The sequence below is a fragment of the Agrococcus sp. ARC_14 genome, from assembly GCF_022436485.1.
In the GTDB taxonomy this organism is placed as follows: domain Bacteria; phylum Actinomycetota; class Actinomycetes; order Actinomycetales; family Microbacteriaceae; genus Agrococcus.
In genome coordinates this window covers 891,939-948,630 of sequence record NZ_JAKUDO010000001.1, presented here as the reverse complement: position 1 = coordinate 948,630, position 56,692 = coordinate 891,939, and the positions used below count along the sequence as shown (strand labels likewise).

The window sequence follows — 56,692 nt, the reverse complement described above, 5'->3', positions numbered from 1 at the left end:
CTGGCACGATCCATCACGCTACCGCCTGCCGCCGACACGGTGGCCGAGCCGCCGATGTCAACCAGAGTTGACACATCCGCATTCGTCAACCAAGATTGACACATGGAGCGCATCACGGCATCGAGCGAGCGGCCTCTCGGCGTGCTCGAGCAGCTCGCCCGCTCGGCCGAATCGCGTCGCGAGATCGAGCGCGAGGAGTCGGCGCTCGTGCGACGCGCAAGAATGGAGGGGTTTGCCTGGCAGGCGATCGCCGATGCGCTCGGGGTCTCGCGACAGGCGGTCCACAAGAAGCACGGCAAGCGGTAGCGGAGAGCGGACGATGAGCGAACGACGAGGCCTGTTCGGCCGACGACGGGCCGGCGACGACGGGCCGCGGGCCGGCGTCAAGGAGCTGCTGCCCTACCTCTTCCCCAAGAAGGGGCTGCTGACCGGCGCGATCGTGCTGTCGGTCTTCGGCGCCGCGTTCGCACTCGCCCAGCCGGTGCTGGTGCAGGAGGTCATCGCGCGCGTCGAGGACACGCAGCCGCTCGAGTGGCTGCCGCTCGTGCTCGTGCTGGTCGTGGTGATCGGCGCGGTCAGCGACGGCTTCCAGCACTTCCTGCTGCAGCTGCTCGGTGAGCACGTGGTGCTGCGCACGCGCCGCACGCTGGTGGGTCGCATGCTGCGGCTGCCGATCCCCGAGTTCGACGCCCGGCGGGTCGGCGACCTCGTGAGCCGCGTCGGCAGCGACACGACGCTGCTGCGGGCTGTGCTGACGCAGGGCCTGGTCGAGTCGATCGGCGGCCTGCTGACGCTCGTGGGGGCCGTCGTCGCCATGCTCATCATCGACCCGCTGCTGCTGGGACTGACCGTGCTGGTGCTCGCAGTCGCGATCGCGGCGATGCTCGTCGTGATGCCGCTGCTCACGCGTGCCTCCGGCAAGGCGCAGGAGGAGGTCGGTCACCTGACGAGCGCGCTCGAGCGGGCGATCAGCGCGGTGCGCACGGTGCGCGCGGCCGGCGCGACCGAGCGCGAGGTCGATGGCGTCGGCGAGCGTGCGGGTGATGCGTTCCGCGCGGGCGTGCGGGTCGCGAAGATCTCGGCGTTCGTCGTGCCGATCCTCGGTGTCGCCGTGAACCTGTCGTTCCTCGTCGTGCTGGGCGTCGGCGGGCTGCGCGTGGCCACGGGCGAGCTCGATATCTCGCAGCTGGTCGGCTTCCTCCTGTTCCTGTTCCTGATGGTGATGCCGCTCGGCCAGCTCGCCGGCGCCATCGCGGCCGTGAGCGTCGCCCTCGGCGCGCTCGGCCGCATCCAGGAGATCGTGCGGCTGCCGAGCGAGGCGGATGCGGATGCGGACGTCGCGCTGGCACCGCAGGTGGGCGCGCCCATGGTCGCGTTCGAGGGCGTCACCTTCGCCTACCCGGCGGCCGACGACGAACGCGTGGTGCTCGAGGATGTCTCCTTCTCGGTGCCGGCCGGATCCCGCACAGCCCTCGTCGGCCCATCCGGCGCCGGCAAGTCGACGACGTTCGCGCTCGTCGAGCGGTTCTACGACGTGACGGGCGGCAGCGTGCGCGTGGGCGGCGTCGACGTGCGCGACGTCGACCGCGACAGCCTGCGGGCACGCATCGGCTACGTCGAGCAGGACGCCCCGGTGCTCGCGGGTACGCTGCGCGACAACCTGCGCCTCGGCGCCTCCGATGCGAGCGACGAGCAACTGCTCACCGCGCTCGACTCGGTGAACCTGGGCGGGCTCGTGAGCCGGGCGGCGAAGGGGCTCGGCGCGGAGGTCGGCGAAGGCGGCGTGCTGCTCTCCGGCGGCGAGCGGCAGCGCCTGGCGATCGCCCGCGCGCTGCTGGCATCGACGCCGATCCTGCTGCTCGACGAGTCGACTGCCAACCTCGACGCCCGCAACGAGGCCGCGCTGAAGGTGGCGCTCGATGTGGCGAGCGAGGGCCGCACGACGCTCGTGATCGCGCACCGGCTCGCGACGGTCGTCGATGCCGACCAGATCGTGGTGCTCGACGGCGGGCAGGTGCTCGCCACCGGCACGCACGCCGAGCTGCTGGAGTCGTCGCCGCTCTATCGCGAGCTCGCCACGCACCAGCTGCTCGCGCCCGCCCCGACCACGACCGTCGAGTAGCCGTCCGCACCCCTGCCGGCTGAGCCGCTCCGCGCGCAGCGCTGCGCGTGTCGAAGCCCGCCGACTCAGTAGCGTGGAGCCCATGCGACGCGTCATGCATGACCGCTTCGGCGGCCCAGAGGTGCTCGAGCTGCGCGAGGTCGAGGAGCCGCACGCCGGGCCCGGCGAGGTGCGCATCCGTGTCGAGGCTGCCGCCCTCAACCCGGTCGACTGGAAGATCTTCGCCGGCGGCCCCGCCGCTGCCTCGCGGGGCCTACAGCCGCCGCTCGGCGTCGGCAACGACATCGCGGGCACGATCGACGAGGTCGGCGAGGGCGGTGCAGGCGGATGGGTCGCCGGCGACCGAGTGTTCGGCTCGGCACGCACACGGGCGCTGCAGGACCTCACGGTGGTCGACCCTGCTCAGGAGCGGCTCGCGCGCATCCCCGAGGGGCTCGACGCCGGCCTGGCCGCGAGCCTCGTCGTCGCGGGCCGCACCGCCTGGGACGGCGTCGAGCAGCTGATCGAGCGCGGCGGCGAGACCATCTTCATCAACGGCGCGGCCGGCGGCGTCGGCCAGCTCGCCGTGCAGCTGGCCGAGCGCAAGGGCGCCCGCGTGATCGGCTCGGCAAGCGAGCGCAACTTCGAGCTGCTGCGCTCGCTGGGGGCCGAGCCGGTCGCCTACGGCGAGGGGCTGGCAGCACGGCTCGAGCAGATGCTGCCGATCGATGCGTGCTTCGACTGCGCCGGTGCCGATGGCGTCGCCGCGGCGCTCGAGGTCGGCGTGCCGATCGAGCGCTGCATCACGATCGCGGCGAAGGGCGCGCACGGCGCACGCGGCGTCGCCTCCGACCTGGCCCAGACCGGCGCGCTGGACGACCTCGCGCGACTGGCCGCATCCGGTGAGCTCGTCGTCTCCGTCGAGGCGCGCGCTCCGCTCGAGCGCTTCCGCGAAGCCTACGAGCAGCTCATGGGCGGGCACGTGCGCGGGAAGCTGATCCTCGACCTGGCCTGACCCGAACCGTAGGTCGAGGAGCGCGGCGGCGCAGCCGGCGCGCGTCGCGAGACCGGTCTCGCGACGGCGGCGGGCTACGCCCGCGGCCTCCTCGACCTACGAGGAGGGGCAGCTTAGGCGAACGGGTTCGGCATCAGCGTGTACTTCGTCTCGAGGTACTCGTGGATGCCCTCGGCGCCGCCCTCGCGGCCCAGGCCCGACTGCTTCACGCCGCCGAAGGGGCCGGCCGCGTTGGAGACCACGCCCACGTTGAGGCCCATCATGCCGGTGTCGATCAGCTCGATCATGCGCTGCCCGCGCTTGGTGTCCTCGGTGAAGACATAGCCGACCAGGCCGTACTCGGTCGCGTTCGCGAGCCGCACGGCCTCCTCCTCGCTGCGGAAGCGCTGGATCGCGACGACCGGCCCGAAGATCTCCTCGATCGAGACCGCCATCGTCGCGTTGACGCCGTCGAGCACCGTCGGCTCGAAGAACGAGCCGGCGCCCTCGATCGCCTTGCCACCGGTGACGAGCGTGGCGCCGGCGGCGACGGCCGACTCGACCAGCCGCACCGCATTGGCCACGGCCTTGTCCTCGACGAGCGGGCCGATCGTGACGCCCTCCTCGGTGCCGCGGCCGATCTTCATGGCCTTGACCGCATCCCCGACGCGCGTCGCGAACTCATCCGCGATCGACTCGTGCACGATGAAGCGGTTGGCCGCCGTGCATGCCTGGCCGATGTTGCGGAACTTCGCCAGCAGCGCGCCCTCGACGGCCTTGTCGAGGTCTGCATCCTCGAAGACGACGAAGGGGGCGTTGCCGCCGAGCTCCATCGACGCCTTCAGCACGTTCTCCGCCGCCTGCTTCAGCAGCTGCACGCCCACCGGCGTCGAGCCCGTGAACGAGACCTTGCGCAGCCGCGGGTCGGCGAGCAGCTTCTCGGAGAGCGCACCGGTGGACTTCGTCGTGATGACGTTGACGACGCCCTTGGGCAGCCCGGCCTCCTCGAGCAGCGCGACCAGCGCGAGCGTCGTGAGCGGGGTCAGGGTCGCGGGCTTGACGACTGCCGTGCAGCCGGCGGCGAGCGCGGGCCCGAGCTTGCGGGTCGCCATCGCGAGCGGGAAGTTCCAGGGCGTGATGAGGAAGCACGGGCCGACCGGTCGGTGCGTGACGATCATCTGGCCGGTGCCCTCGGGCGTCATCGTGTAGCGGCCGTCGATGCGCACGGCCTCCTCGGCGAACCAGCGCAGGAACTCGCCGCCGTAGGCGACCTCCCCGCGCGCCTCGGCGAGCGGCTTGCCCATCTCGAGCGTCATGAGCAGCGCGAACTCCTCCTTGCGCTCCTGCAGCAGATCGAAGGCCTTGCGCAGGATCTCGCCGCGCACGCGCGCCGGGGTGCGGCCCCACGCCTCCTGCGCAGCGACCGCGGCGTCGAGCGCGCGCACACCGTCGGCGACCGATCCGTCAGCGATCTGCTTGATGACGTCGCCCGTCGCCGGGTCGCGCACGTCGATCGTGCCCTGCTCGCCGTCGATCCATTCGCCGCCGATGAACAGCTGGCCGTGGACGCCGTCGAGCACCTGGGTCTCGGTGGTCGCGCTCATAGTGGACTCCTTACTCTGGATTGATCACAATCGCATACGAATTACCCGTGCGGCCGGGCGGATGCTGTTGCGTTGTTCTCAACAAACCGTAGTTCGTCGGGTGAGCGAGCGTGTATGCGGATCTAGGACCGACGAGTGTGGCGCAGCCCACGGCTGGGAACAGCAGCGCCTTGCATGGCTGCCCTTCCCAGCGCGTTCCGCTCGAGATGGACTTCTTCCTCTACCGCTGCTCGACTGCGTCCGGTGCTGAAGCCGTGTCGGCGAACTCATCACCGTTCGGCACTCCGACCTTGGAGGTGCGCTGGACGATGACCGAGATGACGCCAGCCGAGACCAGGATCCCGGCGAGAACGACGAACGCGATCTGGGTGTTGCCGAAGAGATCCGACAGCCAACCCGTGATGAATGGCCCTGCGAATCCGCCGACGTTGCCGATGGTGTTGACCAGCGCGAGACCGGCGCCAACGGCGATGGCCGGCAGCAGGCGAGCGCTGAGGCTGTACACCAGCGGCATGCTGGAGATCACGCCGGTAGCGCACAGCGTCACGCCGACCATGATCAAAACCGGATGCTGCGCGAACGCGGCGATCAGAATTCCGGTTGCGCCGACCCCGGTCGAGATGAGCGTGTGCCATCCCAACTCGTTCCTCCGCGCCGCGTCTCGTGGCCACAGGATCAGAGCGATCGCAGCGAACGCGTACGGCACGGCGATCAGCAGCCCCTGCTGCAGGGGCGCAAGCGGCTCACCGTTGGCCGCCTCGAAGCCGGCGATGACGCTCGGCAGGAAGAAGCCGATGCCATACAGCCCGTAGACGACGCCGAAGTACGCGACACCGAGCACCCAGGTCTTCCCCGAACGCATTGAAGAGAGCATGCCGCCCCGGTGGTTGTCGGAATCCGCGGTCGAGGACTCCGCGATGTCGTCCTCGAGCACAGCCTGCTCTTCTTGGGACAGCCAGCGCGCCTGCTCCGGACGATCGACGAGGACGAACAAGACGACCACTCCGAGCAGCACTGCTGGGACGCCGGACGCAAGCGTCATGAAACGCCAGCCCTCGAGGCCGAAGACGCCGTCACCGACCTGCGTGAGCCACGTGGCGAGCGGCCCTGCCACAACAGACGAGAGTGGAATGCCGAGCAGGTAGATCGAGAATGCCTTCGGGCGTTCGCGGTTCGAGTACCAGATCGTGAGATAGAGAAGCACGGTCGGAGCGAATCCCGCCTCTGCGACGCCCAAAAGGAATCGTGCGCCGACCAGCCACTCGAAGTTCGGGACGAAGGCAGTCAGTGACGCCACCACCCCCCAGCTGATAGCGATTCTGGCGATCCAACGACGAGCGCCCAGCCGCTGAGCGATGACGGCACTCGGAACCTCGAGCAGGATGTATCCGACAAAGAAGATGCCGGATGCCAAGCCGAACATCGTCGCGGTCAGCGATAGTTCCTCGGACATTCCGTTGACATTGGCGATTCCCAGCGCGGTCCGGTCGATGTAATTGACCAGGTAGAGCAGGAAGATGATCGGCATCAGGCGGACGCTAACCTTGCGCACCACGCGCCGTCGCGTCGACTCCTTCGTCGACAGAGTTTTCGGCTGCACTCGTAGTTCCTTTCGTCGTGTTCCGTTTCTTGAGTGGTCGGCTCGGGCTCAGGTGAAGCGGAGACCCGCGTCTAGCGAGAGCGTCTGGCCGGTCATATAGGCGCTCTCATCACTGGCGAGGAAGACGAACGCCCCGAGCAGATCGTCAGGAGCGCCCTTGCGCTTCAGCGCCTGCTCGGCGAGGTTCTGCCGCCAGCCGTCTTCCGAGATCGTCGCCCGAGGCACTTCGGTGACGATGCCATGCGGGCTGATGCAGTTGACCCGGACGTTGTCGCTGCCGAGCTCAGTCGCCAGAGCGTGCGTCAGCGCCCAGACCGCTCCCTTCGAAGCGATGTAGTGCGCATAGTTGGGGCGCCCCGTGACGACCACGCTGGAGGAGATGTTGATGATGCTGCCCGCGCCGTTGGCGCGCATGGCCGGACTGACGGCCTGGCACGCAAGGAAGACTCCCTTTGCGTTTACCGCGAACAGCGTGTCCCACTCCTCAGGGCTGATCTCCTCGAACGGTCGCATCGTCAGCGACGAGAAGATCGCCGCATTGTTCACGAGGACATCGATACCCCCGAAGACTTCGATCGTGCCAGCGGCAAGTGCCTGCACCGAGGCCGCGTCAGCGACGTCGACGGTGATCGCCGCGGCGCGGCCCCCAGCAGCTTTGATCTCTCGCGCACTCCGCTCCGCCAGCTCCCCGTTCTGGTCGGCAACGACAACGTTCGAGCCTTCTGCGGCAAATCGAGCCGCGATCTGTCGTCCGATCCCCTGTGCGGCCCCCGTGATGATGGCCGTCTTTCCCTTGAGTCGCATCGTGATCCTTCGCTTTCCTGGAATGGAGGTGTCTGGTGTCAGGCTTCGGTGATGTGGCAGGCGAGGATCCCGCCATCGACGACGACGGTGCTGCCCACCAGCGAGCGGTTGATGGGGTCAGCGCAGTACGCGACGGCTCGGGCCACCTCTTCAGGTCGGACCATCCGGCCGGTTGGCTGCCGATTGTCGAACGCGGCTCGGGTGGCAGCGGGATCCGCGCTCCGAGCAGCGAGTTCGTCCATGAACGGGGTGTCCACCGTGCCCGGGTTCACAGCGTTCACCGTGATCGATTCGGCGAGGAGGTCTGCGGCGATCGATCGAGTCATCGCTTCAATCGCGCCCTTCGATGCCGAGTACAGCGCGCGACGCCGGAAGCCTGAAGTCGCGGTCGTCGACGAGACGTTGACGATGGATGCCGCGGCAGACCGTCGCAGATGCGGAAGCGCGGCGCGGATCGTCCGCACGTACCCTCCGAGATTCACGTCGAGGATGCGCGCCCAGTCGTCTGCATCGCCATCCTCGACCCCACCGATGAAGCTCACTCCCGCGTTGTTGACCACGACGTCGAGCCCACCGAGGTCCTCAGCGATCGAGGTGACTGCCCCTTGCACCGCCGCCGTGTCCCTGACGTCAGCGATCGCCTGCGCGTGCAGCGATGCGCCGTGGTCAGTGGTCGGGACGAGGTCCAGATTGCCGACATGGGCACCGAGGTCGAGGAAGTGCTCGACACAAGCGCGACCGACGCCCGAGGACCCTCCTGTGATGAGGATTCGACGACCGGCGAAGCCGCTCATGCCCTCTGCTCCACGTCTGCCCCCAGGAAGGTGCTGTCATCGAGCGCGAGCGTCAGTCCGAGGATGGCTTGCGCGTAGCTGTACTGACGCAGCCCCATCGTGGTGCCGGTCACACTCGGTGTGAAGACCGACTCCCATGGGCCAATCGGCAGACCACGCGGCGCAGTGGGAGGAGCGACGACGTTCGCGAAGTGCACTTCGATTACCGGCCGTCCCGTTTCACTCAGCGCATGCTTCGTTGGGATTCCGATCTCCGTCAGCCCCGCGGGGTTGATGATGAACGCGTCGACGCGGTTCGCGGCGGCATGGATGTACTCGAGGATCTCGCCCTCGAAGTTGGAGACGAACGTGTCGATCTCCACACCGAGCTCTGCGCCGAAGTTCTTCGAGTACTGCTGCAGATCCTCGATCGAACTGATGGCCCCGTAGACGCGCTTGTTGCGCGCGCCGAGGTTGGTCATGTTAGGCCCGTCGATGATGGCGATCCGGTGACGACGAGTGCCTGAACGGATAGGCATGGTGCTCCTTCTCTGGTGTGCATGGTGTGGGTTCGGCCGCGGCCGCGATCCGATCAGTCGAGGATCTTGTGGAGCGCCCATTCGAGGTGCTCGACGAACACGGCCGGGTTCTCCGCGTGCGGGAAGTGGCCGAGTTCCGGCATGGTGCGGAACTTAGAATTCGGGATGGTCTCGGCGAGTTCTCGGCTCGCTGCGGTGGGAACGCTCGTGTCGTATGCACCAGAGAGCACCACGATCAGGGGACTGCGCTGATCGAGTAGCGCGGACACGTTGTCTACGTCCCAGCTCTCGGAGTAGTAGCCGATATCGGCGTCGTAGGCACCGAATCCGCCCTGCGAGTAGCCCCACCACACTCGATCGCGCATCTCGGCCGGCGACTGCGGTGCCATCAGCACGCCGGTCCATTCCGGGATGTGCAGCGCTTGGTTGATCGCTGCGTTCCGCAGCCACTCCGTGCGGCGTCCGGCGACTCGTGGGCCAGCCTGGCAAGCGACCGCGCCGGCGAACAGATCGGGATGGTTCGCGATCGCCTCCACGACCGCAGCACCGGCCATCGAGACTCCGAGCAGTACCGGCGGTTTCGATAGTGCGAGCGCTCGAGTCACTGCCACGATCGCGCCCACGTACGCGGCGGAGTCGAGCCGGTAGGAGCTGGATCGACGGCCCCATGCAGGATTGGATTTCCCGTGCCACGGCAGGTCGAAGGCGATGACCTCGTATCGGTCGGTGAGGTCGGTCTCAGTGATCAGCCCGTGGTACTGCTTCGTGTCGCTGCCCGCGGTCGGCAGGCAGAGCAGTGGCGTTCCCGCGCCGGCGCGTTCCACGTAGATGTCGCAGAGCCCGAGGTTGGGCACGTCGACCCGGACATACTCGCCACGGAACCCAAGAGGACGGTGTGCGAACGCGTCAGCCTGCACCGAGGGATACGACGACCGGGCGATCTCCAAGACTCTGTGGAGCAGATGAAGGTGTTGCGCAATCGTCAGCGAGTCGCCCCACAGCTCGACCTCACCCGCCAGGGCCAGCGCATGAACGTTCTGATCACCGGCCTTCGGCTCGGAAGCAAGCAGCCGTGCCCAGACGTCGGATGCAGCGCGGACGCCGAACGTCGGCTCTCCTTTGAAGCCGACCTGACCCGCACGGACAGCGACGACCGTCGCTCCAGCAGGTGCTGCGAGCTCGAAGGCGACGTTCGCGCCCCGGGAGAGTTCACTCAACCGCGGGTCAGCGAGCAGTCGATCACGCGCCGCCTCGGTCAGGGGGACGGGCTGCACCGCCGAAGCTCCAATTGCATTGATACTGGTCATGGGAAGTGTCACCTCTCTGTGTTGCTCCCGCCTAGGGCCGAGGCCCTGTTCCGCCCTCGGTGTTGCAGCACCGGGGGCGGAACTGCTTGGCCGATCGACGGCCCTGCCTGCGCCGCTACTGTCCGGCGCCGGAGCCGCCCTCGTGCACAGCGACAGTCGGTTCGATGCCGTCGGCACCGACGACCTCGCGCCAGGCCTCGAAGCCGGACTGGAAGGCGACGATGCCGGCCTCGGGCAGCGAGATCTCGATCGCCTCGAGAATCTCGGTCGGCGTCAGCCCGAGGTCAAGGGCGACGCGGATGTGCGACTGGATGTGGCCCTTCGAGGCGCGCATGACGGTGAGCGAGACGATGAAGATGAGCTCCTTCGTCTTGCGGTCGAGCGTGCGCTGGTCGAGGTAAGCGGCGGAGACCAAGTGGTTCGCCGCCTGCAGCACGGGGAAATCCTGCTTGGCCATGACCTTGTGATAGTCGAGCACATAGCCGCGCTTGCGTGCCATTTCGTCGATGTACTCCTGCGGGTCGATGCCTGTCATCGTGCCTGCCCTTCGTCCGTAGTGATGTTCGTGTGCGCTGAACCGCCAGCAGCAAGCGCACTCAGATCAGCGCGTCCGTGCGGTCGTTGAGGTGGTCGAGTGCAATGGCGGATGCCGCCATCACGTGGGCCACGGAGAGTTCGTAGGCGGCATCCCCGTCGCCACGCACGATGGCGTCGACCACTGCGCCGAGCTCGGCGCGCATCGCCTGATGGCGATCGGGCGCAGAGAGCGTCACCGCGCGGAGCTGGCTGATGCGTGCCTGCACGTTGGCGAGCTGCTCGCCGATGATGTGGTTGCGGCTCGCCTCGATGAGAGCAGCGTAGAAGTCGTTCTTGATCGCCAGCAGTTCCTCGAGCGTGGTCGGAGGTTGCTCGCCGATCTGGGCGAAGGCTGCCTCGACCGCGCGGATCCGGTGTTCGTCGCCGTGTCGGGCGGCGAGCCTGGCGGCCGTTGCCTCAAGCGCGGCGCGCACTTCATAGAGTTGCCGCGCCTCGTCCTGCGTGAGCTCGGCGACGACGGGACCGGCACCAGGTTGGATGCGGATGAGCCGCTCGCTCTCGAGCTGGCGGAGCGCTTCGCGGACGACCGTGCGACTGACGCCGAGCCGCTGCTCGATCACTTTCTCGGTGATCCGCGATCCGGGCTCGAGCTCACCGCGCACGATCCAGGCGCGGATCTCCTCCACGGCCTGCTCTCGCAACGGGGCTGCACGTCGTTCCAACATGATGACGACCTCCTTGTCGGTATGACCGTATTACGGTAATACGCTCGGGCGCAACCTCTCGCGCAAAAGAGGGCCGAGGCATCCGCCCCGACCCTCCCCATAGCAGTTCAGCGCCTCTCGCGCGCCAGCTTCGACGGCCACCACGTCTTCGGCCCCAGCTCGAGCGCGAGCGCCGGCACGAGCAGCGACCGCACGAGCGTCGTGTCGATGAGCACGCCGAGCGCCACGATGATCGCGATCTGCAGCAGGAACAGCACCGGGATCACGCCCAGGGCCGCGAAGGTCGCCGCGAGCACGACGCCGGCAGAGGTGATCACCCCGCCCGTCACGCGCAGACCGCGCAGCACGCCCTCGCGGTGGCCGTGCCTGGCGACCTCCTCGCGCACGCGCGTCATGAGGAAGATGTTGTAGTCGACGCCCAGCGCGACCAGGAAGACGAAGGCGAACAGCGGCACCGATGGGTCCATGTCCGGGATCCCCATCGCCTCCAGGATCCACGCGCCGACGCCGAGCGCGGTCGCATACGAGAGCACGGTCGTCACGAGCAGCAGCAGCGCGGCCACGATCGAGCGCAGCAGCAGCATGAGGATGAGCGCGATCACGGCGAGCACGATCGGGATGATGAGCGTGCGGTCATGCGTCGAGGCATCGTTCGTGTCGATGGCTGCGGCGGTGCGCCCGCCGACGAGCGCATCGGCGTCGACCGCGTGCACCGTCTCGCGCAGCTCGCGCACGGTCGCCTGCGCCGGGTCGGAGTCGGGCGCATCCGTGAGCGTCGCCTGCAGCAGCACCGAGCCGTCCACGATGGTGGCGGATGCCTCGGCGAGCGGGCCGCCCTCGGGTGCCGGATGCGGGATGGTGCCGGAGGGCGAATCGTCGCTGGTGACGGCGACCGCGTCGACGCCCGTGACCTGCGCGACGGCGTCGGCCATCGCATCCGTCCCGGCTTCGTCTACGACGACGTAGGCGGGCGTGCCGGACCCGCCGGGGAAATGATCGCTCAGCAGCGCCTGGCCGTCGCGCGCCTCGGACTCCCCCACCACGAAGTCGCTCGCGGGCACGCCCTCGGCGCGCAGCTGCGTGAGGCCGACGGCGCCGATGCCCAGCACCAGCGCGGTGACGATCCAGACGACCCGGGCGCGTCGGCCGACGAGGCCGGCGATCGCCGCCCAGACGCCCGTGCCCTCGGCCTTGCGGCGCGGGTTCTCGGGAGTGGGCATGAACGGCCAGAACGCCGTCTTGCCGAACGCCAGCAGCAGCGCCGGCAGCAGGGTGAGTCCCGCGACCATGGCGGCGACGATGCCGATCGCCGCGACCGGGCCCAGCTGCTGGTTGGAGACCAGGTCGCTGAGCAGCAGGCAGAGCAGACCGGCGATGACCGTGCCGCCCGAGGCGACGATCGGCTCGAAGGCGCCGCGCATCGCCAGCTTCGTGGCCTGCCAGGCGCTGCGGGTCTCGCCGAGCGCCTCGCGGAAGCGCGCGGTGTAGAGCAGGCCGTAGTCGGTCGCTGCACCCACGACCAGGATGAAGAGGATGCCCTGGGTCTGGCCGCTCAGGGTCAGCACCTCGGCCTGCGCGAGCGAGAAGACCACCAGGATGGCCGCGCTCAGCGCCGCCACCGAGGTGCCCAGCACCAGCACCGGCAGCAGCGGCGAGCGGTAGACGACGATCAGGATGACGAAGACCGCGGCGAGCGCCACCAGCAGCAGGATTCCGTCGATGCCGCTGAACGCCTCGACGATGTCGGCGCTGAAGCCCGCGGGGCCGGTGACGGCGATGTCGACGCCGTCGATGCCGGCGTCCGCGATCGCGGCGCGCAGCACCTCGACGGTGTCGCCGACCTCCGGTGCGGAGTCGGATGCGTCCACGAGCGCCAGGAGCTGGATCGCGCGTCCGTCGTCGCTCGGGATCGCGGGCGAGACCTGCAGCACGCCGTCGAGCTCGGCGAGATCGGCGCCGAGCGACTCGATCGCGGCGGTCTGGTCGGCGGTGAGCGCGCTGTCGGCGGCCGCGACCACGATCGCGGGCGTCTCGTCGTCGCCGAGGAAGCCGCCCAGCTGCTCCTGCACCTGCGTCGACTCGGCGGTGGCGGGCAGGAAGCTCGTCTGCTCGTTCGTGGAGACCTCGGAGATGCGCCCGAAGAGCGGGCCGCCGAGGGCCATCACCGCGAGCCAGGCGATCAGCAGCATGGCGGGGATGAGGACGCGCAGCCAGGTGGTGGCGCGTGAGCGAGTCGGGGGCGTGCTCGTCGAGGTCATGCAGACAGACTACAGGTTGTGCGACTACTTATCGTTGGCTAAGCAAAATTGGTCGTCGTTCACGCTCGCGCCACGACCTCGACGCCCGCGGCGCGCAGCTCGTCGAGCGCGCTCGCGCGGGTCTCCGGCGACACGGCAGAGGTGAGACCGTCGATCACCCGCACCTGCAGCCCGGCCGCCGCGGCGTCGAGCGCGGATGCCTTCACGCAGTAGTCGGTCGCGATGCCGACGACGTCGAGGCGGTCGATGCCCTGCTCCTCGAGCACCTCGGCCAGCGCCTCCTCGTCGTCAGTCGTGCCCTCGAACGCCGAGTAGGCGGGCCGCCCCTGCCCCTTCTTGATGTGCACGTCGATCGCGAGCGCGTCGAGCGCCGGGTGGTACTCGGCACCGGCGGTGCCCGCGACGCAGTGCACCGGCCAGGTGTCGACGAAGTCGGGCTCGCCGTCGGCGAAGTGGCCGCCGTTGTCGTTCTCGGCGTCGTGCCAGTCGCGGCTGGCAGCGACCAGGTCATAGCGGTGCGTGCGGAGGTGCTCGGTGATGGCCGCAGCCACGGCGCCGCCGCCCTGCGTGCCGAGGGCGCCGCCCTCGGTGAAGTCGTTCTGCACGTCGACGATGAGGATGCCTGCGCTCATGCGCCCAGGCTACGCGTCGGTCACGGCCCGGGGTGCACCATCGTGAGCTGATGGAGCTGCCGACCCTCGTGCCGACCACCCGGGATCGCCACCTGCTCCCCGTGGGCGTGGAAGCCCATCCGCTCGAAGAAGCGCACGGCTCGGGTGTTCTCGGCGAGCGTCTGCAGGAAGCAGCCGGGCACGCCAGCGGTGTCGACGTGTGCCAGCCATTGCCGCATGAGCTCCTGGGCGGCACCCGTGCCGCGACCCTCGGCGGCGACATCGATGTGCAGGTGCGCGGGCCATCGCGGGTCTACGAGCTCGCTCAGGTCGGTCGACTGCCCACGCAGGCGCGCCGCCGCCGCCGCGAGCCTGTCGCGGGCGAAGAAGGCGAGCGCCCTGGGCCGCAGCCACAGGCGGTGCTGACGGATCGCCTGCGACAGCCGCTCGTCCTCGCTCGGGAAGGATGCGCTGTCGAGGCAGCCTGCGAGGTAGCCGACCAGTCGCCCGCCGAGCTCGGCGACGAACAGCGACTCGGGCTCGAGGTCGATGTAGGCGGTCAGGTAGATGTCGCGCACCGACGGCACGTGTCCCCAGAGCTCGCCGCCGGGCGCGCCCTCGCCGGCGCGGGCGAAGAGCGCCAGCAGCTCCGCCCGATCCGCCTCGACGAAGCGGCGGACGACGACGGGCTCACTCATGCCTGCAGGATAGGCCGCGGAGACGACGAAGGCCCCGCGTCTGCGGGGCCTTTCGCGCTGGTGCCGCCTCGGAGAATCGAACTCCGGACCTATTCATTACGAGTGAATCGCTCTGCCGACTGAGCTAAGGCGGCGTGCCGAGGCACGATCAACGATCATAGCGCATCGAGTGGTCATGAGGCGCCCACGTCATCAGCTCCGCGCCCAGCGAAGCAGCGCTCAGCAATCGAGATCAGCCGTCGGCGCCGTGCCGTTCAGGAAGTAGTCGTTCACCGGGCGGTCGACGCAGCTATTGCCGTTGTTGTACTGCCCGTGACCCTCGGCATCGACCGAGATGAGCACGCCCGACTCGAGCATCTCGGCCAGGTCGACCGCCTGCTGGTAGGAGGTCGCGGGGTCGTTGAGGCCGCCGACCACGATGATCGGCTCGGCGCCCGGCGCGGTGATCTCGTGCGGCTCGCGGGTCGCCTCGAACGGCCACGCCGCGCACGAGCCGACGCCGACGAAGTCCGGGCCGAGGGTCGGCGCCGCCGCCATGATCTGCTCTGCGTTCGCGCGCACCTCGTCGAAGTCGGTGACCGCGGGCCCGTCGATGCAGTTGACGGCGATGAGCGACTCGAGCGAGTTGTCGACGAACGTGCCGTCAGGGTTCACGCCGTAGTACTCATCCGCGGCGGCGAAGGCGCTCTCACCGTCCCCAGCCATCGCATCCGTGATGATCTGCCGCAGGGTGGGCCACTGGAAGTCGGCATAGAGGTTCGCGGCGATCGCGATGAAGAACGCGCTGGAGCCGAGCTGCCTGCCGTCCGCCATCGGGATGGGGCTCGCATCGAGCTGCTCGATGAGCTCGCGGGTCTGCGCCAGCGCATCCGCCTCATCGCCCTGGAACGGGCAGTCCTGCTGCTGCAGGCAGTCGGCCACGAAGTTGCCGTAGGCGAGCTCGAAGCCCGCCGCCTGGAAGAGCGTGCCCTCGAAGTCGGTGGCGTCGGGCGCGACCGCGGCGTCGAGCACCATGCGACCCACGTTGTCGGGGAACAGGTCGGCGTAGGTCGAGCCGATCAGCGTGCCGTAGGAGACGCCGAGGTAGTTGAGCTTCTCCTGCCCGAAGAGCGCGCGCAGCAGATCCATGTCGCTCGCCACCTGCTCGGTGCCGACGAACTCGAGGTAGGGACCGGTGTGCTCGAGGCAGGCCTCCCCGAACCACTGCGCCGACTCGAGCTGCTCCTGGAGGTCGGCGTCGCTGAGCGGTTCCGGCGCCGGGCCCTCCGGGATCTCCCACAGCCAGTCGTAGAGCTCGGCCGGGTCGTCGTAGCAGGAGATCGGCGTCGAACCGCCGACGCCGCGGGGGTCGAAGCCCACCAGGTCGTAGTGCTCGCGCACGTCCGCGTGCAGCAGGTAGTCGCCGTAGTCGCGCACGTACTCCACGCCGGATGCACCAGGGCCGCCGGGGTTGTAGAGGATCGCGCCGTGCCGCTCCCCCGTGGCGGGCGCGACGTTCACCGAGAGCTCGATGGTGTCGGCGGATGGGTCGTTCCAGTCCATGGGCGCGGTCACGGTGCCGCACCAGAGGGTGCCGCAGTCATCCCACGCGACCTCCTGGCCGTAGAACGGCTGGAGCTCTGTGGCGACCGTCTCGCCCGTCGGGCTCCACTGCGGCTCACCCCCCGTCGGGTCGGCGACCGGGCCAGGCATCGGCGGCGGCAGGATGCAGCCGGTCAGCGCGAGGGTGGTCACGGCAACTGCGGCGAGAGCGGCCAGGCCGCGACGGGTGCGATGCATGCCTCAACGCTATTGCGCGCAGCCGCGCGGGACCTTAGCGTCAGCGGCGCTGCGCCGCGCGGGCGGCCTGCACGAGCATCGCTTCGAGGGCGAGCAGCGGCGGCACGTTCGCTTCGATGCGTTCGCGGGCGAGGCGGATGGCGTCGAGCACATCGATCACGGCGGCGCGAGCGAGGTAGTCGGCAGCGGCATGCACGGTCGGCTGCATCGCCGCGTTGACGAGCTCGCGGCCGACGCCGAGCTGGGTCATGAGGATGTCGCGGTAGAGCGAGAGCAGGTCGACGAGGATGCGGTCGACGCCGTCGCGCATGCCGCGCTTGGCGCGCTGCTTCTGCGCCTCCTCGAGCTCCTTCAGCTGGCGACGCAGCTGCGGCGGCACCGTGCCGCCCGGCTCGATGCCCAGTTGGTGCAGCGCCTGGGCACGTTCGGCCTCGTCGCGCTCGGCGGAGAGCGCGTCGGCGTCGGCGGTGGCGATCTCGACGTAGCGGGCGGCGGCGAGCACGGCGGATGCCGCGGTCGAGACCCGCATCGCGATCTCCAGCGTCTCCGCCCGCCGGGCGCGGGCCTCCTCGCTCGTGGCGAGCCTGCGCGCCATGCCGATGTGGCTCTGGGCCTCGCGAGCCGCACGGTCGGCGATCGCGGGGTCGACCCCGTCGCGCTCGACGAGCAGCCTCGCGACCTCTGCAGGGTCTGGCACCTGCAGCGTGAGCGTGCGCACCCGCGAGCGGATGGTGGGCAGCAGGTCGGCCTCGCTGGGCGCGCAGAGGATCCAGACCGTCTCCGGCGGCGGCTCCTCGAGCGCCTTGAGCAGCGCGTTCGAGGTGCGCTCGGCCATCCGGTCGGCATCCTCGACCACCACGACGCGATAGCGGGCGGCCGATGGCGCGAGTGACGCCCGCCGCACGACGGCACGTGCCTGCGCGATGGTGATGAGCACGCCCTCGGTCGAGAGCGTCACCAGGTCGGGGTGCGTGCGCGCCGCGACGAGCGTCGCCACCTCGGGATCGATGCCGCCGGGCGGCGAGAGCAGCGCGGTCGCGAACGCATAAGCGAGGTTCGAGCGCCCGGATCCCGGCGGCCCGGTGAGCAGCCAGGCGTGCGTCATCGCACCGCTGGACTCGGCACCGCCGTCGTCGCCCGCCGCGCGCTGCAGCTGCGCGACGGCGCCGGCCTGGCCGACGATCTCGCTCCATCCGCCTGTCATGCGCGCTCCCCCACGTCAGCCGCGCTCTCAGCGCCGCGTGTCGAGCATCGCACGCACAGGCGACACCACGCGCGCGTGGACCTCGTCGGGACTCCCGGATGCCTCGACGACGGCGAAGCGCGTCGGCTCGGCCTCGGCGAGAGCCAGGTAGGCGTCGCGCACGCGCTCGGCGAAGTCGAGCCCGGTGTCCTCGAGCCGGTCGTACGGCGCATCCGCACGGCCCGCCATCCGCTCTCGGCCGGCCGCCGGATCGATGTCGAGGAGGATCGTCAGATGCGGCAGCAGCCCGTCGGTCGCCCACAGCGACAGGTCGCGGATCTGCGTGCCGTCGAGCTCGCGACCCGCGCCCTGGTAGGCGACGGACGAGTCGAGGTAGCGATCCTGCAGCACGACCTCGCCGCGCTCGAGCGCGGGGCGCACGAGCGTCGCCACGTGCTGCGCGCGATCGGCGGCGTAGAGCAGCGCCTCGGCACGCGGTGCGACGTGCCCCTCGGTGTGCTGCACGAGCCTGCGGATCTCGATGCCGAGCTCGGTGCCGCCCGGCTCGCGCGTGCGCACCACCGTGCGGCCCTGCTCCTCGAGCCAGGCCTGCAGCAGCCCGGCCTGTGTCGTCTTGCCCGAGCCGTCGCCGCCCTCGAGCGTGATGAACGCGCCGGACATCACTCGGCGGGCGGGGTCTTCTTGGCGGCTGGCTTCTTCGCCGCGGGCTTCTTCGCAGCCGGCTTCTTGGCGGCAGGCTTCTTCGCAGCCGGCTTCTTGGCGGCAGTGCGGCGCACGGGCTTCTTGGTCGGGCCCTTGTCGCGCTTGATCTGCAGCAGCTCGACCGCGCGCTCGAAGGTGACGGCCGCGACATCCTCGCCGCGCGGGATCGTCGCGTTCGTCTCGCCGTCGGTCACATATGGCCCGAAGCGGCCGTCGCGCAGCTTGATGGCCTTGCCGCTGACCGGGTCTGCGTCGAACTCCTTGAGCGCCGAGGCCGCCTTTCGCGCGCCGTACTTCGGCTGCGCGAACTTCTCGACCGCCTGCTCGAGCGTGATCGAGAAGATCTGGTCCTCCTCGTCGAGCGAGCGGGTGTCCTCGCCCTTCGACAGGAACGGGCCGTAGCGGCCTGGGCGCGCGGTGATCTCGGTGCCCGACTCCGGGTCGACGCCCACGACGCGCGGCAGGCTCAGCAGCTGCAGCGCGGTCTCGATGTCGACGCTCTCCGGCTCCATGGCCTTGAACAGGGATGCCCGACGCGGCTTGAGCGCGGTCTTGCCCTTCTTGGGCACGACGGGCTTGCCCTCGTCGTCGAGCTCGACCGGCAGCGACTCCTCGATGTACGGCCCGAACCGGCCGTTCTTCACGACCACGTCGAGCCCGGTCTCGGGGTGCGTGCCGAGCACGCGGTCCTGCACGGGCTCTGCGGCGAAGAGCTCCTGCGCCTTCTCGGGCGTGAGCTGATCGGGGGTGAGGTCCTCTGGGATGTTCGCGCGCTTGACCTCGCCGTCGGCCCCGACGCCCTCGAGGTACGGGCCGTACTGCCCGACGCGCAGCGTGACGCCCTCGGCGACCGGGATCGAGTTGATGGCGCGGGCGTCGATGTCGCCCAGGTTCTCGACCGTCGACTTCAGGCCTGGTCGCACCTCGCTGCCGAAGTAGAAGCGCTGCAGCCAGTCCTGGCGGTCGAGCTCGCCGTCGGCGATGCGGTCGAGGTCGGCGAGCATCTCGGCGGTGAAGTCGTAGTCGACGTAGTCGCCCAGATTGTCCTCGAGCAGCTTGATGGTCGAGAAGGCGATCCAGTTCGGCACGAGCGCACCGCCGCGCTGCGTGACGAAGCCGCGACGCACGATCGTGTCGATGATCGACGCGTAGGTCGATGGGCGGCCGATCTCGAGCTCCTCGAGCGCCTTGACGAGGCTCGCCTCGGTGTAGCGCGGCGGCGGGGTCGTGGCGTGATCCTTGCGCTCCAGCTCCGCCAGGTCGACCCCGGCGCCCTCCTTGACGTCCGGCAGCCTCGACTCATCCGCCGAGGCGCTCGCCTGTGCCTCATCGGCATAGCGGCCCACATCCTTCGACTCCTCGTAGGCCTGCAGGAATCCCGGCTCGGTGATGACGGTGCCGGATGCGGTGAACTCGGCGACGCCGCGGCTGGTCTTGTCGCTCGCGATGGTGATGGTCGCCGTCTGGCCGGTCGCGTCGATCATCTGGCTGGCGACGGTGCGCTTCCAGATCAGCTCGTAGAGGCGCTGCTCGTTCGGGGTCAGCGAGCTGCGCACCTCGTTCGGAGTGCGGAAGGTCTCGCCTGAGGGCCGGATCGCCTCGTGCGCCTCCTGCGCCGACTTCGACTTGCCCACGTAGTGGCGGGCGGCCGCCGGGATCGAGCCCGCGCCGTAGAGCGCGGTCGCCTGTGAGCGCGCTGCATTGATCGCCTGCTTCGAGAGCGCAGGCGAGTCGGTGCGCATATAGGTGATGTAGCCCTGCTCGTAGAGCGACTGGGCGACCGACATCGCCTGCTTCGCCGACAGCTTGAGCTTGCGGCCGGCCTCCTGCTGGAGCGTGGACGTCGTGAACGGTGCGGAGGGGCGGCGGCGGTAGGGCTTCGACTCGACGCCAGCGACCTTGAAGCTCGTCTGCTCGAGCTCTGCCGCGAGCGACTCGGCCGCGGGCGCGTCGAGGATCGTGCGCACGCCCTTGATCTGACCGCGGTCGTCGAAGTCGCTGCCGGTGGCGACGCGGGCGCCGTCGAGGCGCACCAGGCGGGCACCGAAGCGGCTGCTCGACGCCTCCGAGGACGGCGCCTCGAACTGCGCGGTGAGGCTCCAGTAGTCGGCGGCGATGAACGCCATGCGCTCGCGCTCGCGGTCGACGATGAGGCGTGCGGTGGGCGACTGCACGCGGCCGGCGCTGAGGCCCTGCCGCACCTTGCGCCACAGCACGGGGCTGACCTCATAGCCGTACAGGCGGTCGAGGATGCGGCGAGTCTCCTGCGCGTCGACGAGCGGCATGTTCAGCTCGCGCATCTGGTCCTTCGCCTGCTGGATCGCCTCCTCGGTGATCTCGTGGAACACCATCCGCTTCACCGGCACCTTGGGCTTCAGCACCTCGAGCAGGTGCCACGCGATGGCCTCGCCCTCGCGGTCCTCATCCGTCGCGAGGATGAGCTCGTCGGCGTCCTTGAGCGCCTTCTTGAGCTCGGCGACGGTCTTCTTCTTCTCGTCGCTCACCACGTAGTAAGGAGTGAAGCCGTTCTCGACATCGACCGCGAACTTGCCGTACGGCCCCTTCTTCAGCTCGGCGGGCAGGTCACGCGGGCTCACGAGGTCGCGGATGTGTCCGACCGATGCCAGCACCTGGTATCCCTCACCCAGGTACCGCTCGATCGTCTTGCCCTTGGCCGGGGACTCGACGATGACGAGCTTCTTGCCCATGCTCACGCTCACTGCTTCTTGGGGTTGCCGGGCCCGACTAGGCCACGGATCGACACAATACACACGGTGTCGCTGCGCTCTCCTCCCGCCGTGCGGCACGTTCGCTGGCGGCGGAGGCGATCGCGAGCGCCGCGCGGTCACCGTGGCGGCCCCGCCAGTGCGGTGACGGATGCGTGCAGCGGCCCGACCGGGACGCTGGCCGTCACGCGCGCGTCGAGCCCGTCGATGCGGCATTCGTCGAGCCGCGCGCCGCTGGCCGCGGCGACGGCCTGCGCGAGCGCGCACGGGCTGCCGTCGACGAAGCCGGAGAGCGCGTCCGCCGCGGCCAGCGCCGCGGCATCGGCTGCCGAGGCGGCGCGCGCCTGCGCGATGGCGGCGGTGCCGGCCCCGACGATCAGCATCGCAAGCAGCAGCGCCGCGGTGGCAACGGCGAGCGCCAGTGCGGCACCCGCCCCGCGCTCGTCGCCCCACCCTCGTGCGTCGAGCTGCCCCTCGCCCCACCTCCGCAGGTCGAGGAGCCCGTCGGCCCACCTCCGCAGGTCGAGGAGCCCGTCGGCCCACCTCCGCAGGTCGAGGAGCCCGTCGGCCGCAGGCCGACAGGCGTCACGAGACCGGGCTGTCACCGCCCTCCCCCATGCGCACAGCTGCGCGCCGTCAGCTCCAGCGCCCCACCGAGAGCCTCCCGACTGAGCACCGCGCAGACCAGCTCGCCCTGCTGCTCGATCCGCAGCGCCGCACCGTCGCCATACAGCGCAGGATCATCACCGCGCCCGGCCGCCCGCGCCGCGGCGCCCGCCGACTGCTCCAGGCTCACCTGCGCGGCGGTCGCGGCGACCGCCCCGACGGCGATCGCGATCGCCAGCACGGCAGCGGGCAGCGCCGCGGCGAGCTCGGCCGTCACTGCACCGAGCTCGCCGTCGCCGCGCAGGCGACGACCCGCGAGGGCTTGCGCCCTGCGCCGGGCCGCCTCCCGCACTGCCATCGGCTACTGCACCGTCAGCGCGCGCTGCACCATGTCGGTGAGGATCCCGCGCACCTCATCCGAGCGCAGGATCACCACCAGCAGACCTGCGAAGCCGACCGCCGCCATCGTCGCGATGACGTACTCGGCGGTCGCCGCGCCGGCCTCCTCGTGCACCAGCCTCTCGAGCATCCTCATGCTCGCCTCCTTCCCTTGGGAGCCCCAAGGGTGCGGCAGGGTGGCGCGGCCGTGTGCGGCCGTCAGCGCTGCCTGTGGAGGGAGCGCTCCGAGCTCGCTGCGTCAGCGGCGCCAGCGGCGGCGCCTGGGCGGACGCGGGTCGTCGGTCGCGACGATCGGATGCGGCGCGCCGCCGTTCGCCGCGAAGAGGGCGGCGAACCAGTTGACGACGGTGCTGAAGAGGTTCCGCATGCCCGCACGCTATCGGCCGGGCACCGCACAGATTGTCGGGTTGGTGCACGAGTGTCGCGACATTCGTGCACCAACCCGACACCCTGTGGGCGGCGGCGGCGGCAGCGGCGGCGGCAGCGGCGCGCGCAGCGCGACGCGCCCCGCCAGCGCGGGCGGCGCGCTCCGGCCCGCGCTACGCGAGCGGCGTCAGCGCGCCCTCCAGCATCGAGACCACGAGCGGCACGATCACCAGCAGAGAGAACGCCGGCAGCACGCAGGCGCCCAGTGGCAGTGCCAGCTGCACCGCGGCCCGCTGCGCACGCGCCTCGCCGTCGAGCCTGGCGCGCGTGCGCGCGGCCGACGCCTCCGCCAGCAGCAGGCCGCGCACCGGCACACCGGCGCGGCGCGCGAGATGAAGTGCCTCGTCCACGGCATCCCAGCCGCTCGCACGCACCCCCGCATCCTCGAGCGCAGTCGCCGCGACCTCCCGGGCTCGGTCGGCCGCGCCTCCACCCGCGAGCGCCACCGCCACGAGGTCGAGGGCGAGCCCGGGCGCAGGATCGCCCCGAGCCGCCCGCCGCACGATCGCCCGCGACCACACCCACGCGGCGACCAGCAGCGCTGCGCCCGCGAGCACCGACCAGGTGCCGATGCCCCCGCCGGCGGCAGCGCCCAGCACATCGAGCCCCAGCGCCAGCCCGAACCCGAGCCCCACGATCGGCAGCACCATCACGAGCTTCGCCGTCGCTCGCGGCCCCGCGAGCGCAGCCTCGAGCGCACGCCGCTGCGCCGCCTGCTCCCGCAGCAGCCCTGCGAGCCGCTCGAGGGTCGGCGCCATCGGCGCACCCGTCTCCTGCGCGACCGCAAGCACCGCCACCGCAAGCCCGCCGCCCGTGCGGCCGCCAGCCCCGCCGCCCCCGGTCTGCGCGCCGAGCGCAGCGGCATCCGTGCCCAGCACCGCCCATGCCCGCTCGAGCGACAGCCCACCGGCGACCAGCGCCGCCACCCGGTGCACGGTGGCCGCAGCCTCATCATCGGCGTGCTTCATGTCGCCCGCACCGCCAGCCGCTCGCCGTCGAGCATCAGCGATCCGATCGCCGCCACCAGACGACCGCCCTCGCTCCGCTCGACGTGCAGCACCGCGTCGATGGCGCTCACCGCCTGCCTTGCCAGCGCCGCAGGGGTCAGCCCCGCGAGCGCGCCGAGCGCCTCGAGCCTGGCGGGCACGTCGTCGAGCGAGTTCGCGTGCAGGGTTCCGGCGCCGCCGTCGTGGCCGGTGTTGAGGGCCGAGAGCAGCTCGCGCACCTCCGCCCCGCGACACTCGCCCAGCACCAGCCGGTCGGGCCGCATGCGCAACGCCTCGCGCACGAGCTGCTCGAGCCCGATCCCACCCGCGCCCTCTGCGTTCGCCTGCCTCGCCTCGAGCGCGACCACGTGGGGGTGGCGGATGCGCAGCTCGGCGACGTCCTCGATCGTCACGATGCGCTCGGTGGCCGGGGCCTCGGAGAGCATCGCGCCCAGCAGCGTCGTCTTCCCAGAGCCGCCCGCGCCCGTCACCAGCACGTTCGCACGCCGGCCGACGAGCTCGCGCACTCGCGCGAGCGGCACGCGCGCGAAGGCGCCGCCCGCCTGCAGCTCGGCGAGCGACAGCGCCGCCACCCGCGGCAGCCGGATCGACAGCTGTGCGCCAGCGACCGCGACCGGCGGCAGCACGGCGTGCACCCGGATGCCGTCGTGCAGCCGCACGTCGACGCACGGCGTGGCCTCATCGACGTGCCGGCCGCCCGCGGCCACGAGCGCCACCGCGAGGGCACGAGCCCGAGCGGCATCGAGCAGCAGCGGTGCGCGCTCCGGGCCCGCGCCCCGGTCCACCCAGACCTGCCCCGCCGTCACGAACACATCCGTCACCGCAGGCTCGGCGACCAGCGGCGCGAGCTCACCGAACTCCCGCAGCGCACCGCCGCCGGCACCTGTGCGCGTGGGCCCCGTCGCGACCGCGCGAGTCGAGCCGGCGACGAACGGGATGCCCGTGCCCTTGCCCGTGGGCGGCACAGATCCTGCAGACATGACCGCACCGTAGGACCGCAGCCGTGCCGCTCGCGCCGCCGATACGTCCGCGTGTGGAGAAGTCGGCGGACTGTCGGCACAGCGCATCCAGCCGAACCCGACGCAGGAAGGCGGCGCCCACCTGGGGGGAGGGGGCGCCGCCGCAGGAAAGGCGAATGGGGGATCCGCCGTGCACCTGCTCACGTCGGCAGTGCCGACGGAGACCATGCTAAGCACCAACGCGTCAGATGACGCCATGCAACACGGTGCGACGACGCGCTCGGAGTCGCCGGGTAGGCTCGCCACGACGACGACGTCTGGAGGAACCGCCGTGTCCGATCGCATCGATCACCTGCTCACCGAGAACCGCCGCTTCGCACCGCCGGAGGCGCTTGCGGGTGCATCCGCCACGTCTGCCGAGCTCTATCAGCGGGCGAGCGAGGACAGGCTCGGGTTCTGGGCTGAGCAAGCGCGCGAGCTGCAGTGGGAGACCCCGTTCACCCAGGTGCTCGACTGGCAGCCGCCACACGCGAAGTGGTTCCAGGACGGCACGCTCAACGTGGCGGTCAACTGCCTCGACCGACACCTCGACGCCGGCAACGGCGACCGCGTGGCCTTCCACTGGGAAGGCGAGCCGGGCGACACGCGCACCCTCACCTACGCCGACATGACCGCAGAGGTCAAGCGGCTCGCCAACGTGCTCGAGTCGCTCGGCGTCAAGGCCGGCGACCGGGTCGCCATCTACCTGCCGATGCTGCCGGAGGCCGTCGCCGCGATGCTCGCGTGCGCCCGCATCGGCGCCGTCCACACGGCCGTCTTCGGCGGCTTCAGCCCATCGAACCTGCGCGGCCGCATCGACGACGCCGGCGCCACCCTCGTCATCACCACCGACGGCGCCTGGCGCAAGGGCAAGGTCTTCGCGCTCAAGCCCACGGTCGACGAAGCGCTGCGCGAGCCGGGCCACGGCGTCACGAACGTGCTCGTCGTCAAGCGCGGCGAGAACGAGATCGACTGGGTCGACGGCCGCGACGTCTGGTACCACGAGGCGATGGAGGCGGCTCCGGCAGAGCACGAGGCGCAGGCCTTCCCCGCAGAGCACCCGCTCTTCATCCTCTACACGTCCGGCACCACAGGGAAGCCGAAGGGCATCCTGCACACGAGCGCCGGCTACCTCACGCAGACCGCCTTCACGCACCGGCACGTGTTCGACCTGAAGCCCGAGTCGGATGTCTACTGGTGCACCGCCGACATCGGCTGGGTCACCGGCCACAGCTACATCGTCTACGGACCGATGGCCAACGGCACCACGCAGGTCATGCACGAGGGCACCTTCGACACCCCGACGCCCGAGCGCCCCTGGCAGATCATCGAGCGCTACGGCGTCACCATCTTCTACACGGCGCCGACGGCCATCCGCACCTTCATGAAGCTCGGCCGGCAGCACACGCAGTCGAGCGACCTGTCGAGCCTGCGCGTGCTCGGCTCGGTGGGCGAGCCCATCAACCCCGAGGCGTGGATCTGGTACCGCGACGTCGTCGGCGGCGGCACGACGCCGGTCGTCGACACATGGTGGCAGACCGAGACCGGCGCCATCATGATCTCGGCGCTCGCCTCGGTGACGACGCTCAAGCCCGGCAGCGCGCAGGTGCCGATCCCCGGCATCGAGGTGGATGTGTTCGACGAGTCGGGCACGCCGGTCGCCAACGGCGATGGTGGCCTGCTGGTCGTGTCAGAGCCGTGGCCGTCGATGCTGCGCACGATCTGGGGCGACGACGACCGCTACCGCGAGACCTACTGGGAGAAGTTCGGCGACCGCTACTTCGCCGGTGACGGCGCCCGCAAGGACGAGGACGGCGAGATCTGGCTGCTCGGCCGCGTCGACGACGTCATGAACGTCTCGGGCCACCGCCTCTCGACGGCCGAGATCGAGTCGTCGCTCGTCGCGCACGCCGGTGTCGCCGAGTCGGCGGTGGTGGGGGCGTCGGATGCGACCACGGGCCAGGCGGTCGTGGCATTCGTGATCCTGAAGCAGTCGGCATCGAAGGAGCACTCCATCGAGGAGGCCGAGCAGATGCTGCGGAAGCACGTCGCGACAGACATCGGCGCGATCGCCAGGCCGCGGCAGGTGTTCATCGTGCCGGACCTGCCGAAGACGCGCTCGGGCAAGATCATGCGGCGCCTGCTGCGCGACCTCGCTGAGCGTCGCGAGATCGGCGACACCACGACGCTCGCCGACCAGTCGGTGGTCGACGCGATCCAGTCGCAGCTGCGGTAGCCGCACCTCCGTAGGTCGAGGAGCCCGCGGCCGCAGGTCGCTGGCGTCACGAGACCGGAGCAGCGCACCGCTGCCCCTGCGGTTTCGTGACGGCAGCGACGCTCCGCGCCGCGGCCTCCTCAACCTACGAAGGCCTCACGCGAAGGCGACGACCAGCTCCACCTCGACCGGCGCGCCCAGCGGCAGCTCGGCCACGCCAACGGCGCTGCGTGCGTGGCGACCCGCGTCGCCGAAGATCTCGCCCAGCACGTCGCTCGCGCCGTTGATGACGCCCGGCTGGCCCTGGAAGCCCTCGGCCGAGGCGACGAATCCGACCACCTTGACGATGCGGGTGATGCGGTCGAGCGAGCCGATCTCGGCCTCGATCGCCGCGAGCCCGTTGAGGGCGCACTGGCGCGCGTCGGCCTTGGCGTCCTCGGCGCTCACCTCGGCGCCGACCTTGCCGGTGCGGGGCATGGCGCCATCGATCATCGGCAGCTGGCCGGAGGTGTAGACGAAGCCGCCGGTCGAGACCGCCGGCACGTAGGAGGCCACCGGGGGCACGACCGCCGGCAGCGTGATGCCGAGCGCGGCGAGCCGCTCCGCGACGCTCACGCCTCGCCCGCCGTCTCGATCGGGCGCTTCAGGAACGCGACCATGCCACCCTCAGGGCCGTTCGCGACGTGCACGAGCTCCCAGCCGTCGCCGCCCCAGGTGTTCAGGATGGCGGTCTCGCGGTGGATGAGCAGCGGCGTCGTCGCGTACTCCCAAGTCGTCTTCGACATCGTCTGTCGTCCCTGCTCTCATAGGTTGTTCGCGTACCCTCGTATGCTATGGCCGCAACACGTCACAAGCCAGGAAGCCTGCTCGGCTCGCTCCTCGGGCTCATCGGGTTCTCTGCGATCGCCGGGATCCTCGTCTCCGCGACGCTCACCCCCGCCCTCGCCGTCGCTTCCAGCACCGCGAACAGCGGCCTCGACCTCTTCGAGAGCCTCCCCTCGTACGCCCAGATCAACCAGCAGGCGGAGCGCAACCGCATCTACGGCCTGCGCGACGGCCAGCCCGTCGAGATCGCGCAGTTCTACGCCCAGGACCGCCAGGTGCTGGCCTGGGCGGACGTGCCCACGAACGCCGTCAACGCGCTCGTGGCCGGCGAGGACCGCCGTTACTACCAGCACGGCGGCGTCGACGCCCCCTCGGTGGTCCGCGCGGGCATGTCGCAGCTCGGGATCGGCGGCGACTCGGGCGCCTCGACGCTCACCATGCAGCTGGTGCGCCAGCAGATCGCCATGGATGCCTTCATCCGCGGCGACGACGAGACCTACGCGCAGCAGTACGAGGAGAGCTACCAGCGCAAGCTCGCCGAGATGCGGCTCGCGATCGGGCTCGAGCAGGCCTACACGAAGAACGAGATCGTGCTGGCATACCTCAACATCGCCAACTTCGGCGGCAACATCTACGGCATCGAGTCTGGCGCGCAGCGACTCTTCAACAAGCCCGCCTCCGAGCTCACCATCGCCGAGTCGGCCGCGCTCATCGCGACGGTGCAGAACCCGTCGATCCGGCGACTCGACAATCCGGACAACTGGCCGCGCAACCAGGAGCGGCGCGACTTCATCATCAACCGGATGGCCGCAGAGGGGCTCATCACCACCGAGGAGCGCGACGCCTCCCTCGCCATCCCGGTGGATGAGGAGTTCGTCGACCTGCAAGCACCCAACAACGGCTGCACGACCGCCTACGACTCGGCGCGCTTCTTCTGCGACTACGTCACGCGCGTGCTGAACAACGACACGTTCGACGACAACTACATCCTCGGCGCCACCTATGAGGACAACCGCGCGGCGCTCGACCAGGGCGGCTACCGCATCTACACGTCGATCGACCTCGACCTCAACGACGCGGTGCAAGCCGCTGTCGATGCCACGACGCCGAACACGGAGAACCGCTGGCAGTCGGGTGCAGCGGTGACCCAGCTCGAGGTGAGCACCGGGCGCATCCTCACGATGGTGCAGAACAAGGATTACTCCGGTTCTGAGAACGCTCCGCCGACGGCCACGAGCGTCAACTTCAACGCGGACTACCAGCACGGCAGATCCACCGGCTTCCAGCCCGGTTCAGGCTTCAAGATCTTCACGCTGGCGGAGTGGATCAACAGCGGTCGCTCGGTGAACCAGCAGGTGGATGCCACCCGCGAGACCTGGAACACCGGGGACTTCACCGCTTCCTGCAACCCGGGCGCCACGGGGCTCGCCGCCGAGGGCTGGAACCCGCAGAACAACGAGGGCAACGAGTACTCCCGCATGACGCCCACCGAGATCATGGTGAACTCGATCAACACGGGCACGATCCGCATGGCGAGCGAGCTCGACCTCTGCGACGTGATGGCGACCGCGCATGCGATGGGCATCGATCGCGCCGAGGTCGGCTCGGTCGATGCGCGGAACGGCGAGGTCATCGAGAACGACCTGGTGCCGATGCCGTCTGGCGTGATCGGCGGCGCCTGGAACGTGACACCGATGGGCATGGCCGAGGCCTTCGCGACGATCGCGAACGGCGGCATCCACTGCGAGCCGATCGCGATCGACCGCATCGTGGCCCGCGATGGCACCGAGGTCGCGCCCCCCGGGCAGGATTGCAACCAGGCACTCACGCCCGAGGTCGCGTCGGTGATGCAGCTCGTGCTCACCGAGGTCACTGAGCGCAACCCCCTCAACAACCCCGCCGGCACGACCCCGGTCATCTCGAAGACCGGAACCAGCAACCGCGTCCTGCAGACATGGGTGAACGGCGCGAGCCCGACCGTTGCCACGTCGGTGTGGGTCGGCAACATCGTGGGCGGCCAGAACCTCGCAGACGTGGGCCAGTGGAACGACCGCTCCGCGATCTTCCGCGATGCGATGGGCGCCGCGATCGACCGCTATCCCGGTGGCCAGTTCCTCTCCCCCGACCAGGAGACCGTGCAGGGCGACGCGAGCGAGCTGCCGGATGTGACGGGTCAGTCGCTCGCAGCGGCACAGAACGCGCTCACGGCGGCCGGCTTCGAGGTGCAGGTGGCCGACCCGATCCAGGGCATCCAGTCGAGCGGCAACGTCGAGTACACGGCGCCGGGCGCCGGCTCACTCGTCACGACGCAGACGCCGATCATCATCTACCCCTCGAACGGCGAGCTCGCTCCCGAGGCCGAGCAGCCCGCGGACACCGAGGCTCCCGACGAGGCCGGCGCCACCTGGCCCGACCTGGTCTCGCAGTCGCTGTCCGATGCCAGATCGACCCTGCAGGGCAGAGGCTTCGACCCCGGCCTGATGCAGGTCACCTGGCAGGATCACGGCGAGGCCAACCTCTGCAGCGTGCTGGCGCAGAACCCGCTCGCCGGCTCCCCCGGCTCCGCGGGCGACCCGATCTCGGTGGTCGTCGGCACGAACGCCGCCGGTGGCGACCCTGGCTGCTAGCCCCAGAGCGCTCGGCGCGGTCGCCGGCGGCATCATCGCCGCCGGCGCCGCAGTCGCGGCCTACGCGACCGCGATCGAGCCGCGTGCCTTCCGCATCCGCTCAGAGGTGCTGCGCGTGCTGCCCGCCGGGGCGCGCCCCATCACGGTGCTGCACCTGGCCGACATCCACCTGGCTCCGTGGCAGGAGGACAAGCTCGACTGGCTCGAGAGCCTCACGACCCTCGAGCCCGACCTGATCGTCAACACGGGCGACAGCCTCGGCCACGCGGCCGCGCTGCCGGTGCTGGCGGATGCGCTGCGGGTGTTCCAAGGCGTGCCCGGATTCTTCGTCCACGGGTCGAACGACGTGTACGGGCCCGAGTTCAAGAACCCGCTGCGCTACTTCGCCGGCCCCTCCACGCTCGCGGGCGAGTCGCACAAGCAGCGGCTCGACACCGCCGGCCTCGAGCGCGCCTTCGAGTCGCTCGGCTGGCTCGACCTCAACAACTCGGCGCGCGCGATCGAGGTGCGCGGCACGACGGTCGCCGCCTTCGGCGTCTCCGACCCGCACCGCCACTGGGATCGGCTCGACGAGACCGAGGCGGCGATCTCACGCATGCGCAAGGCGCTCGGCGATGAGCCGCGGGTGACGCTCGGCGTCACGCACGCGCCCTACCAGCGCATCCTCAACGCCTTCGTCGACCTGGGGGCGGATGCGATCCTCGCCGGTCACACGCACGGCGGCCAGGTGCGGGTGCCGGGTGGGCACGCGATCGTCACCAACTGCGACATCCCGCGCGCGCAGGCCTCCGGGCTCAGCACCTGGGTGCACGACGGACGTGCGGCGCCCCTCAACGTGTCGCAGGGCATCGGCGCCTCGATCTGGGCGCCGTTCCGGCTCGGCACTCCCCCAGAGGCCGTCGTCGTGTCGCTGCGGCCGCGCGACATCGGGTAGACTGGTGCGGTTGCCAGCGGGGCTGAGGCTCGGCCGAGGCAGCATCGGGGTGTGGCGCAGCTTGGTAGCGCGCGTCGTTCGGGACGACGAGGTCGCAGGTTCAAATCCTGTCACCCCGACACTTGTGACAGAGCCCCTCCCTCGGGAGGGGCTTCGTCGTTCCCTCAGCAGAGCCGCAGGGCTGGCCCCGCCCCTTGCGCCCGGAGTGCAGTTGCCGAACACTGTTACGTAAAGCGGACGCCTGCGCTCGACAGTGTCGTCGAGGTCCCATGGTGCAGAGCACCGCTTCGATCCGACAGGAGTCACCATGAAGAAGCAGCTGCTCGCCGCGACCGCGGTCGCCGGGCTCGCCATCGTGGGCCTCGCGGCCCCGGCACAGGCCGCGCCACCGCCCGGAGCCGCCATGAACCACACCGACTACTGGGAGGCGCAGGGCTACGGCGACTGCGACAAGATCGATCTCCCGGACGGCGTCGGCAGCTACACGCTCCCCGAGCTGCCGTGGGGCCTGCAGTACACGCTGCTGGTGCTCAAGGCGGGCTCCGGCAGCAGCGCGAACGATGTGATCGCCTGGCCCGTCGAGGGCTCGACCTACGAGCATGCGACCGGCAAGGACCTCAGCCACATCATCGTCTGCACGACCGAGATGATCAGCTGACCTGCGCTCGGGATGGGCGGGCGGCTACCCCAGCCGGCCGCCCGACTCCTGCAGATAGCAGGTGGCGCACAGCGACTCGTAGGTGACCGCCTCGCCGTCGATGGCGACCTGGTCGCCGTCGAAGACGAATCCGTCGCCGATCTTCCGGCCGTTGAACATGGCCTTGCGGCCGCAGCGGCAGATGGTCTTGAGCTCCTCGAGCGAATGTGCGAGCTCGAGCAGCCGCGCGGAGCCCGGGAAGGCGTGCGTGAGGAAGTCGGTGCGGATGCCGTAGGCGAGCACGGGCACACCGCGCTCGACCGCGAGACGCAGCAGCTCGTCGACCTGCGCGGGCGTGAAGAACTGGGCCTCGTCGACGAGCAGGCAGGCGACCGACTCGTCGCTGCGCGCTGCCGCGGCCTCGAACACCTCGGCGACCGACTCATCACGGCCGACCAGGAAGTCGACCGCTCTCGTCACGCCCAGGCGCGAGACGATCTCACGCTCGCCCTTCGTGTCGGTCGAGGGCTTGCCGAGCAGCACGCGCTGGCCGCGCTCCTCATAGTTGAACGCGGCCTGCAGCAGGCCCGTCGACTTGCCGGAGTTCATCGCGCCGTAGCGGAAGTAGAGCTTTGCCACGGCTACAGGATGCCGTCCTCTTCGGCGCGCAGGATGAGCTGCGCGCGCTTGCCGGCCGAGCGGTCGACCGCGGTGTACTTCGCGCGCACCCGACGCAGGAACGTCTTCGCGGTCTCGTAGCCGACGCCCATCGCTGCCGCGACCTGGACGGTCGTGAGCCCCTGCACGTAGTGGGCCAATGCGCGCCGCTCGCCGGGTGAGAGGCGAGGCCGGCGCTGTGCCTCCTCGGTCACGACGCGCGGGCCCCTGCGACGCGTGTGACGCGCGGTGGCGGAGCGGGCGACGACAGCCGCGACGGAGGCCGCGAGCGGCACGACGACAGCACCGGAATCCTCCAGCCGATCGCGCAGCTCGTCGTCGACGTCGGCATGCACGACCACGAGCGCACCGGCGGCCACCGCTGTCACCGCGTGCGCGAGCAGTGCCCTGCCGGGCTCCTCTGCCAGCACCACGACGTCGCCGGGAAAGCCGGCGTCGACGACCAGGTCTGTGAACCGCGGCGCGACGGCGCTCAGGCGCAGCCCCGGGTCGGCATCGATCGCCTCGCGCAGCGCGGCGCTCAGCGTGCCGGTCGCCACGATGCTGACCGAGCGTGGAGCGTCGACCTCGGTGTCGGTGAGGGTCATCCGAAGCAGCCTAGGCGGTCGTGGCTGCAGGGACGCTGGCGCCGCCGGAGTCCGGCGTCTCGGCGTCGGTCAGCTGCAGCACGCGCGCGGTGCGCGCAAGCGTCTCGCGCGCCGCATCCGGATCCGCGTTCAACTTCGTGCCGTAGCTGGGGATGAGCTCACGGAGCGTCTCGCGCCACGCGGGCATGCGCTCCGGGAAGCAGCGCTCGAAGAGCGTCAGCATCACGTGCACTGCGGTGGATGCGCCGGGTGACGCGCCGAGGAGGCCCGCGATGGTGCCGTCGGCGCCCGTCACGAGCTCGGTGCCGAACTGCAGCACGCCGCCCTTCTCCGCATCCTTCTTCATCACCTGCACGCGCTGGCCGGCGACGATGAGGCGCCAATCCTCATCCTTCGCCTCCGGCATGAACTCGCGCAGCGCGTCGAGCCGCTGCTTGCGGGAGGCGAACACCTCGCCGACAAGGTAGTTGACGAGGCCGAGGTTGGCGAGCCCGGCACGCATCATGGGCCAGATGTTGTGGGCCTTGATGGTCTCGAACATGTCGGTGTAGCTGCCGGACTTCAGGTACTTCGGGCTCCAGCCCGCGTAGGGGCCGAACAGCAGGCTCGTCTCGCCGTCGACCACGCGGGTGTCGAGGTGCGGCACCGACATGGGGGGCGCGCCGACGCTCGCCTTGCCGTAGACCTTCGCCGTGTGCCGGGCGACGATCTCGGGGTTGTCGGTGCGCAGGAACGCGCCAGAGATCGGGAAGCCCGCGAAGCCCTTGGCCTCCGGGATGCGCGACTGCTGCAGCAGCTTCAGCGCGCCGCCGCCGGCGCCGACGAACACGAAGCGCGCCTTCACCTCGAACGTCGCCTGGCCGACCTCGCGGCGCAGGCGCAGGCGCCAGTCGCCGTCGGAGAGGCGCTTGAGCCCGGTGACGGTCACGTCGGTGTTGATGATCGTGCCCTCCTGCTCGAGCCTTCCGAACAGCATCCGCGTCAGTGCGCCGAAGTCGACGTCGGTGCCGTCGGTCGCGCGCGTCGCGGCGATCGGCTGGGACCGCTTGCGGCCGGGGATGAGCGTCGGCGCCCAGCCCCGGATGACCTCGGCGTCCTCCGAATACTCGATGCCAGCGAAGAGCGGCTCGTCCTTCAGCAGCTCCCAGCGGCGGCGCAGGTAGTCGACGTTGTCCTCGCCCCACACGAAGGTCATGTGCGGGGTCGGCGAGATGAAGCCCTTCGGGTCCGGCAGCGTGCCGTCCTCGACGAACGACGACCACAGCTGGCGCGAGAGCTGGAACTGCTCGTTGATGTCGACTGCCTTCGCGGTCGTCATCGAGCCGTCCGGTGCCTCGGGCATGTAGTTGAGCTCGCAGAGCGCGGCGTGGCCGGTGCCGGCGTTGTTCCACGGATTCGACGACTCCTGCCCGACCTGCGACAGCCGCTCGAACACGTGGATGGACCACGACGGCTCCAGCCGGTGCAGGAGGGCACCGAGCGTCGCGCTCATGATCCCTCCGCCGATGAGGGCCACGTCGATCGTCTTGGTCACATCCCCGATTCTAGAACAAGGCTCGAGAACCGACGACCGGGCACTGGGGTCGCACCCAAGCCTGCTGGGCCTACCATTGGCGCGTCGGCACCGAGACGGTCGGCAATGACGAGAGGAGCCAGTCATGGGAATCCTGGATGACGCGAAGGACAAGCTGGGCGACGCAGCCGGCTGGGTCAAGGACCGAGCCGAGCAGATCGGCGACCAGGCGCAGGACGCCGGCCAGACGATCGGCGAGAAGGCGGCCGACGCCAAGCACTGGGTCGAGTCGCGCGTCGGCAGCCCCGCTGACGACGACGCAGCGGTCGAGCGCACGGGCGGCGGCGGCGAGTTCGCGAGCGAGTGGGTGGATGCGTCGGCCGACGCAGACGCGGACCCCGCCGCGGACACCGAGGCCGAGGGCGACAAGCCGGCGTAGCCGAGCGCACGCGAAGAAGGGCGGGACCGCGGTCCCGCCCTTCTTGCGTTCCGACCCCGGCCCGGGACGGGCCGGGGAGCTGGCTCGCGGCGGAGACCCGAACGGGTCTCCGCTCCAAGCTCCAGCGCTCAGCCGAGCCGCTGCGCGACCAGCTCTGCCAGCTGCACCGCGTTGAGGGCTGCGCCCTTGCGCAGGTTGTCGTTCGTGACGAAGAGCACCAGGCCCCTGCCTGGCTCCGCAGACTGATCGGCGCGGATGCGGCCGACCAACGAGGGGTCTGCACCTGCGGCCTGCTGCGGGGTCGGCACGTCGACGAGCTGGACCCCCGGAGCGCTCCCGAGCAGCTCGCGCGCCTGCTCGGGGCTCAGGTCGCGCTCGAACTCCGCGTGGATCGCGAGCGAGTGGCCGGTGAACACGGGCACGCGCACACAGGTGCCCGCGACGCGCAGCTCCGGGCGCTGCAGGATCTTGCGCGACTCATTGCGCAGCTTCTGCTCCTCGTCGGTCTCGCCGGAGCCGTCGTCGACGATCGAGCCTGCCAGCGGCAGCACGTTGTGCGCGATGGGCTGCGTGTAGACAGCGGGCGCATCGAAGGCGATCGACGAGCCGTCGTGGGTGAGGCGCTCCGGGTGCTGCGTCGACGCCTGCTCGAGCTGGCCGCGAAGCTCCTCCACGCCCGACAGGCCGGAGCCCGAGACCGCCTGGTAGGTGGCGATGACGAGGCGCACGAGACCGGAGGCGACATCGAGCGGCTTCAGCACCGGCATCGCAGCCATCGTGGTGCAGTTGGGGTTCGCGATGATGCCCTTGACCGCGCCGGTGATGGCGTGCGGATTGACCTCCGAGACGACCAGCGGCACCTCGGGATCCATCCGCCAGGCCGAGGAGTTGTCGATCACGATGACGCCCGCCTCGGCGAACTTCGGCGCCAGCAGGCGCGAGGTCGCACCGCCGGCCGAGAAGATCGCGATGTCGAGGCCGCTCGGGTCGGCGGTCTCGGCATCCTCGACGGTGACCGCGCCGCCCTTGAAGTCGATCGTCGTGCCAGCGGAGCGCGCCGAGGCGAACATCCGCAGCTCCTCGATGGCCACGTCGCGCTCCGCCAGCAGCCGCAGCACGACGCCGCCGACCTGCCCGGTGGCCCCGACCACGCCGATGCGCACCGGGCGAGCCTGACCGGGCTCCTCGGTCAGCGCGCGGATCATCGTCCGCTCCCGCCGTGGACGACAGCGTCCTCCTCAGCGTCGAGCTCGAACGCCGAGTGCACGACGCGCACGGCGTCGATGAGCTGATCGGCGCGCGTCACGACCGAGATGCGGATCTCGGACGTCGAGATCATCTCGATGTTGATGTCCGCATCCGACAGTGCCTTGAACAGCCGCGCCGAGACGCCCGCGTTGGTGCGCATGCCGGCGCCGACGAGCGCGAGCTTGCCGATCTGGTCGTCGTAGTGCAGCTGCTCGAAGCCGACCGACTCGCGGTGCGCCTCGAGGGCGTCGAGCACCCCGCCGGCCTCCTCCTTCGGCAAGGTGAACGAGATGTCGGTGCGGCCGGTGGAGGCCTCCGAGACGTTCTGCACGATCATGTCGATGTTCGCGCCGGTCTCGGCGACGATCGTGAAGATGCGTGCCGCCGTGCCCGGCACGTCGGGCGTGCCGACGACGGTGACCTTGGCCTCTGACAGGTCGTGGGCAACGCCCACGATCATCGGCTCCTCCATGGTGGACCCCGCTCTCTCTGGGTCGTAGACGATGGTTCCATCGTCGTTCGTGAATGAGGATCGCACGTGGAGCGTGACGCCGTGGCGCCGCGCGTACTCCACGCTGCGGATGTGCAGCACCTTCGCGCCACCGGCTGCGAGCTCGAGCATCTCCTCGCTGGTGACACGGGGGATGCGCCTGGCCCTGGGGACGACGCGGGGATCAGCGCTGAAGACCCCGTCGACGTCGGTGTAGATCTCGCAGACATCGGCCTGCAGCGCCGCCGCGAGCGCGACGGCAGACGTGTCGGAGCCGCCGCGACCGAGCGTCGTGATGTCGCCGGTGACCTTGTTGAAGCCGGCGAAGCCCTGCACGATCGCGATCTGGCCCTTGTCGAGGGCGTCGCGCACGCGGCCTGGCGTGACGGAGACGATGCGGGCGGAGCCGTGCTTGTCGTCGGTGAGCATGCCGGCCTGGCTGCCCGTGAACGAGACGGCCTCGGCGCCCTGCGACTTGATCGCCATGGCGAGCAGCGCCATCGAGATGCGCTCGCCCGCGGTCAGCAGCATGTCGAGCTCGCGCCCGCCGGATGGCAGGCTCGGCACCACCTGGTGCGCGAGGTCGAGCAGCTCGTCGGTGGTGTCGCCCATCGCAGAGACCACGACCACGATCGAGTCGCCGCGCTTGCGCGACTCGACGATCCGCTTGGCGACGCGCTTGATGCTCTCGGCGTCAGCCACACTGGACCCGCCGTACTTCTGCACGATGAGGCTCACGTCGCTCCTCTACCCCCTGGAACTTCCAAGTCTAGGCTTCCCTGGGTGCCGCATCCGCCGCCCCCTCGATCAGCGAGACCGGCTACCTCTCGACCGCCCGCCGCCCCTCGAAGGCCCGCCCCAGCGTCATCTCGTCGGCGAACTCGAGATCGCCGCCGACCGGCAGCCCGCTCGCGAGCCGCGAGATCTTCACGCCCATGGGCAGCAGCGAACGGATGAGGTAGGTCGCGGTGGCCTCGCCCTCGACGTTGGGGTCGGTGGCGATGATGACCTCGTCGATCGCGGCATCCTGCAGGCGAGTCATGAGCGATGCGACTCGCAGCTGATCGGGGCCGACGCCCTGCATGGGATTCAGCGCGCCGCCGAGCACGTGGTAGAGCCCGCGGTACTCGCGCGTCCGCTCGATGGCCACGACATCCTTCGCCTCCTCGACGACGCAGATGGTCGTCGGCACGCGACGCGGGTCGCGGCAGATGGCGCAGCGCTCCTGCTCGCCGATGTTGCCGCAGATGACGCAGAAGCGCACCCGCTGGCGAACGGTCTGGAGGATGGTCGCCAGCCGGTCGACGTCGAAGGTCTCGGTCTGGATGATGTGGAACGCGATGCGCTGGGCCGACTTCGGACCCACGCCGGGCAGCCTGCCGAGCTCGTCGATCAGGTCCTGCACGATGCCGTCGTACATGTCAGCGCTCCCCCCGCACCCGCGGGCGCTCCTCGATCAGCTCGGCGCCGAACTCCTCGCGCACCACGGCCTCGCCGTAGCGGGCCGCCTGCGTCGCCGACAGCTTCGGCTCTGGCGCCGGTGCCGCCTGGGCGAGCTCGTCGAGCGTCGGCCCAGTCGGGCGGGCCGCGGCGACCGGCTTGGCGGCCTCGCCGCGGGGCGGCTCGGCGACGGCGGGCGCGTCGGGCGCGGAGACGAACGAGAAGGGGTCGGGCTCCGGCTGCTCGGGCAGCGACTGCTCCGGCAGATCCTCAGGCGGCGCCTCGGCGTCGCTCGGGATGGCCGCGACCACCCAGCCGGTGACCGGGGCGGTGCTTGCGGCAGCGGTCGCAGCGCCATCGGCCGCCGGTGCGGAGCGCTCTGCGACGGCGGCGGGGTCGGATGCGCCGGCCGGCTTGGGCGATGCGGTCCGCGTTGGCGATGTGGCCGGCGACGGAGCCGCGACCTGCGGCGGGGGTGTCGTCTGGGCCGGGGCTGCGTCCGGTGCCGGATCGGCTCGGTGCTCGTCGTCGCCGGCGGCTGCCGGCTGCCCACCGGCCGTGCTCTGCGCGCGACCCGCCTGCCGGGTGCGCGGGACGTACTTCACGTCGATGCCGAGGAGGCCCTTGATCGCGGTGCGCAGCAGGTCGGCGACGCTCGGCTTGCCACCCTGCGACTCGCGGAAGCGCTGCACGTCTGCATCGGACTGGAAGCCCAGCAGCAGGACGTCGCCGTCCTTGAAGTCGATCGGCGTGGTGTTCGAGACCAGCATCCAGGCGGTGCGGTGCTCGTCGGCGAGCTGCTGCAGCACCTCGTCCCAGGCGTCGCGCAGCTGCCCGAACGTGATCGGCTCGGCCGGCGCTGCGACGACCGGCTCGGCGGGCGCCGCCTCGGCAGGCTTCGCGTCGGCAGGCGCCGCGACGACCGGTTCGGCGGGCGCCGCAGCGGCAGGCGCCGCATCGGCAGCCTTCGCGGACCCGTTTCGCCGATCGGGACCCGGTGCACCGGGTCCGTTTCGGCGAACTGGGTCGGCTTCGGGCGCGGGGGCCTCCGCAGCAGTGGGCGCGGTGGCAGCGGCAGGCGAGCCGGCAGCGGGCGCAGAGGCGGCAGCAGGCGCAGCAGCGGCAGGCGAGCCGGCAGCAGGCGCAGCGCCGGCAGCAGGCGCAGCAGCGGCAGGCGAGCCGGCAGCAGGCGCAGCGCCGGCAGCAGGCGCAGCAGCGGCAGGCGAGCCGGCAGCAGGCGCAGCGCCGGCAGCAGGCGCAGCGCCGGCAGCAGGCGCAGCAGCGGCAGGCGAGCCGGCAGCAGGCGCAGCGCCGGCGGCAGGCTCGGGCGCCGCAGCCGGGGCGGGCGCGGCGGTCGGCCCACCGACGACCGCGCCGCCATCGAGTCGCTGCTCGAGCCGCTCGACGCGCGCGAGCGTGCCGACCTCGGGCTCGCCGGTCTCGGGCACCAGCAGGCGCGCGGCCATGAGCTCGAGGTGCAGGCGCGGGCTCGTGGCGCCGGCCATGTCGGTGAGCGCCTTCGCGACGATGTCGGCCGAGCGCGAGAGCTCGGCGGCGCCGAAGCCGCCAGCCTGCTCCACGAGGGTCGCCAGCTCGTCCTCCGGCACGCCGTGCAGGATCGCGGCGGGATCGCTCGCAGCGCGCGCGACGATCAGGTCGCGCAGTCGCTCGAGCAGGTCCTCCACGAAGCGGCGCGGATCCTGGCCCGTCTGCACGACGCGATCGATCGACGCGAACAGCTTGGGCGCATCCGCTGCCGACAGCGCGCCGATGATCTCGTCGAGCAGCTCGCCGTGCGTGAAGCCGAGCAGCGCGACGGCGCTCTCATACGTGACCTTCGCCTCGGAGCCGGCGATGAGCTGGTCGAGCAGGCTGAGCGTGTCGCGGGCTGAGCCGCCGCCGGCGCGCACGACGAGCGGCAGCACGCCGGGTGCGACCTCGACGCCCTCCTGGCCGCAGAGCTGCTGCACGTACTCGAGCATCGGTGCGGGCGCGATGAGGCGGAACGGGTAGTGGTGCGTGCGCGAGCGGATGGTGCCGATGACCTTCTCGGGCTCGGTCGTGGCGAAGATGAACTTGATGTGCTCCGGTGGCTCCTCGACGATCTTCAGCAGCGCGTTGAAGCCGCCAGAGGTCACCATGTGCGCCTCGTCGATGATGAAGACCTTGTAGCGGTCGCGGCTGGGCGCGAAGGTGGCGCGCTCGCGGAGGTCGCGGGCGTCGTCGACGCCGCCGTGGCTGGCCGCGTCGATCTCGACCACGTCGAGCGAGCCGCTGCCGTCGCGGCCGAGCTCGACGCAGGAGTCGCAGACGCCGCAGGGATCGGGCGTGGGGCCCTCTGCGCAGTTGAGGCAGCGGGCGAGGATGCGCGCGCTGGTGGTCTTGCCGCAGCCGCGCGGGCCGGAGAAGAGGTAGGCGTGGTTGACGCGGTCGGCGCGCAGCGCGGTGCGCAGCGGATCGGTGACGTGCGCCTGCCCGATGAGCTCGGAGAACGACTCCGGCCGGTAACGGCGGTAGAGGGCGGCGACCATGTGCCCCAGGCTACTTGGCACCGGTGACGCTCGCCGACGCATCCACAGCTCGTCCTGGGGCTCAACTCCCGGTGCCCGTTCACGAACGGCGCGCAGCCGCGTCCGTAGCGCAGGCTCCCGAGACAAAAAGGGACCCCCCGCGCACCCGCCAGAGCCCGGTTGCCCTTGCTTCGTCTCCGACCTGGGGGAGTTGGCCTGGATGGCGCCACGCGGGGAGCCGCATCCATCGTACCCAACCAGAGGGCTGCTCGCGAAGCGAGCGCCTGTAGCGTTGCCACATGCTCTTGCTCGCCGACCCGGCCAGCCCATTCGACCTCGCCTTCGGCCTGCCGCTGCACCCGCTCGCCGTGCATGTGCCCGTCGTGCTCCTGCCGCTCGGTGCGATCGGGGTGCTGCTTGCCCTCATCGTGCCGCGCTGGCGTGCATCGCTCGGCTGGCCGGTGATCGCGGTGCTCGGCATCGCGACGATCGGGGCGCTCATCGCCAAGCTCTCCGGCGAGGCGCTCGCGGCGCGCGTCGGCTCGCCAGGGCAGCACGAGCAGCTCGGCAACTGGGTGCTCGCCATGGCGGCGATCCTGTTCGCGGCGACGCTCGCCTGGTGGCTGTGGCAGGGCAAGGCCGACCGGCGCAACCGCTCGACCGGCGTCATGGGGCTGCTCGCCGGCACCGTGCTCGCGACCCTCGCGATCGGCGCGGTGATCGTCGCGGTGCTCACCGGGCACACGGGCGCGACCCTCGTGTGGGAGGACCGCATCGCCTCCCCCGCGAGCGCAGAGCCGGGCGCGACGCCCTCGACGGCGCCGACCGGCGAGCCGGGCGACGAGATCGGGCTTGCGGAGGTCGCCCAGCACGACGACTCCGCCTCCTGCTGGGTGGCGATCGAGGGCACCGTCTACGACGTGACCGCCTGGATCACGCAGCATCCCGGCGGACCCGACCGCATCCTCGGCATCTGCGGCACGAACGCGACCGATGCCTTCGGCGCGCAGCACGAGGGCCAGGCGCTCCCGACCGAGCAGCTCACCCAGTTCGCGATCGGCACGCTCGCCGAGCGCTGAGGTCGGGCGTCGTCTCGATACGCCCCTGCGGGGCTGCTCGACGACCGAGGACGGGGCTACTCGACCGAGGGCGGCGCGACGAGCGCCGCCACCTGTCGCGCGATCTCGAGCTCCTCGGCGGTCGGCACGACCCACACCTCGATGGCCGACTCGTCTGCCGAGATGCGGCGCTCGCCGCGACCGGCGTTGCGCACCGGGTCGAGCACGATGCCGAGCGACTCGAGGCCCGCGAGCGCCGCGGCGCGCACCGGTGCCGAGTTCTCGCCGATCCCGGCCGTGAACGCGATCGCGTCGGTGCGGCCAAGGTGCGCGAGGTAGGCGCCGACGGTGCCGCGCAGCCGATGGGCGACTATGTCGAGCGCCTCCGACGCCCGCTCGATCCCCGCATCCGCCGCCTGCTGCACGTCACGCATGTCGCCCGTGCCCGTCATGCCCAGCAGCCCGGAGCGCTTGTTGAGCAGCGTGTCGATCTCGTCGATCGACATGCCTGCCACACGGTGCAGATGGAAGATCACGCCGGGGTCGATGTCGCCGGAGCGGGTCCCCATCACCAGGCCTGCGAGCGGCGTCATGCCCATCGACGTCTCGACGCTCCTGCCGCCGCGCACCGCGGTCGCCGACGCGCCGTTGCCGAGGTGCAGCACGATCGTGTTGACCGCCTCGAGCGGCTTGCCGAGCAGCTCGGCCATCCGCCGCGAGACGTACTGGTGGCTCGTGCCGTGGAAGCCGTACTTGCGGATGCGGTGCTCGGCAGCGACCCGCCCCTCGATCGCGTAGCGGTGCGCCGCAGGCGGGATGGTCAGGTGGAAGGCAGTGTCGAAGACCGCGACGTGCGGGAAGCCGGGGAAGGTCGCAAGGGCCGAGCGGATGCCCTGCAGGTTCGCGGGGTTGTGGAGCGGCGCGAGCGGGGCCAGGTCGTCGATCTGCTGCACGACGTCGTCGTCGATCAGCACGGCCCGGTCGAAGCGCGCACCGCCCTGCACGACGCGGTGCCCGATGCCGAGCAGCTGCACCGCATCGAGGTCGGGGCCGTGCGCGTCGAGCTGCCGCAGCACCCAGCCGAAGGCGTGCTCGTGGTCGGAGATGACGCGCTGCTCGACGATGTCCGGCTGACCGGGGACCTCGTGCGTCGCGACGCCGGTGGTCTCGCCGATCCGCTCGATGAGGCCGCTCGCGAGCGCATCGCCGGAGTCGACGTCGACCAGCTGGTACTTCAGGCTCGAGGAGCCCGCGTTGATGACGAAGACCGAGCGGCTCATGCCTGCTCCCCCGCTGCCGCCGCTGCGGGCTCCTGGGCCTGGATCGCGGTGATCGCGATCGTGTTCACGATGTCGCTCACGAGCGCGCCGCGGGAGAGGTCGTTGACAGGCTTGTTGAGGCCCTGCAGCACCGGCCCGATGGCGAGCGCGCCCGCGGAGCGCTGCACCGCCTTGTAGGTGTTGTTGCCGGTGTTGAGGTCGGGGAAGACGAACACGGTCGCCCTGCCCGCCACCTGCGAGCCCGGCATCTTCTTCTGCGCCACCGCAGCATCCGCCGCCGCGTCGTACTGGATCGGGCCCTCCACCGGCAGCTCCGGCGCCCGCTGGCGCACGAGCTCGGTGGCGGCGCGCACACGGTCGACCTCTGCGCCCGTGCCCGACTCGCCCGTCGAGTAGGAGAGCATCGCCACACGCGGGTCGATGCCGAAGTCTCTTGCGGTCTGCGCCGAGGAGACGGCGATGTCGGCCAGCTCCTCGACGGTCGGCTCCGGGATGACGGCGCAATCGCCGTAGACGAGCACTCGGTCGGCGAGCGCCATGAGGAACACGCTCGAGACCACCGAGACGCCCGGCTTGGTCTTGATCGTCTCAAACGAGGGCTTGATCGTGTGCGCTGTCGTGTGCGCGGCGCCGGAGACCATGCCGTCGGCGTCGCCCGTGTGCACCATGAGCGTGCCGAAGTAGCTCACGTCGAGCAGGCGCTCCATGGCCTGCTCGATCGTGACCCCCTTGTGGGCGCGCAGCCGCTGGTACTCGGCGGCGTACCTCGGGCGCAGCTCGCCGTCGTCGGTCGCGACGACGCGCGCATCGGCGATGTCGAGGCCCAGACCCGCGGCGCGCTGCCGGATCGAGGCCTCGTCGCCGAGGATCGTGAGCTGCGCGATGCCGCGAGCCAGCACCGTGGACGCCGCCTGCAGGATGCGGTCGTCATCGCCCTCCGGCAGCACGATGTGGCGCACCTGCTGGCGCGCGCGCTCGACGAGGCTGTGCTCGAAGATGAGCGGGGTCACCACCTCGGTGGTGGTCACCTCGAGCCGCTCGAGCAGCGCATCGGCATCGACGTGCTGCTCGAAGAGCGCGAGCGCGGAGTCGCGCTTGCGCTGCGTGCCGTCGATGAGCGAGCCGCGCGTGGTGGCGATGCGGCGGGCTGTCTCGTAGGTGCCGTGCGGGCTGATGCCGATCGGCAGCGCGAGGTCGAGGCCGTCGAGCAGCCGCTGCACGGCGGGGTGCAGCTCGAAGCCGCCGTTGAGGATGATGCCCGCGATCGACGGGAAGGTCTCCGACTGCTGGGCGAGCAGCGTGCCGACGACCACGTCGGAGCGGTCGCCGGGCATGACCAGGATGCCGCCCTCGATGAGGCGCTCGAGCACGTGCTCCATCGACATGCCGGCCACAACGGTGCCGAGCGACTCCCGGGTGAGCAGCCCGGCGTCGCCGCGCAGCAGCTCGGCATCGGTCGCCGCGAAGAGCGTGCCGACGCTCGGCGCGCTCAGCAGCGCATCCTCCGGGATCGACCAGATCGGCACGCCCGCGGGCACCGCATCCGCCAGCGCCCCTGGAATGCCCTCGATGGCGCTGGGCTCCGCGCGGTTGACGATGATGCCGGCGATGGATGCGTGGGCCTGCGCCAGCTCTGCGGTCGTGACGTCGGCGAGCTGCCGCAGCTGGTCGGCGGTGCGGGGCACATCGGTCTCGGGGTCGCGGCCGCCGAGCACGAGCAGCATGGAGGCGCCGAGGTTGGCCGCGACACGGGCGTTGAAGCCCAGCTCGGTCGGGCTGCCGACGTCGGTGTAGTCGGAGCCGACGATGACGATCGCGTCGAAGCGCTCGTCGATGCGGTGGTAGCGGTCGACGATCGTCGCGAGGGCGGCCTCGGCATCGTCGTGCACCGCGGCGTAGGTCGTGCCGATCGCCTCGTCGTAGGAGAGATCGACCGCCTCGTGGGCGAGCAGCAGCTCGAGCACGCGATCCCGCTCCTGCTCGGAGCGGGCGATCGGTCGGAAGACGCCGACGCTGCCGACGCGGCGGCTCAGCGCCTCGACGAGCCCCAGGGCCACGATCGACTTGCCAGCGTGGCCTTCGGGAGAGGCGATGACGATTCGGGTCGGCACGCACCCAGGCTAGTGCGCCTGGAAGGTTACGAAACGGTAACGGTTCGCTCCTAGCCTGAGCATATCTTTGGCACAGGTTCAGTATGGGTCGCAGTGCCGACGACGGCACGTCATTGAAGGGATCACCGTGACTTCACCCAACTCAGCGCGGACAGCGCTGCGGCGCGCGGTCGCGATCGGGACGGCGGTCGCGCTCGGCGCGAGCGTTGCAGTCCTGAGCGCGACGACGGCGAATGCGGCAGCAGCGCCTGCTTCCACGCTCGGATTCGAGGACGGGCGCTACATCGTCGTCCTCGCAGAGGATGCCCTCGCCACCTATGAGGGCGGCACCTCCGGTCTCGCCGCGACTGCACCGCAGCGCGGCAGCGACCTCGACACCACCTCCCATGCGGCTCGCGCCTACACGGCGCACCTCAACGACCGTCACGAAGACGTGGCGTCGTCGGTGGGTGCGACGATCGACGCGGATCTGACCGCATCGTTGAACGGCTTCGTCGCCGACCTCACCGCTGAGCAGGCGGAGGACCTCTCGCGCACGGCGGGCGTCCGCTCGGTCGAGGCGAACGAGATCCTGCAGCTGCAGAGCTCCCCCGCGAACGACTATCTCGAGCTCGGCGAGCTCTGGAACCAGGTCGGCGGCATGGCTGACGCCGGCGCTGGCGTGGTCGTGGGTGTCATCGACACGGGCATCGCGCCCGAGAACCCCTTCTTCGAGGGCGAGGCGCTCGGCACTGTCGCCGGCGACGAGCCCTACCTCGACGGCGACGTCATCACCTACCTGAAGTCGGACGGCCAGACGTTCACCGGCCTCTGCGAGACCGGCGCGGGCTTCACGGCCGACGACTGCTCCACGAAGATCGTGGGCGCGCGCTACTACCTCGACGGCTTCGGCGCAGGCAGCATCGGCACGGAGACCCAGGTGCCCGGCGAGTACGCCTCGCCGCGCGACGGCGACGGCCACGGCTCGCACACCGCCTCGACGGCAGCGGGCAACGCGGATGTCGCGATCCACTCCGTCGGCGGTGCCGACCTCGGCACCATGTCGGGCGTCGCGCCCGAGGCGCGCATCTCCGTGTACAAGGCGTGCTGGTCCGGCCCCGACCCGGCCGACGACGAGGATGACGGCTGCGCCTCGACCGACCTGGTGCAGGCCATCGACCAGGCCGTCATCGACGGCGTCGACGTGATCAACTACTCGATCGGCGGCGGCGCGGCGACCTCGGTGGCCACCGCGACCGACGTCTCGTTCCTCGGCGCAGCTGCTGCCGGTGTCTTCGTGTCGGCCTCCGCAGGCAACGCGGGCCCGGGCGCCTCGACGCTGGACCATGCAGCGCCGTGGTACACGACCGTCGCCGCGGCAACCGTCCCGAACTACGAGGCGACCGTCACGTTCGCCGACGGCTCCGCGGTCGCGGGCGGCTCCATCACGGTGCCGTTCGACGGCGAGGTCACCGGCACGCTCGTCTACGCGGGTGACATCCCGACCGACACGAGCGCGGAGGGCGTCACCAACGCGGCGCTCTGCATGCCCGGCTCCATCGACCCGGCAGCCGCTGCCGGCATGATCGTGCTCTGCGACCGCGGCGGCAACGCCCGGGTCGAGAAGTCGGAGGTGGCGGCAGCTGCCGGTGCCATCGGCGCCATCGTCGCCAACCCGACGCCGGGCTCGGTCGACCTCGACGACCACGCGATCCCGACGGTGCATGTCGACGCGGTGCACTACGAGGCGGTCTCCGCCGCCGCGGCTGCGCGCGAGACGGTCACGCTGAGCCCCGGCAACACCTCGGGAGTCGACACCGTCGCTCCGGTCGTGGCGGGCTTCTCCTCGCGGGGGCCGGCGCTCGCCGATGGCTCCGACGTGATCAAGCCCGACGTCGCCGCACCCGGTGTCGGCATCATCGCCGCCTCCTACCAGGCACCCGGGGGCGAGGACCGCTACGCGTTCCTCTCCGGCACGTCGATGGCAGCCCCGCATATCGCGGGTCTGGCAGCGGTCTACCTGTCCGAGCATCCGCTCGCGACGCCCGCAGAGGTGAAGAGCGCGCTCATGACGAGCGCGGAGGACACCTTCCTCGCCGACGGCACCCGTGAGACGGATCCGTTCTCGCAGGGCGCCGGCATGGTCGACTCGCCCTCGTTCCTGAACCCGGGCCTGATCTACCAGAACGGCACCGAAGACTGGTACGGCTACCTGCGCGGGCTGGGCTACGGCCTGCCCGACGCATGGGTGGGCGAGGCGATCGACCCGAGCGACCTCAACATCCCGTCCATCGGCATCGGCTCGCTCGCGGGCACGCAGACCGTCACCCGCACGCTGACCGCGCTCGAGCCCGGCAGCTACGAGGTGTCGGTCGAGGGTGTCGCCGGCGTCGACGTCGAGGTCTCGCCGCAGGTGCTCGACTTCACCGAGGTCGGGCAGGAGCTGTCCTACGAGGTCACCTTCACGACCACATCGGCAGCGCCGGAGCAGTGGACGTCGGGCTTCCTGACCTGGTCGAACGAGACCAACGCGGTCCGTTCGCCGGTGGCGGTGCGTCCGCTCGCGATCGTCGCCCCCGAGTGGGTCGAGGGTGAGGGCCGGCGTGACACGATCGCGATCGACGGCCTCGCTGGCACCGATGGCGAGCTCACGGCCACCACGGCCGGGTTCGCGCCCTACCAGGGCATCGCGAACGAGAGCGGTGTCGCTGGCGAGCAGTTCGTCTATCCGGTGACGATCCGCGACGGCGAGCTCGCGCACGACTTCGTGCTCAACGGAGACGAGACGGTCGCCGACCTCGACCTCTACATCTACCGCCTGAACGAGCAGGGGCAGGCTGTCGAGGAATGGGTCGGAGGCACGGCATCGGCCGATGAGGCGGTGCTGCTCGAGAACCCGCAGGCGGGTGACTACCTGGCGCTCGTGCACGTGTACTCGGCGGCGGGCGGCGCCGAGACGCCGTTCATCCTCGAGCACGCAGCGGTCTCGCCCAACGGCGGGAAGGGCAAGCTCACGGTGAGCCCCTCCAGCCAGCAGGTGTCGACCGGCGACGCGTTCGAGCTCGAGGTCACGTGGAACGGCCTCGGCGCCAACGAGCAGTACCTGGGCGTCGTCCTGTACGAGCTCGCGGGCTCGACGGACCGCACCTACGTCTACGCGGAGTCGGCCCCCGGACCCTCGACGGGCCGCGGCCAGCTGCCGTAGCGCAGGCACGAGAGACAAGGGGGCGGAGGCTGCGGTCTCCGTCCCCTTTCTTCTCGGGCTAGAATCGCAGGGTTGACCTTTCGAGGTCGGCACGGAGGATTCGCCTAGTGGCCTATGGCGCACGCTTGGAAAGCGTGTTGGGTGCAAGCCCTCAGGGGTTCGAATCCCCTATCCTCCGCCAGCAGTCCGTCGCTCCGCGACGAGCGCCACCACCATGCAGCTTCGTCACGAGGAGCACGGATGCGCGGAAGCAGTCCCGTGAGCGCTCGCATCCTCGTCGTCGACGACGACCGCGACATCCGCGATCTCGTGTCGATCAAGCTCGCCTCCGCCGGGCATGTCGTCGCCACTCGCGAGAACGGCGAGCAGGCGCTCGAGGCGGCGCTCGAGGGCGATTGGTCGGTGCTCGTCCTCGACGTCATGATGCCGGGCATGACCGGCATCGAGGTGCTGCGCATCCTGCGAGCGCGTGGCGACACGACCCCGATCATCCTGCTCACCGCGCGCGGCCAGGAGAGGGACATCGAGGCCGGCATCGCCGCCGGTGCCGACGACTACATCACGAAGCCGTTCAGCCCCAGGGCGCTGCTGGCCCGCGTCGCCGCAGCGATCGGCTGAACAGGTCGCGAGGGGCGGCCAAGGGCGACGGCGTCAGACCGCCAGGGGAAGGCTGAACGTCGCGGTCGAGCCGCGGCCGACCTCGCTCGCGAAGTCGATCGAGCCGCCATGCTGATCGATGATCATGCGGCAGATCCACAGGCCGAGGCCCGCCCCCTGGACCCCGGATGCGCGAGCGCTCGACGAGCGGTAGAAGCGCTCGAAGACGCGCGCGGCCTCGGTGGGCATCACGCCGGCGCCGTCGTCCACCACGACCAGCCGCGCATCCGCACCGTCGACCTCGACGCGCACGTGGACGCTGCCGGCGTCGCGTGTGTACTTGATGCCGTTGGAGATCAGGTTCTCGATCACCTGCGTGATGCGGCGCTCGTCGGCGTCGACCTCGATCGCCGGCCCATCGGCGAGCGTGAGCGCGACCCCGCGCCGATCGGCGCGATGCTCGAGCGTGGCGACGGCCTCGACGGCGAGCGCGCGCAGGTCGAGCCTGCGTGTCGCGAGGTGCACATCGCCCCTGCTCATCTCGCCCACGATGAGCAGATCCTCGACCAGCGCGCGCAGCCGGTCGGCGTTGCGCTGCACGATCTGCAGCCAGCCGCGCAGCGACGCCGGCACCTCCTCGTCCAGCGCGAGCTCGAGGAAGCCGGTGATCGACGTCAATGGCGTGCGCAGCTCGTGGGAGACGAGCGCGACGAAGTCATCGCGATCCTCCACCATCCGCATGTAGTTCGTGACGTCGTCGACCGAGGTGATGGAGCCGCGGAAGTCGCCGTCGAGCAGCAGCGGCCGAGACGAGATGGTGGCGGCGACCGGCTCGAGCCCTGGTCGATGGATCCAGCAGATGACGTTGTCGAAGGCCTCTCCGCTGGCGGCTCGCACGAACGGCGTCTCCGCCTCTGGGATGGGGCGCCGCGACTCCAGCTCGAGGAAACGCAGATCTCCGAGCGCCTCGGCCACCGTCGTGCCCGCGAGACCCGGATGGTCGGCGAGCGTCGAGTTCACTCGCACCACCCGACCCTCGGGATCGAGCAGTGCGAGCCCGACGCGGGCGGTCTCGAAGATCGCGTCGAGCAGATTGGCGTCTGCCTGGCTCTGCTTGGCGATGGCGAGCTTCTCGCGCTCGCGATGCAGGATGGCGAGCTGCTGCCGCTCGATCGTGCGCGTGTAGTTGGAGGCGAACCATGCCGTGGCGACCAGCGCGATCGGCACGAGCACCACGCCGACGGCGTTGGCCGTGAGCGTCACGCCGCTCGAGTCGGCGATGCGCATCGCCATCACCGCGAGCAGCACGGCGCTGGCCGCACCCACCAGCGCGATGCCGCGCGTGCGGGCGGTGACTCCCAGCCAGAAGGCCGGCATGACCGCCAGGATCGCCACGATGCGCGGGGCCTGCGGATCGGCGATGAGGGCAGCGAGCGCGATCAGGTCGAGGGTCGGCACGATGAACCGCAGCGTCGGGCCGACTGCCTTGCGCGTCGCGAGCGCGAGGACGGTGGCGAGCCCCATGCCGACCGTCGCGATCCACAGCCAGGGCGCGTGCCAGCTGTCGGCATCGACGAGCGTGAGCACGACGAGCACCATGGCGACCATGATCGCCAGGATCGCCTGCACCCATCCCAGCCTCAACGCGCCAATCACCCGCGGACGGATGTCGCCGTCGAGCTGCCGGGGGCGGGTCACCTTCGTCGGTTGCCGAAGATGCCGCGCACGATGTCTCGGACCATCGCCTGGCCCGAGCGCGAGCCGAGGAACTCGGTGACGACGTTGCCGCCGCCAGACCTCGAGGAGCCGCCGGAGCGCCCTGCGGAGCCCCCCGCGCGGTTGCGCTTGGCCTCCTGCTCGAGGCGCTTCGCCTCCTCTTCCGCTGCCGTTCGCGCTGCGTCGTCCTGCTCGGCCTTCTGCGCCGACTGGAGCTTCGCCTGCAGGATCTCGAAGGCGCTCTCGCGGTCGACGGCCTGCCCGTACTTCGGCAGCAGCGGAGAGGCCTGCACGGCGCGCTGGATCTCGGCCTCCGGCGTCGGATCCATCGAGCCCTGGGGCGCGCGCAGGCGCGTCCAGGCGACGGGCGTCGGCGCGCCCTTCTCGTTCATGACCGTCACGATCGCCTCGCCGATGCCGAGGCTCGTGAGCACCTCTCCGAGGTCGTAGTCGCTCTTGGGATAGGTGCGCACCGTCGCCCGCAGCGCCTTCTCGGCGTCAGGGGTGTGCGCCCGCAGCTGGTGCTGCACGCGCGAGCCGAGCTGTGCGAGCACGTCGTCGGGCACGTCCTTGGGCGTCTGGGTCACGAAGAAGATGCCGACGCCCTTCGAGCGGATGAGCCGCACGGTCTGCACGATCGCCCCGAGGAAGTCCTTCGACGCATCCTTGAACAGCAGGTGCGCCTCGTCGAAGAAGAACACCAGCTTGGGCTTGTCGACGTCGCCGACCTCCGGCAGATCCTCGAACAGGTCGGCCAGCAGCCACATGAGGAAGGTCGAGAAGAGCGCCGGCTGGTCGGCGACGCCCGGCACCTCGAGCAGGCTGATGACGCCGCGCCCGTCCTGCGTCGTGCGCAGGAACTCACGGGTGTCGATGTCCGGCTCGCCGAAGAACACATCCGCGCCCTGCTCGCTGAACGCCGTGATCTCGCGCAGGATGACGCCGGCGGTCTGCGACGAGATGCCGCCGAGCCGCCGCAGATCCTCCTTGCCCTCATCGCTCGTGAGCCACAGCAGCAGCTCGCGGAGGTCCTTGAGGTCGACGAGCGGCAGCTGCTGGGCGTCGGCGTACGCGTAGACGATGCCGAGGCTCGACTCCTGGGTGTCGTTGAGCCCGAGCACCTTCGCCAGCAGCGTCGGACCGAAGTCGAGCACCGTCGCTCGGATCGGGACGCCGTTGCCGACGCCGCCGAGCGCGAAGTACTCGACCGGCGCTGCACGAGGCTCCCACGGCTGGCCGATGCCTGCAGTGCGCGCGAGCAGCTTGTCGTCGGATGCGCCTGCCGTCGCGACGCCGGAGAGGTCGCCCTTGATGTCGGCCGCGAAGACCGGCACGCCCGCAGCGGAGAGCTGCTCCGCGAGCACCTGCAGCGTCTTGGTCTTGCCGGTGCCGGTCGCCCCCGCGATGAGGCCGTGGCGGTTCACCATCGACAGCGGGATGCGCACCTGCGTCTCGGAGTCGGGCTCGCCATTGACGAGCGCGCCCATCTCCAGGGCGGTGCCGTCGAAGGCGTAGCCGGTGCGGATGGCGGCGACGGCGTCGGCGCCGAGTGGCCCGGCGAGGTCGCGCTCCTCGACCGGTGCGCCCGGCTCGGCGGGCTGCTCGGGGTCGAGGGGGGTGGGCGCCGAGACCGGTGCCTCCTCGAAGCTCTCCGCGACGGGCGGGGCCTGCTCAGGCGTCTCCTCGTCGGCGGGGCTCGGCGGGGCGTCCACCTTCGCCCGCTCCGCACCGGCGTGCAGCTCTGCCAGCCTCGCCTCCGCTTCGAGCTGCGCCTGCCTGGCCGCCTCGAGTTCTGCCTGGGCCTTCGCGAGCTCGTCCGTCATGGCGCCATCCTTGCACGCTGGAGCTCAGAGCAGCGGCCCTTTCGGGCCGCTGCCGCGACGCCAGTGCCGATGCCCGTCTCGGGCAGCGGTCCGCGCTGAGGCTTGGAGCAGAGGCCCTTTCGTGCCTCTGCCGCGACGCCGGCATCACTCGATCGGCGGCACGGTCCTCGGTCGTACGACGAACCAGAGCGAGCAGGCCGCCAGCACGCCGCAGATGAGCATGATCGAGCCCATCGGGATCGCGTTCGAGATCGTGAACAGCCCGACGATCGGGCTGACGAGGCCGGCGATCGACATGTTGAGCGCGCCCAGCAGGGACGCCGCCGTGCCCGCCTCGCGCGGATGGCTCGCGAGCGCCAGCGTCTGCACGCACGGCATCGACAGCCCGAACGCGAAGGCGAACACCACCAGCGGTGGCACCATGCCTGCGACGCCGAGCCCGGCGGCGTCGAGCACGATGATGCCGGATGCCGAGAGCACGAGCAGCGCGGTGGAGACCGCCAGCACCCACTGCGGGCCGAAGCGATTGGCCGCGCGGCCAGCGGTCTGCGTCCCGATGAGCACGCCCACCGAGCAGATCGCGAAGATCAGGCCGAACTCGCCTGGGGTGAAGCCGTAGACCTGCTGCAGCAGCAGGGACGCCGTGGAGATGTAGGCGAACATGCCGCCGAAGATGCTCGCGCCGATGACAGCGACGCCGATGAAGACGCGGTCGGTCAGCACCGCCCGATAGCGCTGGCCGAGCGTGGAGTGGCCGGACGAGTGCCGCAGGTGCGGCGGCAGCGTCTCGCGCAGGAACACCAGCTGCAGCACGATCACGAGCACCGCATAGCCCGCCAGGATCCAGAAGAGGCCGCGCCAGTGCAGGAACCCGACCAGCCAGGAGCCGAGCACGGGCGCAGCGATCGGTGCGATGCCGATCACGAGCGCCAGCCGTGACAGCGCCGTGGTCAGCTGCTTGCCGCCGAACAGGTCGCGCACCATGGCCATCGCGACCACCGTGCCCGCGGCGGCACCGAAGCCCTGCACGACGCGCATGAGCATGAGCGTCACGATGTCGGGCGCCATCGCGACGGCGACGCTCGCGAGCACGTGCACGCTCGTGGCGATCAGCAGCGGCCTGCGGCGGCCGATCCGGTCGGAGAGCGGCCCCACCACGAGCTGCCCGAACGCGAATCCCAGGGTCGTGGCCGACAGCGTCAGCTGCACGGCCGCATCCGACGTTCCGAAGTCGGCCTTCAACGCGGGGAAGGCCGGCAGGTAGAGGTCGATGGTGAACGGCCCGAGCCCGGCGAGCAGGCCGAGCACGATCAGCGTCGAGACGCGGTGGCGCCTGCTGAACTCGGCTCCGGGGGCGGCGCTCACCCCTGGGCGAGTGCGAGGGGCACGTCGACGCGCGATGCGACGCGCTCCTCGCCGGTCGTCGCGTCGTGCTCGAAGACCACGCTGCCGTCGATCAGCACCGTGCGCGGGCGCGCCATCGGGTCCATCCAGTCGCCGCTCCACACCACGATGTCGGCGCGCTTGCCGACCTCGAGCGAGCCGACCTGCTCGGCGACGCCCAGCACCTTCGCCGGGTTGATGGTGATGGCGCGCAGCGCCGTCTCGCGGTCGAGGCCCTCGCGCACGGCGAGGGATGCCTGGTGCACGAGGAACGAGATCGGGATCACCGGGTGGTCGGTGATGATCGAGATCTCGACGCCCGCCCTGGCGAGCTTGCCGGGATTGGCGATCGACCGGCCGCGCAGCTCCATCTTCGACTTGGTGGTGAAGAGCGGACCGATCAGCACCGGCACGCCGCGCTCGGCGAGCAGGTCTGCGACGAGGTGCGCCTCGGTGCCATGGTCGATGACGAGGTCGTAGCCGAACTCGGCCTGGATGCGCAGGGCCGTCACGATGTCGTCGGCGCGGTGGGCGTGCTGGCGCCACGGGATCTCGCGATTCAGGACCTTGCCGAGCGCCTCGAGCGTGAGGTCGACCTCGTGGCGCTTGTCGTTGTCGGGGTCTGCGTGGCGGCGCTGGTAGTTCTGCGCGGCGACGAAGGCGTCGCGAATGATCTTCGCCGTGCCGAGGCGGGTCGAGGGCGTGACCTTCTTGTCGCCGTAGACGCGCTTGGGGTTCTCGCCGAGGGCGCTCTTCACGCCGGCGGGCTCGCGCAGCACCATGTGGTCGACGATGCGCCCGTGTGTGTGGAGCGTGGTGGCCTGGCCGCCGATCGGGTTGCCGGAGCCGGGGTTGACGTTGACGGTCGTCACGCCGCCCGCGAGCGCCAGATCGAAGCCCTCGTCGAAGGGGTCGATCGCGTCGAGCGTGCGCACGCCGGCGGTGTTGGGGTTGGTCATCTCGTTCGTGTCGCTCGCGCCGGCCCCGTCGCCCTCGGGGTGCACGCCGAGGTGCACGTGCGCGTCGACGAGGCCGGGCGTCACCTGCGCTCCCTCGACATCGAGCACGGTGGCGTCGGCGGGCACGGCCACGTCGGTGCCCAGCTCGGCGATGCGGCCGTCGCGCACGAGGATCGTGCCCTCGAACTCGTCACCCACGACAGGGACGACACGGGCGTTGACGATGGCGATCAGCATGGGTCCTCTTCCTGTCAGACAGCGGCACTCCAGCCTACGCCTGGTTAGCCCGACGAACGACCCAGCGGCACGATCAGGCGAGCGCTGCCTCGAGGTGCGCGACCGTGTCGCGCCAGCCGAGCTCGTAGTCGGCGACCCCCGCCGCATCCGTCACATGCTCGATCGTGACGCGCGTGCCGTCGGCCTCCTCGGTGAAGGTCACCGTGACCGTGTCGACGGCCTCGCCCACGGAGCCGCCGTCGATCCAGCGCCAGCTGAAGACGAGCCGCTCGAGCGGCAGGACCTCGAGGTACTCCCCCGTCACGCCGAAGCCCGCATCGACGTTCTCGAACCGGTAGGCGCCACCGACCCGCGCGTCAGCACGGATGGTCGTGCCGGGCACCTGCCGCCACCACCAGCGGGCGAGGCGATCCTGCTCGGTCCATGCCGCCCACGCCAGCTCGCGGGATGCCTGAACGTGCTGCGAGAGCTCGATGGTGGTCTCCGTCATGGCTGCTCCTCCTGCAGGTGGTCGGCGAAGTCGCTGAGGCGAGCACGCCACATCGCGCGCATGCCTGTCGCCCAGTCGGCGAGCAGGTCGAGCCCGCCAGCTTCGAGCGTGACGATCGCCTGCCTGCCGACCCTGCGCTTGCGGGCGAGGCCGGCGGCCTCGAGCACCCGCACGTGCTTGTCGATGGCCGGCAGCGTGATGCCGAGCACCTCGGCGAGCTCGCTCATGGTCGCCGGACCCTCGGCGAGGCGGCCGACGAGCCGCCGGCGCGGCGCCGAGGCGATCGCGTGCGCGACGCCGTCGACCGTTGACTTCACCATGTGGTGAAGTGTAGGCGGATGCGGGGCTCGGCCACAAGGGTGGCCGTGCCTTCGATCGGGCACAGCGCAGCACCAGCCGCCACTGCGGGCTCGCGCCCCGCTCAGCCCGATCGAACGCTCGGGCACCGGATTCGCACGGCAGGCCGAGGCCGCACCGCCTGCGACTCCGCGCCATCACGCACTCCGTGCGGAGCTGCGCTGCTGCTCGTGCGCGAGAGCATCCGGAACCTTGCGCAAACGCCGTCCGCAATCTTCAGCGGCACCGCCCAGGATCAGAGCATCCGGATGGCCGCTGCAGATGGAGCGCACATGACGATCACGCGTCAGCCTCGACAGGCATCTCGCCAGCGCGCGCTCGAGACGCGCCGGCCGATCCGCCCGATGCAGCTGGCGGGTGGGCTCGCCGCGCTGCTCGGCGGCGGATTCGCACTGCTGACAGAGGACTCCTTCGCGCGCCGCCTGCCGCTGTCGCCCCAGCTCGAGACCCTGGCCGAGTCCTCGACGGCGGCGCAGCTGCCGCCCATGCTGCTGCTGGTCGCCGCGCTGCTGCTGGCCGTCGCGCTCGGCACCCGCGCAGGCTCGAAGGGCGCCGTCCTGGCCGGCATGACGCTGCTGATCGTGCACGGCCTCAGCTGGCTGGACGCCGCGCAGCAGCAGCCGATCGTCGACGCGGCGCTCGGCCTCTACCTCTGGCCCGGCATCGGCTTCGCCGCGGCGTGCGTGATCGCCGCCTCCTGGCCGGTGCAGGGCTTCGATCGCTGGTCGTGGTTCCTGGTCGCGGGCGGGCAGCTGCTGACCCTGGCTGCAGGCACCGCCGACATCGCTGCGCTCGCCGATGCGATGAGGATCGCCTTGCCGCTGGGCCTGCTGCTGGCCGGCTTGGGGCACACCGTCAGCGGCATCTTCGGCACCAGGATGCAGACGCCCTGAGGCCCCTCAGTCGTCGAGCAGCTCCTCGAGCCGCGTCAGCGTGTCCTGCCAGCCGTCACGCAT

Annotated in this window: 52 protein-coding genes, 3 tRNA genes and 1 other RNA gene (2 of these 56 only partly in view); 14 read left to right on the top strand and 42 right to left on the bottom strand. The window is 70.7% G+C overall.

The genetic code is table 11. The features are described from left to right. Positions 1–7, bottom strand: partial view of an ABC transporter ATP-binding protein gene (locus tag MKD51_RS04795; protein ID WP_240238726.1) — the 5' portion only. Its footprint begins 920 nt before the window's first position; the window shows 7 of its 927 coding nt (coding positions 1–7); it begins with the start codon at positions 5–7; its stop codon lies off the left edge, out of view. 95 nt (positions 8–102) lie between these two features. Here MKD51_RS04795 and MKD51_RS04790 point away from each other — a divergent pair, with 95 nt between their 5' ends. The 3 genes from MKD51_RS04790 (at position 103) to MKD51_RS04780 (ending at position 3,116) form a co-directional block, all read left to right on the top strand. Next, positions 103–306 carry an AsnC family protein gene (locus tag MKD51_RS04790; protein WP_240238724.1) on the top strand — a complete coding sequence of 68 codons (204 nt, stop codon included), beginning with the start codon at positions 103–105 and terminating at the stop codon, positions 304–306. A 13-nt stretch (positions 307–319) separates the two neighbouring features. Further along, positions 320–2,122 carry an ABC transporter ATP-binding protein gene (locus MKD51_RS04785; RefSeq protein WP_240238722.1) on the top strand — a complete coding sequence of 601 codons (1,803 nt, stop codon included), beginning with the start codon at positions 320–322 and terminating at the stop codon, positions 2,120–2,122. 82 nt (positions 2,123–2,204) lie between these two features. Then, the gene (locus tag MKD51_RS04780) at positions 2,205–3,116 is read left to right on the top strand and encodes an NADP-dependent oxidoreductase (protein ID WP_240238720.1); all 912 of its coding nucleotides are present in this window, start codon (positions 2,205–2,207) and stop codon (positions 3,114–3,116) included. 113 nt (positions 3,117–3,229) lie between these two features. Here the strand turns inward: MKD51_RS04780 and MKD51_RS04775 are convergent, their stop codons facing one another. The 22 genes from MKD51_RS04775 to MKD51_RS04675 form a co-directional block, all read right to left on the bottom strand. Next, a complete protein-coding gene (locus tag MKD51_RS04775; protein ID WP_240238718.1) occupies positions 3,230–4,699 on the bottom strand; it encodes an NAD-dependent succinate-semialdehyde dehydrogenase in 1,470 nt (489 codons plus the stop codon). 220 nt (positions 4,700–4,919) lie between these two features. After that, complete coding sequence (locus MKD51_RS04770) at positions 4,920–6,227, bottom strand: MFS transporter (RefSeq protein WP_240238716.1); 1,308 nt, start codon at positions 6,225–6,227, stop codon at positions 4,920–4,922. A gap of 120 nt (positions 6,228–6,347) precedes the next feature. Next, entirely contained in the window at positions 6,348–7,103 is a 756-nt protein-coding gene (locus MKD51_RS04765) for an SDR family NAD(P)-dependent oxidoreductase (protein WP_240238714.1), read from the bottom strand. Between the two features lie 38 nt (positions 7,104–7,141). After that, positions 7,142–7,897, bottom strand: coding sequence for an SDR family oxidoreductase (locus tag MKD51_RS04760; protein ID WP_240238712.1), 756 nt, complete (start codon positions 7,895–7,897; stop codon positions 7,142–7,144). Next, the gene (locus MKD51_RS04755; protein ID WP_277603914.1) at positions 7,894–8,415 is read right to left on the bottom strand and encodes a type II 3-dehydroquinate dehydratase; all 522 of its coding nucleotides are present in this window, start codon (positions 8,413–8,415) and stop codon (positions 7,894–7,896) included. The genes MKD51_RS04760 and MKD51_RS04755 overlap by 4 nt, the downstream gene beginning before the upstream one ends. 53 nt (positions 8,416–8,468) lie before the next feature. Continuing rightward, entirely contained in the window at positions 8,469–9,722 is a 1,254-nt protein-coding gene (locus tag MKD51_RS04750) for an alpha/beta hydrolase (RefSeq protein WP_240238708.1), read from the bottom strand. Between the two features lie 115 nt (positions 9,723–9,837). Then, positions 9,838–10,257, bottom strand: a complete 420-nt coding sequence (locus tag MKD51_RS04745) for a carboxymuconolactone decarboxylase family protein (RefSeq protein WP_240238706.1) — start codon at positions 10,255–10,257, stop codon at positions 9,838–9,840. Between the two features lie 61 nt (positions 10,258–10,318). Next, positions 10,319–10,984 (bottom strand): GntR family transcriptional regulator, encoded by a 666-nt coding sequence (locus MKD51_RS04740; RefSeq protein ID WP_240238704.1) that lies wholly within the window; start codon positions 10,982–10,984, stop codon positions 10,319–10,321. Positions 10,985–11,091: 107 nt separating this feature from the next. Beyond that, on the bottom strand, positions 11,092–13,242 hold the full coding sequence (locus tag MKD51_RS04735; protein ID WP_240238702.1) for an MMPL family transporter: 2,151 nt from the start codon (positions 13,240–13,242) through the stop codon (positions 11,092–11,094). A gap of 59 nt (positions 13,243–13,301) precedes the next feature. Then, on the bottom strand, positions 13,302–13,874 hold the full coding sequence (locus tag MKD51_RS04730; RefSeq protein WP_240238700.1) for an isochorismatase family protein: 573 nt from the start codon (positions 13,872–13,874) through the stop codon (positions 13,302–13,304). Positions 13,875–13,894: 20 nt separating this feature from the next. Further along, the gene (locus tag MKD51_RS04725; RefSeq protein ID WP_240238698.1) at positions 13,895–14,551 is read right to left on the bottom strand and encodes a GNAT family N-acetyltransferase; all 657 of its coding nucleotides are present in this window, start codon (positions 14,549–14,551) and stop codon (positions 13,895–13,897) included. A 58-nt stretch (positions 14,552–14,609) separates the two neighbouring features. Continuing rightward, a tRNA-Thr gene (locus MKD51_RS04720) sits at positions 14,610–14,685 on the bottom strand. An 85-nt stretch (positions 14,686–14,770) separates the two neighbouring features. Next, positions 14,771–16,330, bottom strand: coding sequence for an alpha/beta hydrolase (locus MKD51_RS04715; protein WP_240238696.1), 1,560 nt, complete (start codon positions 16,328–16,330; stop codon positions 14,771–14,773). A 40-nt stretch (positions 16,331–16,370) separates the two neighbouring features. Then, positions 16,371–17,534 (bottom strand): DNA polymerase III subunit delta', encoded by a 1,164-nt coding sequence (locus tag MKD51_RS04710; protein ID WP_240238694.1) that lies wholly within the window; start codon positions 17,532–17,534, stop codon positions 16,371–16,373. A 27-nt stretch (positions 17,535–17,561) separates the two neighbouring features. Then, positions 17,562–18,194, bottom strand: a complete 633-nt coding sequence (tmk, locus tag MKD51_RS04705) for a dTMP kinase (RefSeq protein WP_240238692.1) — start codon at positions 18,192–18,194, stop codon at positions 17,562–17,564. Continuing rightward, entirely contained in the window at positions 18,194–20,950 is a 2,757-nt protein-coding gene (topA, locus tag MKD51_RS04700; protein ID WP_240240826.1) for a type I DNA topoisomerase, read from the bottom strand. The genes tmk and topA overlap by 1 nt, the downstream gene beginning before the upstream one ends. Before the next feature lie 131 nt (positions 20,951–21,081). After that, positions 21,082–21,567, bottom strand: a complete 486-nt coding sequence (locus tag MKD51_RS04695) for an Rv3654c family TadE-like protein (protein ID WP_240238690.1) — start codon at positions 21,565–21,567, stop codon at positions 21,082–21,084. After that, positions 21,564–21,926, bottom strand: coding sequence for a hypothetical protein (locus tag MKD51_RS04690; protein ID WP_240238688.1), 363 nt, complete (start codon positions 21,924–21,926; stop codon positions 21,564–21,566). The genes MKD51_RS04695 and MKD51_RS04690 overlap by 4 nt, the downstream gene beginning before the upstream one ends. A gap of 3 nt (positions 21,927–21,929) precedes the next feature. Then, positions 21,930–22,103, bottom strand: a complete 174-nt coding sequence (locus MKD51_RS04685; protein ID WP_240238685.1) for a DUF4244 domain-containing protein — start codon at positions 22,101–22,103, stop codon at positions 21,930–21,932. A 102-nt stretch (positions 22,104–22,205) separates the two neighbouring features. Next, positions 22,206–22,334 (bottom strand): hypothetical protein, encoded by a 129-nt coding sequence (locus MKD51_RS16180; protein ID WP_277603913.1) that lies wholly within the window; start codon positions 22,332–22,334, stop codon positions 22,206–22,208. 172 nt (positions 22,335–22,506) lie between these two features. Next, a complete protein-coding gene (locus MKD51_RS04680) occupies positions 22,507–23,361 on the bottom strand; it encodes a type II secretion system F family protein (protein WP_240238683.1) in 855 nt (284 codons plus the stop codon). Beyond that, positions 23,358–24,380, bottom strand: a complete 1,023-nt coding sequence (locus tag MKD51_RS04675) for a TadA family conjugal transfer-associated ATPase (RefSeq protein ID WP_240238681.1) — start codon at positions 24,378–24,380, stop codon at positions 23,358–23,360. Before MKD51_RS04675 ends, MKD51_RS04680 begins: the two co-directional genes overlap by 4 nt. Positions 24,381–24,690: 310 nt before the next feature. Between MKD51_RS04675 and acs the strand changes: the two genes are divergently transcribed. Next, complete coding sequence (gene acs, locus MKD51_RS04670) at positions 24,691–26,634, top strand: acetate--CoA ligase (RefSeq protein WP_240238679.1); 1,944 nt, start codon at positions 24,691–24,693, stop codon at positions 26,632–26,634. 135 nt (positions 26,635–26,769) lie between these two features. On the opposite strand, the gene MKD51_RS04665 is transcribed toward acs, so the two are convergent. Both MKD51_RS04665 and MKD51_RS04660 read right to left on the bottom strand, forming a co-directional pair. After that, positions 26,770–27,228, bottom strand: coding sequence for a RidA family protein (locus tag MKD51_RS04665; RefSeq protein ID WP_240238677.1), 459 nt, complete (start codon positions 27,226–27,228; stop codon positions 26,770–26,772). Continuing rightward, positions 27,225–27,398, bottom strand: coding sequence for a hypothetical protein (locus tag MKD51_RS04660; RefSeq protein WP_240238675.1), 174 nt, complete (start codon positions 27,396–27,398; stop codon positions 27,225–27,227). The genes MKD51_RS04665 and MKD51_RS04660 overlap by 4 nt, the downstream gene beginning before the upstream one ends. Before the next feature lie 48 nt (positions 27,399–27,446). On the opposite strand from MKD51_RS04660, the gene MKD51_RS04655 reads away from it, so the two are divergent. The 4 genes from MKD51_RS04655 to MKD51_RS04640 all read left to right on the top strand — a co-directional run bounded on the left by MKD51_RS04655 (position 27,447) and on the right by MKD51_RS04640 (position 31,657). After that, entirely contained in the window at positions 27,447–30,065 is a 2,619-nt protein-coding gene (locus MKD51_RS04655; RefSeq protein ID WP_240238673.1) for a transglycosylase domain-containing protein, read from the top strand. Continuing rightward, positions 30,046–30,999, top strand: coding sequence for a metallophosphoesterase (locus MKD51_RS04650; protein ID WP_346986688.1), 954 nt, complete (start codon positions 30,046–30,048; stop codon positions 30,997–30,999). Before MKD51_RS04655 ends, MKD51_RS04650 begins: the two co-directional genes overlap by 20 nt. 45 nt (positions 31,000–31,044) lie before the next feature. Then, a tRNA-Pro gene (locus MKD51_RS04645) sits at positions 31,045–31,118 on the top strand. 188 nt (positions 31,119–31,306) lie between these two features. After that, the gene (locus tag MKD51_RS04640; RefSeq protein ID WP_240238671.1) at positions 31,307–31,657 is read left to right on the top strand and encodes a hypothetical protein; all 351 of its coding nucleotides are present in this window, start codon (positions 31,307–31,309) and stop codon (positions 31,655–31,657) included. Between the two features lie 24 nt (positions 31,658–31,681). Here the strand turns inward: MKD51_RS04640 and MKD51_RS04635 are convergent, their stop codons facing one another. From MKD51_RS04635 to MKD51_RS04625, 3 genes are read right to left on the bottom strand one after another with little or no spacing between them, the layout of a single operon-like run. Continuing rightward, positions 31,682–32,275: a thymidine kinase gene (locus MKD51_RS04635; protein ID WP_240238669.1), complete on the bottom strand. Its 594-nt coding sequence runs from the start codon at positions 32,273–32,275 to the stop codon at positions 31,682–31,684. A gap of 2 nt (positions 32,276–32,277) precedes the next feature. After that, entirely contained in the window at positions 32,278–32,901 is a 624-nt protein-coding gene (locus MKD51_RS04630) for a DNA-binding response regulator (protein WP_240238667.1), read from the bottom strand. A gap of 10 nt (positions 32,902–32,911) precedes the next feature. Then, positions 32,912–34,444 carry a malate:quinone oxidoreductase gene (locus tag MKD51_RS04625; RefSeq protein WP_346986721.1) on the bottom strand — a complete coding sequence of 511 codons (1,533 nt, stop codon included), beginning with the start codon at positions 34,442–34,444 and terminating at the stop codon, positions 32,912–32,914. 115 nt (positions 34,445–34,559) lie between these two features. On the opposite strand from MKD51_RS04625, the gene MKD51_RS04620 reads away from it, so the two are divergent. After that, positions 34,560–34,853: a hypothetical protein gene (locus MKD51_RS04620; RefSeq protein WP_240238665.1), complete on the top strand. Its 294-nt coding sequence runs from the start codon at positions 34,560–34,562 to the stop codon at positions 34,851–34,853. Between the two features lie 128 nt (positions 34,854–34,981). Here MKD51_RS04620 and MKD51_RS04615 read toward each other — a convergent pair whose 3' ends face one another. The 5 genes from MKD51_RS04615 to ffs form a co-directional block, all read right to left on the bottom strand. Beyond that, positions 34,982–36,058, bottom strand: coding sequence for an aspartate-semialdehyde dehydrogenase (locus tag MKD51_RS04615; RefSeq protein ID WP_240238663.1), 1,077 nt, complete (start codon positions 36,056–36,058; stop codon positions 34,982–34,984). Beyond that, positions 36,055–37,329: an aspartate kinase gene (locus tag MKD51_RS04610; protein ID WP_240238661.1), complete on the bottom strand. Its 1,275-nt coding sequence runs from the start codon at positions 37,327–37,329 to the stop codon at positions 36,055–36,057. Before MKD51_RS04610 ends, MKD51_RS04615 begins: the two co-directional genes overlap by 4 nt. Positions 37,330–37,411: 82 nt before the next feature. Next, positions 37,412–38,011: a recombination mediator RecR gene (gene recR / locus MKD51_RS04605; protein ID WP_240238659.1), complete on the bottom strand. Its 600-nt coding sequence runs from the start codon at positions 38,009–38,011 to the stop codon at positions 37,412–37,414. A 1-nt stretch (position 38,012) separates the two neighbouring features. Next, a complete protein-coding gene (locus tag MKD51_RS04600) occupies positions 38,013–40,562 on the bottom strand; it encodes a DNA polymerase III subunit gamma and tau (protein WP_240238657.1) in 2,550 nt (849 codons plus the stop codon). Between the two features lie 125 nt (positions 40,563–40,687). Beyond that, positions 40,688–40,784: signal recognition particle sRNA small type (gene ffs / locus MKD51_RS04595), an RNA gene on the bottom strand. 56 nt (positions 40,785–40,840) lie between these two features. On the opposite strand from ffs, the gene MKD51_RS04590 reads away from it, so the two are divergent. After that, a complete protein-coding gene (locus MKD51_RS04590) occupies positions 40,841–41,620 on the top strand; it encodes a cytochrome b5 domain-containing protein (protein WP_240238655.1) in 780 nt (259 codons plus the stop codon). 56 nt (positions 41,621–41,676) lie between these two features. Here MKD51_RS04590 and MKD51_RS04585 read toward each other — a convergent pair whose 3' ends face one another. Then, on the bottom strand, positions 41,677–42,879 hold the full coding sequence (locus MKD51_RS04585; protein ID WP_240238653.1) for an acetate kinase: 1,203 nt from the start codon (positions 42,877–42,879) through the stop codon (positions 41,677–41,679). Continuing rightward, complete coding sequence (pta, locus tag MKD51_RS04580) at positions 42,876–44,990, bottom strand: phosphate acetyltransferase (RefSeq protein WP_240238651.1); 2,115 nt, start codon at positions 44,988–44,990, stop codon at positions 42,876–42,878. The genes MKD51_RS04585 and pta overlap by 4 nt, the downstream gene beginning before the upstream one ends. Before the next feature lie 127 nt (positions 44,991–45,117). Here pta and MKD51_RS04575 point away from each other — a divergent pair, with 127 nt between their 5' ends. The 3 genes from MKD51_RS04575 (at position 45,118) to MKD51_RS04565 (ending at position 48,792) form a co-directional block, all read left to right on the top strand. Next, a complete protein-coding gene (locus tag MKD51_RS04575; protein WP_240238643.1) occupies positions 45,118–48,174 on the top strand; it encodes a S8 family serine peptidase in 3,057 nt (1,018 codons plus the stop codon). Positions 48,175–48,267: 93 nt separating this feature from the next. Next, positions 48,268–48,355 (top strand) — tRNA-Ser (locus MKD51_RS04570). 59 nt (positions 48,356–48,414) lie between these two features. Beyond that, the gene (locus MKD51_RS04565; RefSeq protein WP_240238641.1) at positions 48,415–48,792 is read left to right on the top strand and encodes a response regulator; all 378 of its coding nucleotides are present in this window, start codon (positions 48,415–48,417) and stop codon (positions 48,790–48,792) included. Between the two features lie 33 nt (positions 48,793–48,825). Here MKD51_RS04565 and MKD51_RS16300 read toward each other — a convergent pair whose 3' ends face one another. From MKD51_RS16300 to MKD51_RS04535, 6 genes are all read right to left on the bottom strand, one after another. Beyond that, positions 48,826–50,400, bottom strand: a complete 1,575-nt coding sequence (locus tag MKD51_RS16300) for an ATP-binding protein (protein WP_240238639.1) — start codon at positions 50,398–50,400, stop codon at positions 48,826–48,828. A 65-nt stretch (positions 50,401–50,465) separates the two neighbouring features. Beyond that, positions 50,466–52,310 carry a helicase HerA-like domain-containing protein gene (locus tag MKD51_RS04555; RefSeq protein ID WP_240238637.1) on the bottom strand — a complete coding sequence of 615 codons (1,845 nt, stop codon included), beginning with the start codon at positions 52,308–52,310 and terminating at the stop codon, positions 50,466–50,468. 144 nt (positions 52,311–52,454) lie between these two features. Further along, complete coding sequence (locus MKD51_RS04550; protein WP_240238636.1) at positions 52,455–53,675, bottom strand: multidrug effflux MFS transporter; 1,221 nt, start codon at positions 53,673–53,675, stop codon at positions 52,455–52,457. After that, positions 53,672–54,889: an amidohydrolase gene (locus tag MKD51_RS04545; protein ID WP_240238634.1), complete on the bottom strand. Its 1,218-nt coding sequence runs from the start codon at positions 54,887–54,889 to the stop codon at positions 53,672–53,674. The genes MKD51_RS04550 and MKD51_RS04545 overlap by 4 nt, the downstream gene beginning before the upstream one ends. Before the next feature lie 73 nt (positions 54,890–54,962). Continuing rightward, on the bottom strand, positions 54,963–55,379 hold the full coding sequence (locus MKD51_RS04540) for an SRPBCC domain-containing protein (RefSeq protein ID WP_240238632.1): 417 nt from the start codon (positions 55,377–55,379) through the stop codon (positions 54,963–54,965). Continuing rightward, complete coding sequence (locus MKD51_RS04535; protein ID WP_240238630.1) at positions 55,376–55,699, bottom strand: metalloregulator ArsR/SmtB family transcription factor; 324 nt, start codon at positions 55,697–55,699, stop codon at positions 55,376–55,378. Before MKD51_RS04535 ends, MKD51_RS04540 begins: the two co-directional genes overlap by 4 nt. Before the next feature lie 309 nt (positions 55,700–56,008). Here MKD51_RS04535 and MKD51_RS04530 point away from each other — a divergent pair, with 309 nt between their 5' ends. Continuing rightward, positions 56,009–56,629, top strand: coding sequence for a hypothetical protein (locus MKD51_RS04530; RefSeq protein ID WP_240238628.1), 621 nt, complete (start codon positions 56,009–56,011; stop codon positions 56,627–56,629). 6 nt (positions 56,630–56,635) lie between these two features. On the opposite strand, the gene MKD51_RS04525 is transcribed toward MKD51_RS04530, so the two are convergent. After that, a protein-coding gene (locus MKD51_RS04525; RefSeq protein WP_240238625.1) for an SRPBCC domain-containing protein crosses the window boundary here: on the bottom strand, positions 56,636–56,692 show its end. The gene runs 390 nt beyond the window's last position; only the last 57 of its 447 coding nucleotides appear in the window; its start codon lies beyond the right edge, outside the window; its stop codon occupies positions 56,636–56,638.

Coding starts and splice junctions, on each gene's coding strand:
- MKD51_RS04660 (WP_240238675.1), bottom strand. CDS start 27,398: ATGTCGAAGACGACTTGGGAGTACGCGACGACGCCGCTGCTCATCCAC.
- MKD51_RS16180 (WP_277603913.1), bottom strand. CDS start 22,334: ATGCGGAACCTCTTCAGCACCGTCGTCAACTGGTTCGCCGCCCTCTTC.
- MKD51_RS04630 (WP_240238667.1), bottom strand. CDS start 32,901: ATGACCCTCACCGACACCGAGGTCGACGCTCCACGCTCGGTCAGCATC.
- MKD51_RS04730 (WP_240238700.1), bottom strand. CDS start 13,874: ATGAGCGCAGGCATCCTCATCGTCGACGTGCAGAACGACTTCACCGAG.
- MKD51_RS04685 (WP_240238685.1), bottom strand. CDS start 22,103: ATGAGGATGCTCGAGAGGCTGGTGCACGAGGAGGCCGGCGCGGCGACC.
- MKD51_RS04590 (WP_240238655.1), top strand. CDS start 40,841: ATGCTCTTGCTCGCCGACCCGGCCAGCCCATTCGACCTCGCCTTCGGC.
- MKD51_RS04640 (WP_240238671.1), top strand. CDS start 31,307: ATGAAGAAGCAGCTGCTCGCCGCGACCGCGGTCGCCGGGCTCGCCATC.
- MKD51_RS04565 (WP_240238641.1), top strand. CDS start 48,415: ATGCGCGGAAGCAGTCCCGTGAGCGCTCGCATCCTCGTCGTCGACGAC.
- MKD51_RS04725 (WP_240238698.1), bottom strand. CDS start 14,551: ATGAGTGAGCCCGTCGTCGTCCGCCGCTTCGTCGAGGCGGATCGGGCG.
- MKD51_RS04555 (WP_240238637.1), bottom strand. CDS start 52,310: ATGACGGACGAGCTCGCGAAGGCCCAGGCAGAACTCGAGGCGGCCAGG.
- MKD51_RS04770 (WP_240238716.1), bottom strand. CDS start 6,227: ATGCCGATCATCTTCCTGCTCTACCTGGTCAATTACATCGACCGGACC.
- MKD51_RS04535 (WP_240238630.1), bottom strand. CDS start 55,699: ATGGTGAAGTCAACGGTCGACGGCGTCGCGCACGCGATCGCCTCGGCG.
- MKD51_RS04745 (WP_240238706.1), bottom strand. CDS start 10,257: ATGACAGGCATCGACCCGCAGGAGTACATCGACGAAATGGCACGCAAG.
- MKD51_RS04790 (WP_240238724.1), top strand. CDS start 103: ATGGAGCGCATCACGGCATCGAGCGAGCGGCCTCTCGGCGTGCTCGAG.
- MKD51_RS04600 (WP_240238657.1), bottom strand. CDS start 40,562: ATGGTCGCCGCCCTCTACCGCCGTTACCGGCCGGAGTCGTTCTCCGAG.
- MKD51_RS04755 (WP_277603914.1), bottom strand. CDS start 8,415: ATGCCTATCCGTTCAGGCACTCGTCGTCACCGGATCGCCATCATCGAC.
- MKD51_RS04750 (WP_240238708.1), bottom strand. CDS start 9,722: ATGACCAGTATCAATGCAATTGGAGCTTCGGCGGTGCAGCCCGTCCCC.
- MKD51_RS04735 (WP_240238702.1), bottom strand. CDS start 13,242: ATGACCTCGACGAGCACGCCCCCGACTCGCTCACGCGCCACCACCTGG.
- MKD51_RS04765 (WP_240238714.1), bottom strand. CDS start 7,103: ATGCGACTCAAGGGAAAGACGGCCATCATCACGGGGGCCGCACAGGGG.
- MKD51_RS04785 (WP_240238722.1), top strand. CDS start 320: ATGAGCGAACGACGAGGCCTGTTCGGCCGACGACGGGCCGGCGACGAC.
- MKD51_RS04545 (WP_240238634.1), bottom strand. CDS start 54,889: ATGCTGATCGCCATCGTCAACGCCCGTGTCGTCCCTGTCGTGGGTGAC.
- MKD51_RS04655 (WP_240238673.1), top strand. CDS start 27,447: ATGGCCGCAACACGTCACAAGCCAGGAAGCCTGCTCGGCTCGCTCCTC.
- MKD51_RS04620 (WP_240238665.1), top strand. CDS start 34,560: ATGGGAATCCTGGATGACGCGAAGGACAAGCTGGGCGACGCAGCCGGC.
- MKD51_RS04675 (WP_240238681.1), bottom strand. CDS start 24,380: ATGTCTGCAGGATCTGTGCCGCCCACGGGCAAGGGCACGGGCATCCCG.
- MKD51_RS04780 (WP_240238720.1), top strand. CDS start 2,205: ATGCGACGCGTCATGCATGACCGCTTCGGCGGCCCAGAGGTGCTCGAG.
- MKD51_RS04710 (WP_240238694.1), bottom strand. CDS start 17,534: ATGACAGGCGGATGGAGCGAGATCGTCGGCCAGGCCGGCGCCGTCGCG.
- tmk (WP_240238692.1), bottom strand. CDS start 18,194: ATGTCCGGCGCGTTCATCACGCTCGAGGGCGGCGACGGCTCGGGCAAG.
- MKD51_RS04690 (WP_240238688.1), bottom strand. CDS start 21,926: ATGGCAGTGCGGGAGGCGGCCCGGCGCAGGGCGCAAGCCCTCGCGGGT.
- MKD51_RS04585 (WP_240238653.1), bottom strand. CDS start 42,879: ATGAGCCGCTCGGTCTTCGTCATCAACGCGGGCTCCTCGAGCCTGAAG.
- MKD51_RS04540 (WP_240238632.1), bottom strand. CDS start 55,379: ATGACGGAGACCACCATCGAGCTCTCGCAGCACGTTCAGGCATCCCGC.
- MKD51_RS04680 (WP_240238683.1), bottom strand. CDS start 23,361: ATGAAGCACGCCGATGATGAGGCTGCGGCCACCGTGCACCGGGTGGCG.
- MKD51_RS04760 (WP_240238712.1), bottom strand. CDS start 7,897: ATGAGCGGCTTCGCCGGTCGTCGAATCCTCATCACAGGAGGGTCCTCG.
- MKD51_RS04775 (WP_240238718.1), bottom strand. CDS start 4,699: ATGAGCGCGACCACCGAGACCCAGGTGCTCGACGGCGTCCACGGCCAG.
- MKD51_RS04615 (WP_240238663.1), bottom strand. CDS start 36,058: ATGATCCGCGCGCTGACCGAGGAGCCCGGTCAGGCTCGCCCGGTGCGC.
- recR (WP_240238659.1), bottom strand. CDS start 38,011: ATGTACGACGGCATCGTGCAGGACCTGATCGACGAGCTCGGCAGGCTG.
- MKD51_RS04740 (WP_240238704.1), bottom strand. CDS start 10,984: ATGTTGGAACGACGTGCAGCCCCGTTGCGAGAGCAGGCCGTGGAGGAG.
- MKD51_RS04530 (WP_240238628.1), top strand. CDS start 56,009: ATGACGATCACGCGTCAGCCTCGACAGGCATCTCGCCAGCGCGCGCTC.
- MKD51_RS04715 (WP_240238696.1), bottom strand. CDS start 16,330: ATGCATCGCACCCGTCGCGGCCTGGCCGCTCTCGCCGCAGTTGCCGTG.